Genomic DNA, 57671 nt, shown 5'->3' on the forward strand with positions numbered 1-57671 from the left:
TTCTTGTTACAACTGTTTAGATGACTGTGAATCCCCTTCCTGAACTTCCTGATAAATTTCCTCGACCAGTTCTCTTCTCCTGTGTCCAATCCCGCGTAATTCATCACCCAACTGTTCCAGCTTTTTGAAATCCATGACTGCACCTCCATATATATATATTTACTTGTACCTTTTCCAAATGTAAAAAAACAATGCACTGGAGCTTTGTAATGGTTCTCATTAGTTTACATAATATTATTATAGATTCTACATCTTTAATTATTTCTATTACAAAATATATTTCTTAAGTCGTCAATATTGTGTATATTCAATTGACGATTACAACATATCCACCTTATAATTTAATTTGTGACAACCTCTTTTATATTTTCTACGGCTACTTAGAATCCCCTTCTCTTTTGAAAACGATTACAAAAGGAGTGTTAATTAATGAAGAAACGTATAAATCCAGCATTAGTACCAAACTTAGAAATGTTTCCAGAACTCGATTTACGTCCAGAATTATTACCAGCAATCAGAGAGGGCTCCGATCAAATGAGACCCCCTGCCCCAGTAGATGAATCCATTTCAGTATCAGATGAAGTAATTGCAGGACCAGACGGAAATCCATTGCCATTAAGGATTTACCGCCCTAAATCTACTAATGAAGTCTTACCCGCCTTGTTATGGATCCATGGCGGAGGTTATATTTTGGGGTCCTATAATGATGATGATGATCTTTGTATGAGTTATGTCAAAGAGGCAAATTGTGTGGTCTTTTCTGTAGACTATCGTTTAGCGCCTGAACATCCCTATCCAGCACCCATTGAGGATTGTTATTTAGCATTGAAATGGATGGCGGATAACGCAGATTCCTTAAACATCAATCGTGATCAAATCGGCGTTGCCGGTGCGAGTGCTGGCGGCGGTCTAACTGCAGCCTTAACTCTATTAGCCCGCGACCGGCAATATCCTTCGATCTGTTTCCAAATGCCGCTCTATCCAATGATTGATGACCGGAATAATACCCCTTCCGCAAATGAGATCACAGAAGGGATGATTTGGAATCAAAAGACAAATGAAGCCGGCTGGAGAATGTATTTAGGAGATTTATATGGGACGGATAACATTCCTTCCTATGCTGCTCCTGCCCGTGCAGAGGATTATAGTAATCTACCTTACACCTATACTTGCGTTGGTCAATTAGACCCATTCCGCAGTGAAACATTAACCTATGTATCTAAACTTGCGGAAGCTGGAGTCGATGTCGAATTTCATTTATATCCTGGGGCGTATCATGGATTCGAAGGTATTAGCCCTGATGCAGACCTATCAATTCGCGCTAAGAACGAATATATCCAAGCAGTAAAGAATGGATTTAAAAGAGTTGCGAAGGTAGAGGCTTAATCTATTTAAAAAACAAACCCTCACAATAAGCAAATTGTGAGGGTTTTCAGCTCCACGGGGACGGTTCTAATGGTTCCGTAGAATCACCACTAGAACCGTCCCCCTGGTCCCTTTGGTTCCCCTCAAACCAGTTTTTGTCCGCAGTTTGGACAGAAGTTGGCTCCTTGGTTTTTTGTACCGCAATTGGGGCAGAAGTTGGGACGCTTTTTGCTTTCTGTTGACGCTGGTGCTGGAGTCTCTGGTGCTGCCGGCGCTGGAGGTGCGGGTTGGTTTTGGCTCTGCTGATTCATTCCGTTCATCATTTTGCCCGCGATGTTCATTCCCATCATCATTCCGGCCAAATCCGATGCCGCCCCGCCGCCGCTCATTTTCCCTGAAGCCATGCCATCAGTTAACTCGATTTGCTGGTAGCGGTCAACATCGCTGACCATACCATGCGAAGCATTTTTGGTAATTCGGTCTTGAATTTCTTTTGGATAGCTGAAGCTCATCACATTAAATCCGGTCACCGAGATGCCGCTTTTTAACATTTGCATATCCAAATCATCCTGAATCCCTTTGGAAATATCGAAGGAATTAGCCTGTAAATTGAACATATCCTTTCCTTCTTTTGTAATCCATTTCATCAAAAGCTGGTCTAGGACAGCGGTGATGCGAATTTTGACATCCTCCACCAAGTATCTCTCGCGGACGCCGGCAATTTGATCAATTAACGCAATATAATCTGACACTTTAAAATGAAACGTTCCGTTTGCCCGGATCGGCATCCCGCCCGGAAGCCCTGGTGCCGGAATATTAATCGCGTTTTGCGTACCCCATTTCACAACAAATTCCTTCGTATTCACAAACAGTACTTCCACCCGCATGCCGCTGTTGAAGCCGAATTTGAATCCCTTTAAGGTCGATAAAAAGGGAATGATTTGCGATTCAATATCATATTCACCTTCATCTTGGAATACCCCTTCAATTTTTCCATTGTTAAAAAAGATGGCATCCTGGCCGGGGCGAATAATTAACCGGCTCCCCTTTTTGATTTCAGTATTGCTCCATTTATAGAAAATCATATCATCGCGAAATTCCTGCCATTCTACTACGTTTGCAAATTGATTTTTAAAAAAAGACATCAGTCATCTACTCCCTTACACCTTATTAAAACTTACCTCTGCTGCCGCTATGCGAATGTCCGCCCCCGGTGATTCCGCCGCCACCGCCGCTTCTTGTATTATTGGACGGTTTTCTTTGCCTTGTCACGGTTTGATGGGTAAAGTTATCATACTGTCCTATTACTCTGGATTTATCATGATCCATGTAAGTTTGGCTATTGACCGTGACTCTTCCGCCGGAGCGATAGGCCATGACGCTGACCACGATACCTGCCACAACAAGGGAGGCGATTAATTGAAACCACCATTGAAAAAAGATGTTTTCCCCACCCGTGCCCGTTTCATAGCTATTCTGCCCAACATAACCGCCACCGGTTCCGTAATCAGTGTATCCATCGGAGCCACTAGTTGGCTCTTGGCCCATGTATTCATACGAACTATTTAAAAACTGCGAAAACGCTTGAAAATAATGTCCAGCCGATAAATCAGGAGTAATTTGCTCGCGAATTATATCAAGCCTTTCATCATTCAAATATTGCTCGGCTTTTTTAAACCCAGCCAAGTAGATATCCCGCTCTCCCATATCAATCGCTAGGATTGCGGTATTTCCATGGGGTTGGTCATAGCCGGGGGCATTTTCATCATAGAAATCCTCGACATACTGGACAATGTCCTTCCCATCGGTCCCATTCAAGGTGAGAATGATAAAAGCTGTTTCCCGCTGTCCTCCCAATTCCGCTGCCAAAGCCTGCAGTTCCGCCGCTTCCTCTTCCGTCAGCAACTGAGCCTGATCATAAATATAATGCGTCGAATCAAATTCTTGCGCTTTCACAGTCTGAGAGAACCCAAATGGGAGCACCAGCCCGAGAATCATTAATAAGAGCAGCAGGCATTGTTTTCGAAAATAACTCACACTCACCAAAAGCCACCTCCCATAAAATAGGCGACACATTTCAACGCGAAGAAGGTGCCCATGGCAATACCGCTAAACCACGAAGCCACTTTCCCCTTGCTGATCGGCGGTTTGCCGACAACTTTGCCACTTTGTCCATTCATCGCAAATATATAATTACAATAGTTGTAATCATAGCTGACCATCCATACAGGCAAAAGCACATAATCGCTTTTTTGGTTTTTTATATTAATCTGCTTATCCCTTATCCTGATAGAATGATAGCCTCCTAATGTCGACTGGACATAGGATTCAATATAATCGCTGATTTTGTCTTTCGCCCGTGGGAGCAGCTCATCGTCACTATAATTGTATTTTTCCGCCAGATAACCAGCCAAATACGGTGTTTTAAAATCCTTTAATTGCTCGTACGGGAATGGCTCTAATTTATCCATTAATTCATCATTCATTTGTTCCGATGCATCAACAGGAATCTTGACATAATCAAGGGTAATATCACGAAAAACATCATAATATTTTGTTTCTGTATAGATATAATCCCCTTGAGTGTAGGTCCTGACCCTTGTACCTGTTGCATTGACCTGCACCTTGCTGTTTAAATCATACAGCCAAAAAGGGACATACATTCCTGTTATACTTTTGATTCGATCACCATTCATGAAGCCTTTCGGGGTAAGCAACCCCTTTCTGCACCATTTTTGAAACGCCGTTATGGCCTGTTCCTTACTAATCGTAAAAGGAATGACTTTTGATGGTGCCATATCACCTGATAATCGGTCGGCGATCACAACTCCGGCACCGCAGAAGCTGCAATGGGTCGCCGCTGTTTCCGCGTCTGTTATGAGAACGGCTCCGCAATTTTCACAATGGTACTCCTTAGCCTCATCCTCTGAAAATCGCAGTGATTTCAATTCTTCTGGATAATTTTCAATATTTTCATGCCGGCCGCAAGCTTCACAGGATAACTCTCCTGAATTGGCATCAAAGCTCATATCACTCCCGCAGCCGGGGCATTTATAATGAAGGATCATGTTCCCCTCGCCCCTTTTTCGTACAAATAAAAATGGCCACAGACCATTTTGCTTTCAGGATTTTCTTGCGCGCTCCCACTCTTCCACTTCTTTCACCAGTTTATCATGCATTTGCTTCAAATGCTTGGAGTTTTGTGATGACAAAAGGTGTGCTTGTTGAAGTTCCAATAATTTGGTTAGCAACATATCTTTTTTCTCCCGGAACTTCCTTGCGTCACCCTCACTGCCTGCCTCCAGCGCCTTGGCTGCATAGCGTTCCATTTTATCTATCTCATCGTGGCACTCATCCACCAGCCGTTTGGCCCGCTGTTCTTCTGCCATAACCAACGCTTTTTCTGCTTTTACTGTTCCTAAATCTTTGTTCAAATTCCGCACATACTGATCAATCATTTTCTCTGGGTCTTCTGACTTATCCAACAACTCACTGAGGTTGCTGGCCATAATTTCTTTGAATCTTGCCAAAATACTCATCCCAAGCCACTCCTTCGAAAAAACATCATACACAATATACTGTTTTAGTTTCAAAAAGTTTCACATTTACTTATGCAATCCTGCCAAAAGTATGCTAAATATGGACTAAGAGAAAGGTAACCTGCCACTAGTAAAAAGCGAACCCAATTCAAAGCTCAAATAAATAAAAAAAAACCGAACATGCAGCTACATGCTCGGCCAAAGACAGTTCCCTCATAGGGAGCAGCTTAGAGAAAAATTATCAATTACAGATACTGCCTGAATTTGCGCTATGTCTTCCTGGCAGTCCTAATCCTCTGAACCCCACGGGGACGGTTCTACTGGTTCTACTTCAGCTAATAAACTCGTTTCGCACCAACATAATATTTTGCCCAATACCCGCGATCCATTGGTTGAACGTCAATCCCACTTGAACTGGTTGCCGAAATAAACTGGTTGTTTCCAACGTAAAATCCAACATGTGAAATAGTTCCAGTTGTGTTAACGGCAAAGAAAACTAAGTCGCCAGGCTGTAGGCGGGAACGGTCTATGGTTGTCCCCGTTTGGAACAATCCCGCTGAAGTGTTACGGGGCATCTTGACACCATGCTGATTAAACATGTAATAGACAAAACCTGAACAATCAAACCCTTTTGGCGTCACTCCCCCCCACAAATACGGAACGCCGAGATAGTTAGTTGTGTCTTGTACCAGCTTCTTTTTAACGACTGCATGATTAATCGCCGTATTAGTTGCATCATTGATTTTGTAATCGGAAGACCATAGGCAGTTTGAAAACTTTTTATGGATTCCATCGTAGGGTTGTCATATCTTCCAGTCATGGCAGTTACGGAATAATACCCGAGGATTTGCAAGTTCCTTTGAGCAGCAGCCAATTCCTCATCAGTAGACGTGGCTGGCGCTGGCGTAGGTGTTGGGACGGACGGTGGAATTGTTAATACCTGCCCAACATTAATGAGGTCGCTCGTTATTTGGTTAGCTTGTTTTAATTGCAATACAGAAATGTTGGACCGCTTGGCAATGGCTGATAATGAATCCCCCGATACAACCGTATACTCCGTCCGTGAAGTTTTTGGCGGTTGAGACGGAAGAGAAGGAGCTGTTTCACCTGTTTGAGTTGCTGGAATGATTAAGGTTTGACCTATTTGCAGCATATCACTTTGTAATTGATTGGCCTTCCTTAAAGTATCAACATCTATTTTATATCTTGAAGATATGCCCCACACAGTATCGCCCGCTGCAACCGTATACTCCGTCCCTGAAGTTTTTGGCGGTTGAGACGGAACAGAAGCAGCTGTTTCACCCGTTTGAGTTCCTGGAATGATTAAGGTTTGACCTATTTGCAGCATATCACTTTGTAATTGATTGGCCTTCCTTAAAGTATCAACATCTATTTTATATCTTGAAGATATGCCCCACACAGTATCGCCCGCTGCGACACTATGGATAGAAGCAGTCTCCTTTTGGGGTGGCGGCTGTACACCTGTTTGGGCCTGTCCATTGTTTGGGGCTCCCTCCATGACCATTGGGATAATCAGCGTTTGACCAATAAAAGTTGCATCACTATACAGGTTATTAGCCTGCTTAATTCCCTCAACGGTCGTTCCATATTTTTTGGCGAGGACTGTTAAATAATCTCCTGTACCTACCGTATGAAATGCCCTTGGGATAATCAAAAGCTGATCGACCTTCAAAATGTCTGTACTTAACTGATTTGCTCTTTTTATATCATCAACTGTTATCCCGAATTTCTTGGATATTCCATATAACGTTTCTCCAATTGAAACGTGATAATAAATTGAGTCTGCATGTGCCATATGTGCAGGACTGTTACCTTTTGCATCCTCAGCATGGGCAGTAGAGGAATGGGCAGTTAACGGAATCGATGTAACAGCTACCCCTCCGAGAATCACCTTAATAACGGTTACTTTTAAATATGGGTACTTATCCCTCAGAATTTGCTTTGCCCAAGCAGTAATATTTTTGTTTTCCCTTGGCACGGTCCCTAATTCACTTGCAAACTCGGTTAATTGATCATCAAGGTATAGTATGAGTTCAAACTCATCCCGATTGGGGGCGATTTTGTTTATTTTATAGCTCTGTATGTTTTCCATATGCATCCTTCTCCTTTGCCTCACTCATTTTTTGTATATTCTTCTCGTAAAAAATTTGATTAACAACACCAAAGAGATTATTACCGAATTTTACCAAGCTGTCATATAGGACTAAAGGCTCAATACAGCCGCTTTACTTCGTATTCTGAATGAATATATTTTTTCTAGAGAAAATAGCAAAAGAATTTAAAAACTTGAGGTGGTTTCGTGGATATAAAACAATATGAACTAATCCCAGATGGTGGCGGATTTACGTTAGTTGTTCACCTTGACCAGCATTTGGAGGAGTTTTCGAATGAGTTTAAAACTCGTTCTGACAGAAAAACGACTCTTCAGGTAAAAATCCATGAATTAATTAGAGAAAAATTCCCATATATACATATTACAGCCGCAAGAGTAATGGTTGGATCATTCCTAATGACCACCATTTATTTCGGCCCAAACATTTTAAAAGCAGATGCGGAAACTTCAGCTCCCCGCCAAGTACAGCAATCAGGACAATACGATGTTTATAAGGTGCAGGCCGGTGACAGTTTATTCGGGATTGCAAAAAAATTTAATGTGACAGTAACGGATATTAAAACGGTAAACAAATTAACTTCCGACAATATCTATGTCGGACAGGTATTAAATTTGCCTTATTATACGTATACAGTCGTGGCTGGAGACACGCTGTACAGGATCGCAAGAAAGTTTAACATTACCGTGGACAGCGTTCGCCTCTATAATCAACTTTCGAGCGACTACCTTTCCATTGGGCAAAAAATAAAGATTCCACGTACCGGGGAGCAAACAACAGCTGTTACACAACCGGCCGTTACGCCTGCACCGACTCCGGCCCCAGCTCCAGCTCCGACTGTAGAAACCACCACTACTTATAAAGTAGCAGCTGGTGATACCTTATATCAAATAGCCAAAAAATTCACAACAACCGTGGATTCCATAAAAAAACTGAACAACTTATCATCTGATAACCTTTTTGTCGGACAAATGTTACGGGTGCCGCAAACACAAATCGTTCAGAGTACGGAGCCAGTGCAGACCGCACCATCTCCGGAAACATTCACAACCTATAATGTTGCAGCAGGCGACTCCTTGTTCCTGATCGCAAGACAATTTAACACAACAGTTGAACGCATCAAGGCTGCCAATAGTTTAGCAAGCGATGAGATTTATCTTGGCCAAAAACTGTCCATCCCGACAGGTACCACTGCAGCTGCTACTGATACAATCGCTCCTGTAGCTCCAATTATAAACTCGATTGGTGCCATTACCGCTGCCAACCAATCAAACTTATCCATCTCCGGGTCAACTGAAGCGAACGCAAATGTCACTTTGACGGTATCAGATGGAATGATTGCACCAAAAACGATTCAAATATGGATCGAGCCAACTATACTGAGTTCGTTCGGTTATTACGGGAAAAGATTCCAGCGTGGAAGGAAGTATCGGTTGCGGTTGCAGCCAATCCTAATGGCTGGACCACAGGCTGGCATGGCTCATATGATTACAACAGCTTGGCCAAGTATGCCGATTATTTAATGATTATGACATATGACGAAAGTTTTCCTGGAGGAGAAGCTGGCCCTGTTGCCAGCCAACCTTGGGTCGATAAATCAGTCCAATATGCTCTTAATCAAAAGGTTGCCGCTGATAAAATTGTTATTGGCATTGCTCAATATGGCCGCTTCTGGATTCAGGGCCAAACCTATGGGGGCTTTGGCATCCCTAACTGGCAGGTGGAGCAATTAATAAAGCAATATAATGGAAGTGTCATTTTTGATGAAGTGAGCAAAACACCAAAAGCGGTCATTACCATAAAAGCAGGAGACCCGAAACCTGTGGTAAGCGGAACTACCCTGGGGGCCGGCACTTATACTGTTTGGTACGAAAATGAAGAATCGATTAGGCAGAAGCTTTTACTGGTGGCCAAATATAACCTGCGAGGTGTTGGAAATTGGAGTATCGGCCAGGAGAACAAAGAAGTTTGGAACAGCTACACGACCACCTTGCCAACGAAAGTAGCTGTAACACAGGATCCTGCAGAACCAGCGTCAGCAGTTCCCAGCTACCAATCGCATACAGTTGTTTCCGGTGATACATTGTACTCACTGGCCAATCACTACAAAACAACCGTAAATATAATAGAAGAAATGAACAATTTGACAACAGACAATCTTTATATTGGTCAGATTTTAAAATTGCCTGCTCCAACTGTTACAAGTACAGCACCAGCAGGATCCTCCTTCACCTATACGGTGGCAGCAGGAGATTCTCTATGGGCAATTGCCAATCGATATAACACATCGGTCACCGCCATAAAAGAGGAAAACCATTTACCTAGTGATTCAATTTATGTAGGTCAAACCTTGAAAATTAGGGTCAGTCACCCATCTAGTTAAAGCTTTTGCGAGTTGGGGGCCTGGCCCTTGACCCTTTGGCGTCGAAAAAATTAATCATATATTCATATTTATTTAAGATAAAGTTTATCTTAAAGGGCTAGATTAGAAGTAGTAACATGAAATTTAATATTAGGGGATCTTTATAGTGAGCGGTTTGATGGATATATTTTTACATCTCGATCAGCACTTGAGTCTTTATATGAATCAGTATGGAGTGCTTATTTATCTTATCCTGTTTATCATTGTTTTTTGTGAAACAGGCCTTGTCGTTATGCCTTTTCTACCGGGAGACTCTCTCATATTTGCAACCGGGGCCTTAGCTGCAGCGGGTTCAATTCAATTACTCCCGATTCACCTTATCTTTTGCCTTGCTGCGATTTCCGGTGATACAGTCAATTACGCCATTGGGCACTATTTACGGGACAAAGTTGCTAGGCGGGAAAGCATTCGTTTCATAAAGAAGGAATATCTGGACAGGACAACTGAGTTCTTTAATAGACACGGTTCTACTACCATTATCCTTGCGAGGTTCGTTCCGATTATCAGGACCTTTGCGCCTTTTGTGGCTGGAGTGGGGTCGATGCCATACAGAAAGTTTATATCATTTAACGCCATCGGTGGGATTCTTTGGGTTAGCATTGCCCTGTTTGCTGGCTTTTTCTTTGGGAATATACCAGTTGTAAAGGATAATTTCAGTATTGTAGTTCTAGGAATCGCCGTAGTTTCGCTGCTGCCTGTTGTTTTTACATTGATAAAAAATAAATTTTAACCCAAAAACATTTAGGGCCAATTCCCTATTGTCAGCCGTGTAATAAAAAATAGCGTTATTCCATCAAGGAATAACGCTATTTTTTTCACTCAATCAAACTAGGAAGGCAGAACTACCTCTACCTCAGTCCCAGCTCCTTCTTTACTTTTGATGCTGATTTCCCCTTTGTGCAACTTCATAATCCGTTGAGCAATATGAAGGCCCAAACCGGAGCCTCCGGTTTCCCGGCTTCTTGCTTTGTCCACACGGTAAAACCGTTCAAAAATATTCTCTATTTCTTCCGGGGGTATACCGATTCCATAATCTTTTACTCGAATAATCGCATGGTGATTTCTTTTTTCTAGGAAAACATCAATTTTATCATGACTATATTTAATCGCATTATCGAGCAGGATAATAATCACCTGCTTAATCTTTAATTCATCCCCATTAATCAATACTGATGGTTCCTCGAAGTGAAGATGAACCTCACGTTTATACACATCTTTCATCTGTTTTAAAATGTATTGACATAACGAAACGAGATTGACACAACTCATTTCCAATTCCATTTCTCTCTCTAAGGATGCCACCTCCAAAAAGGTTTCGGTCATTTTTTGAATCCTGGTAGCCTCTAAGTGAATCGCTTGGATGGCTTCCTCTACCATCTCTTTATCTTCAAGCCCGTGCCGTCTTAATAAATTGGCATAACTCTTAATAACCGTTAACGGTGTCTTCAATTCATGAGAGGCATCCGATACAAACTGAGATTGCTTTTCAAAATTTTCCTCTAACCGATCAATCATCCGGTTAAACGTATTGGCTAATGTTTGAAGTTCATCCTTTGTTTCATTATGAATATTGATTTTCTTCGGAACACCACTTTTTTCAATGTCTTCCATCGTATTGATCATGTTCGAAATTGGCCGCATAATAATATTCGACAGCCATCTGCCGCTAAGTAATGACAATAGAACGGCTAAAAGCGTGCTGACTCCAAGAATCCACACAAGGATATCTTTCCTCGTTTCCAGGCCTTCTAGTTCTTCTCCCAGCTCCATACTTCCATTTAGCTGTGGAATATCTTTTATGGGCACCCGAACAATGAGCACTTGCTTTTCCTTTTCTTCTATCCTTAATGTCCGTCTCTCAGCTTCTTGCTTATTAACAAATTTCCCGTTGACTTTCTTGGATAGTTCCGTTTCGTTTGTTACCTCATAAAGGACCTGTCCATCATGCTTTATGAGACGAATATAAGAATGAGCGGTTAAATTATTTTTTAATACCCTTTCGATTTCTACAGGCTGATCATTGTTACGAATGTTTTGGATGATGTCGCTAGCCTTTTGAATCGCCAAATCTTCTTCCATATTAACGGTTGATTTCATAAATAAAATAAACACGACGATATTAATCAATATTAATATTAGGAGCATCCAGGCCGTTGTTAACAAATTAATTTTTTGTGTGATCCTCATCCGTTTTCTCCTTAATGGTATAGCCGATGCCTCTTACTGTCGTAATCAAGGGAGAAGAAAAGTCCTCTTCTATTTTTTTACGTAAGTGCCGGATGAACACGTCAATAACATTCGTTTCGCCCTGATAATCGTAGCCCCAAACGTTGAGAAGGATATTTTCTCTTGTTACCACTTTATTTTTATTCAAAATTAAATACACCAATAGGTCATATTCCTTGGGCGTTAAGGTAATGGAAATACCGGCTCTTGTAACCTCGCGGGTATCACTGTTAATGACAATATCTTCTATAGAAAGAGTGGAACCATCCCCGACCTCACCAATTTTCGAATAATGGCGGAGACAGGAACGAATTCTGGCTAATAATTCTTCAATTTCAAATGGTTTGGTCACGTAGTCATTCGCACCTTGATCAAGCCCGGCAACCTTATCAAAAGTGGTATTTCGAGCAGTTAGAAGAATCACAGGAATGTCTTCTTTTTCCTTTCTTATTCTCCTTAACACCTCGATACCGCTTAATTTAGGCAGCATGACATCCAAAAGGATTAAGTCGATGTCCGAATGTAAGGCCGTTTCCAGTCCGTCCTTTCCATTATGCTCGACTGTCACTTTGTATCCTTCATATTCTAGCTCCATCTTTAAGACACGGGCAATTTGAAATTCGTCTTCTACCACTAATATATGAGTTTTCAACTATATTCCCCCCGCAGGATCTTCATACAATCACTCTACCATTAAAATGAAATCAATTCTTTTTTTAATGGAATCTTAATGTTTTTTTCATAGCCTGTTTAGGTTTCTCTTTTATAGTTAAGGTACCCGTCTAGGGTCAAAAGTACTTTCATATAAGGAGATAATAATGAATTACAATTTATTTAAGTCCATTAATCATTTAGCAGGTCATCATCCTTTTTTAGATAGTTTGATGGCTAGCGTCACGAACTACGCGTTGATCATCTTTGCCATTGTTTTGCTTCTCATTTGGTTTTTTGGAAATGATCAGTATAAGAGAACGGTCGTTTACGCTGGTATTACCGGTGTCCTAGGATTGTTCATAAACTTCGTCATTGGGCATCTCTATTTTGAACACCGTCCGTTTGTTACCCATCATGTCAATTTATTAGTTGAACATGCAGCAGACGCCTCGTTTCCTAGTGACCATACTACCGGGGCCTTCGCTCTGGCCCTATCCGTCCTTTTTGTTCATCGAAAAATAGGAATCGGGATGCTCTTGTTTGCCATCTTAACAGGTTTTTCCCGGATTTATGTCGGGCATCATTATCCATTTGATATCTTAGGCAGCATCATCGTATCGTTAATTATTAGTACCATTGTATACAAGCTGAGCCCAAATCTTGAGCCAATTGCCAATGGTATTATAAACCTATATAACCGAATCCCGCTTGTTCCGAAAACCTCTGCAGGGCAAAACAGCAAAAATCTATAATTCATACCAAAAACACTGGCTGCAGCATAGCCAGTGTTTTTGTGTTCTCCTTTTATATCACCTTGTACAGGTAAATTTTATAATAAGCATCCTTTGAATGAAAAAGTTTTTGCAATTGGAGCTGATTGTCCTTTGCATTTTGTATCGGAACAGCTGATAGGAGATATTCTCCTCCCATCTCTTTAAATTCTTTAGTATTTAAATCCAAGTAATGGATGACCTTCGAGGAATGTTTAGAAAATAGATAGTTTTTCCCTAATTCATTAACAAAGAAATAACAACGGCCGCCCCATTGATGAAAGTAGCCTTCCAACGATTTATTTTTCGCCAGCTCCGGCGCAATGATTTTCCGAAATTGATGTTTATAGGACAACGGGTAAAAGTTATTGTACGTATCCAACGTAAACAGCCCATTATACTGGGCAATTGCTGGATGCATGCCGATGCTTGTGACCCGGTAATCCTGTACTGGCCTGCCAATAAACTTCTTAATATCCTCGAATTCTTTGACTGCGTAAAACTCTCCGAATGAAGGGTCATGTTGATACCAGATTTGTTCGTTTGAAGGTATCAAAACACCCAACTGCAACAGGGAAAAAACAACCGCTGCGATGCGCCATTTTTTATGATAGTTCCATAGAATTTGCAGTGATAGTGCAAATAAAACATATATAATCATCGGACGCAAATATTGATAGCGAGAAAAATTAAACGTACTTAAAATACTGATTTTTTGCTTCAATGGCACCTAGCCGTCATACCACCAGAAGGCATACCAGGCTGATAGCAGAAAGTTAGCAAGGTGCAGCCAGATAAATAGCTTATTCCTGAAACCGCTGATAATTGCTTTGCAGTTTCCGGCAAAACCTCTTCTTCGTTGTAACACGGAACAACGATGGTTAAGATTGGCCCTATCATAAGAATAACTCCCTTACTTTCTGATTTTACGGTTAGTGTCTATAATTCCTTTACTAATTCATCCACAGTGACACAGGTGAATCCCTTTGTTTTCACTGTTTTTAAAACATCCTTTAACGCATCTATCGTATTTCTAGGAGCATCCAGCTTTGCCCCCGGTGTATCGCCGCAGTCATGCAGCAGGATGACGTCCCCGCCTTTTATATTACATAGACGGTTTTTAATCTTTTCACTGCCGCCAGAGGTTCGCCAATCCTCGGCCATAATCGACCAAAGAATAATCTTGTATTTACTTCTTTTGACAAAATCAAAAAGATTGAGCATTCCCCATGGCGGACGATAATAAATAGGTCTGACCCCAGTGATATGTTCAATAATTTTCGCAGTATCTTCTAGCCCCTTGCGAACTTTCCATGGGGACATAAACCAGTTCGAATGATGAACAAAATTATGGATCCCAATTAAATGGCCCTCTTGGTGCATTCGCCGGATGATTCCAGGATGCTTTTCCGCTTTAGCGCCGACCACAAAAAAGGTCGCCTTCACTTCATTTTGCTTCAATAAATCAAGCAGAATGGGGGTGTACATCGGGTCCGGGCCGTCATCAAAGGAAAAAGCAATCTTAGCTGACTCACTCCCTCTTTTAAATACCTTCATCCCTAAACCCCGTGAAAGAATATAGGGGATAACGGTGTATAATAAAATGAACAAGATGATAGCAGAAAAAATGTAAATCATACTCTTTACTCACCTCATTTACTTTTTTCACGGACATTCTTCCTCATACAAATCTATGCTCTAGCCAGCCGGTAAACTTTCGACTGTTCACCCTGACTTGCAGGAACATGAGATTTTTGTTCAAGAATTCCGTTCACGATTTCTGCGATTCTGGTGGGCCCTTCGACCTCAATTCCCTGTTGATAAGCATCGATAGAGTGTTCCCATTGATTCATTTTTATAGGGTCGTTTAAAATACTCAGCATTTCCAGTTCAAATGAGTTTTTTGGATTAAGCTGAAAAACCAAGCCTTTTTTGGTTAAATACCGCAGGTTGATTTCTTCTTGTCCTGGGAGAACGGATTGAACAAAAACAGGTAGCCTTTTTTGCAGCACTTCACTAATCGTGACGCCGCCTGGTTTTGTCACTATGGCATCCATCTTTTCATACAATTGATTCATTTCAGCTCTGGATGAAATGTATGGGAGGGGTTTGATATGATCCGCATTCCATGATTGGATTTCATCATATAGTTTCTGATTGTTTCCGCAAAGGACGAAGAAATCAAATGGGGAGCATGGCTTCGATCTTTCCAAGAGCTTGACAATCCCTCCCAAACCATTATTTCCACCTGAGATTAATAATTTTGGCCTGCCCCCTTGATTTTTCTGCTTAGTGCTTTTGGTGATTTCCTGATGGACTGCAATACCAGTAACGAACATCCTATGTTCAGGTATTCTGTACTTTTTACTAAAGTCTTGTTTTACGTCCTGGCTTGGAAGGAAGTGATAGTCTATGTCATCTTTCCCCCAAACATTGTTGATAAAGAAATCCGTGTATACATTCGCGACCGGAATATCACATCTTCTCTTTCTTTTTAACTGACTGAGAAGGTAGGATGGAAAACCATGTGTACAAACAATGAGATCAGGCTTCTCTTCCATTAACAGCTTCTCCATCTTTTTCAAAAGGAAATAATGATACCATTTAAAGGAATGGTCATTAGCTGATGGCGCGTAGAAAAATTTCTTATATGCAAGGTCATAGGTTTCTGGTGCATAGCGAATCCACTTTAAATACCCGGTCGTAATCATTTTCTCAAGCTGTGGATTTGCATAGCTTAATAGATCCACTTTTTTCATGATGATTCCATTTAATTGCTGTTTCACAATATCCATTACTGCCTCAGCAACTTGATGATGCCCTGAGCGCATTTGCAAGAATGGTAAGAACAAAATCCTCTTCATCTTCATTTCATCTCCTGTTCTGTAGGAAACTATGACGTGATTACTACCCTATTAATCTAACACCTAATTTTTTTAAACCTTTTATTTTCATCAATTTTTAATGAAAGTGACAGGATATTTTTAGGTTCGGAGAGGAAATAAGAAAAAAGCTGCACCAAGTTTTTATTGGGTGCAGCTCTTTTCATAAAGCTTTTCTTTTTTTAATAAAATTCACCAACACAAAAAGTAAGAATACTAGGAAAAAGACCAGTCCAAAATAGGGAATATACTTTGGATTAAGGTGAAAGGCACCTCCAGCATAATAACCGGCTAAAATAAACGGTATTGTCCATAAAACTATTCCTACAAAAGATGAAAGGAGGAAGTCCAAAAGTGAAATTTTGTTCATCCCTGCAAAGTAGGGACTGATTTGCCGGATACCAGGCATGTAAAAACCGAATATAATCGTTTTACGGACATTTTTTAAATATTTATTATTTACCTTTTCCCAGCGTTCTTCTGTAATGCCAACATATTTCCCGTATTTTAGGATAAAAGGACTGCCTATATATTTTCCTACAAAATAGGCTGACAGCATGCCGATAAAAGCTCCAAAAAACGCCGACAAGCAGGCCGGAATAAACGCCAGACTGCGCTCGTCAACCAATACACCAATCAAGAATAACAAAGATTCCTCCGGTGCAGGAATACCCACGATCCCACAAAATAAAAACAGAAAAATCACCAGATAGCCATACATATTAAGATAGTGCAAAAGAGTATCAGTATTCATAACTCCTCCTTACTCACAAGAACGCCACGGGAACCGTCCCCTTGGTTCCCGAGGTTCTTTCCAAGTCTGATCATTTCAAACAAAAGGAAGTTGAAGAATATCCAAACACCGCCATAGACGTAACCTCCAACAACATCACTTGGAAGTACAGTGTTTGATTCAATATTTACAAGGGCTAAGCCAATTAATAGGATGATGACAAATATTGGGCCAAAGATAATGGCGAAATGCTTTTTAGTATGACGAATTAGCAAAAATAAGCAGGTTCCATAAATAATGATCAAAACTGTAGCATGAAAATCAGGAAAATTGGCTGAATGAAATTTCCCGACAAATCCCGTGGATTGAAGATAAGCAAATGCCTTCAAAACGGTATCATGAAAGGGTTTGGCACCTGCTAATATGACTCCAAGCAACAAATATTCAAGACCTCTGTTTCGGCGATTGCTCCAAACTTTGATCATGGTTACTGCTAGGATCGAACCAAATGCGATCTTGGTTTGAAATACGATAAACACGGTCATCCAACTCATATCAACAACAGAATGAATTAAGTATTTCGTCACTTCATTAAACTGAGTAAACTCATCAGCCAAATAATCCTGTGCCATACTCAGCATCAATGTAACCAAACCAACTAATAGCAGCGTGAGGACAATGAGAATTACCTCCGTTGCACGAAGGGTTTTTAGTTTTAGCATTAAAGCATTTAAAAAATGGACAATAAATGATTTGATTTGAACTTTATAATAACGGAAAGCAAAATAGCCAATTAAAACGATGGCGATAACAATAATGAAGACGATAAAATATTTACTAGCAGCATGATGGAAACTCTCCCATTTTGGACCTAATACTTTCCCCAAAGTAATAAAACAAACGCCCCATAAAAAAGCCCCTGAATACGCAGGGATGATAAATTTCCGGAAAGGCATCCTAGAACTGCCAGAAATATAACCCGTGAAATGTCTAATGCCTGGGATGAAATAAGCAAAAATTAGCAATTTGCTGCCGGACCGCTCAAACCAAGCGGACGTTTTTTTATACCTTTCAGGTCCCATGTGAATAAACTTTCCGTATTTCTCGATCAGTTTATATCCTCCTGCTTTCCCAATCCAATAGGTTATCGTAATTCCCGCACCTCCTGAAAGAAAAACAATCAAGAGCGCTAGGAGGTAATTCATTTTACCCTGATAAACAAAGTATCCAGTATAGCTCATTAAAAACTCACCCGAAATAGGAAGGGCCATGAGTTCTAAGAAAATCCCGATGAATAATATGAGATAACTATGTTGTTCAAATAATGATAGTAAGAATGACATATAAATGCCCCCATTTTTTTAAAAGAGGCCTACAATGTATATCGGCCTCACCATTAGGATATCACTTGGAATAAATTAATAAGCCTTCTTAATCAATTCTTAATGGTTTATTAAGGGAACGCAAAGGATTGTTTAGGAATAGCTTAAGTAATTTCCAAAAAATCAAACGTGAAAGGCCTGACTTAGAAATGAAGTCAGGCCTTTCACCGTAATTTCCATAGTCCTGATGCAGAAAAAAGAAAGGCAGTGCAGAAGCCTTTCCAAACCATCATATATTTTCCAGCAAGACAAAATGCAGTTATAAAAATCGAGTTACTAAGTTAACAATTACAGGACCAATTAGAACAATAAACAATGTTGGAAAGATAAAAAGCACCATTGGGATCAGCATTTTCACCGGTGCTTTCATCGCCTTTTCTTTCGCGGTGAATCGTTGCTTTTCTCTTATACGCTGTGTCTGGGTTCTTAGTACCCTACTCATTCCGATTCCCCATATGCCATTCACCCTAACTATTGTATAAATTCCCATGTCTTACATTTATTTTCTCCAGGAGAGTAAGGATTACCCTAAAATCACCTCTGTTTATTCCACAATAACCCGAATAGAATTCCCAAATTAACCATTAGATTTCCTGTTATCCCTAAAAAATAATCCAGTATGACAATTTATTTGATTTTTGTCGTTTTTTAAGTAATAACCATCAAAATTCAACTAAATGTAACCTGATAGTTAAAAACATGAAACCTAATTATGTGATAATGACTACTCATGGGGTTGTAAAAAATCGATTTTATAAAGATAATAGTTTACGAAGTTTCACATAATAGGCGGTGCTTAAATTGTCACGGAAGAAAAAGAAAAGAATTAGGTGGGGTAGAGTGTTTGGGGCTCTTATTCTATCAGGTATCTTTGTGGTTGGTATTTATACGATAGTTCAATACATAGAAGGAAAAGTCAAAGTGCTTAACGAGCCGCTTAAAAAAGTAGAAGGAAAACATACTTTTAAAGGTGCAAAAACAAAAAATAAGCTAGAACCAATAAATGTCCTTTTATTAGGAAGTGATTCGCGGGGAGAAAAACAAGCGCGAACGGACACGATTATGATTGCCCATTATGATCCGCAAAATAATGCATTTAAACTGGTTTCGTTAATGCGTGATATGCTTGTTACTGTCCCAGACCATGGCCAGCAAAAACTAAATGCTGCTTATTCTTTTGGTGGACCTGAATTACTGAGGCAAACCATCAAAGAGAATTTCGATCTGGATATACATTACTATGCCATTGTTGATTTTCAAGGGTTTGAAAAAGCAATCGATGTCCTAGTTCCAAACGGAATGGAAGTCGACGTTCCCTATGAGATGTCCTATGGCATTGGAATGACAATCAATGAAGGTAAGCAAAAGCTTCATGGGAAAGAACTATTGGGATATGTCCGGTTCCGTCACGACCGGTTAAGTGATTTCGGACGAATCCAACGTCAGCAAGAAGTCATTTCCAAATTAAAAGAAGAAGCACTTGGTCCAGAAAGCATTATCAAACTTCCAGAACTAGTAGGTCTATTAAATAAATACTTAGATACCGATATCGATAGTTCCACCCTTATGAGTGTTGGAAAAGATCTTCTCACCAATAAAAGCAGTACTGTAGAAACATTACGCATCCCCGAGGATGGCAGTTTTGAAAACAAACGGTATGAAGGGCTTGGTGAAGTCTTAGAAGTAGACTTTGCTCAAAATAAAGAGGCACTTTCTACTTTTATAGAAGGACAAGGAACGGCACAAACACAAGAATAATTCCGCTAATCCCGAAAAAATGCCCGCCAAGACATTGGTCTTAGCGGGCAAAAGTTTTTCTGCAATGACCACCAGAAGAAGCACTCTGGTTCTAATAGTTTTTTATCAGCATTTTATCTATTCCACGAACTGTATCATATGAATCTACTAGTTTCTCCGGTACCAGAGTTCTGCCAAATTCCCAGGCATTCTCTTCAATTTGAGCTAGGAGCTCCGCTTTTTCTTCCTCCCCGCCATACAGTAAGGTCCTTAAACTATGTTTGTTTTTCTTAAAATCCAAATAATAGCCGAGCTGATGATAAAGAATGAGCTTAACACAGTCTTCATCACTCTGGTTAATTTTAAAGTTGATATTCGCTATGTATCCATTGATTTGCAGATAGTTAAACTTAATCGTATTGGTCGAAACGTTATAACTCATCGGTGCAGGTAATGTATTGTTTATTTCATAATTAATATCCAATTTGTACTCTTCTAAAGTATTTTTTATAATCTCTTCAATATCCCATATATAAAGCAACTAACGATCCCCCCTTCCTCTCATTATTTTTAAGAAAAGCAACAACAAAGTAAATCCTGCTTTATACCTATGTCAGAACATTTGGCCCTTTCCGTTTTTCTATTCCAAGCAAAAAAATGATGGGCCGCCAGCCCATCATTTCCCTGAGGTATTCAAAAGATCACCATATCTATTTGGCAGTAAAGGCACGAATCTCGTCAATGGCACGATTGAAGAAATCCTGCAGTTTTTGTAAAAATGACTGCCCTTCATCTGAATGCAAGAAAGTGTTCACTTTTTCTGCTGTTTCACTAACCTGGTTCTTTACCCCGTTCCAGTCAATGTCCATACCCTTCAGTTTGTTGAAGAAATCTACTAACGTATCTAACTCTTCATTTGTTAACGTAATTCCAAGCTCGGTGGCCGCTTGTTGAATGATTTCCCGGATGTCAGCCTCTGTTTTTGGATCCTTTTGGGCAATTTCATCTTTGACTTTTCCCATCAGAGCAGCGGCTTTGTCACCTCCAATGGAATCACCAAGCTGTGCGGTTTTCACCATTTCTTCATTCGCCGCTTGTTTTACTTCTTCAGGAATTTGTTGGTTCGTTGTTGTTTCATAGGCTTTCATGATTCCTGTCAAAGCCGCTGTACCTGATACAGAATAGGGTGCGGTAATCTTGATGGTAGCATCCTTTACTCCTGCTGTCATCAACGCATTAATGTACATGTCATCCGTCACCCAGGTTATATTGTTACTTTCAACCTTTAAGCCGGAATCCTTCGCGTCAATTGTGATACTTGCTGACGAAATCGCTTTGTTCCCTATTTGTGCCTTTGGTATATATTCTCCTAAATATTCATGCTCTTCTTGATTGGATACAGTAATACTCTGTACCGTTTCCGGTACCCCTAATTCTTTCAACATATCAGTTTTTTGCTGTGCTGAAAGGTTTTCACCTAGTGTCACAATGACATCTCCTTCTGATGCATCTGCAAAACAAAGCGAAGGAATAGAAAAAAGCATCGCTATAGCAAGAAACATTGCCTTTAAATTCGGTTTCAAAAAAAAGACCTCCTTTTTCCCATTTGTAGCTTCGCTGGGAAGTGAATGCCGCTTTTTCATAAGAGCATTATTTTATAAAAAACAACTCCTGAAAATGTGGCTTTGCATTATCATAACACTGGAGGCTTCTGATTTCATGATAAGAAAAGATAACATTTATGCTGATTCCGTTAAGATTCTTTCATGCTAGATAAAAATGTTACAACCTTTCGTTAAATCACAAAAACTCTTAAAAAATATGACGACAGTATTGCAAGTACATGTTAGTGTATTCTTTTTGTAAAGAAAAAAACTGCCGTAGCATCATCTAAAAACCATACTGATTGAAAAGAGGATCCTGTAAAGATAACGAGTTCCGTGAGGGTCCACACTTATGGATTGGGGAGCAGGTTATTAATCACTGGGCTTGAAAATAGGCGGAGAAATTCCTCTTATTTTGGAAATAGCACTGAAAATAGCAAAATTAGACGGAGAGATTCCGCCTATTGGCTCAAAAAACATGAAAAGGGGGGATTTTCCTTTGCATAACCGGAAATCCGAGACCGTCGATTAAGTTGTAGTTTAGTCGCCTTCTAAGCCCTATTTCACATACTTTGTGAATTTTATTGAGTTTTTTCACAATCTTTCATGATTTTTTTGGTCTTTTCGCGTTCCAAGGCCTTCTGTTTTTCCTAATTTCCCTAATTTGGGCAGACGGGGGCCATCACCCGATTTTCGCATTTTTTGTAACGGTAAAAGGGCTTGATGGGTTCGGCTAATTTCTTTACCATAATTTTTAAATTGATGACCATGGCCGTCAATTTGGACGCAATCCTTAATGGTTCCCTTCCTCGTGTTCTTGGCTTCCTGAGTCCATGATGGTTGGCAGCTTCATGATTCGTCCTTTCCACATCATACCTGGCCCTTAATGCATGCTTTCCAGCTTCGGTTTGGTTAAAGGACTTCGCTTGTTCCATGAGTTCATAATAATCACTGATAAAGATAGACCGGCCGTCTTTATTCGTCGTACATTGTTGAAACAACGGGCAGGGTTTACACGCTTCTCCGAATTTAAATTGATACCCTTGCGCCTTGTTATTTCGTACTTTTTTAGAAGTCGAGTTCCCCAGCGGACAAGTGACTTCATCCAATTCAGTGTCATAGACAAACCAATCGTTTTCCAACAATCCCGTTGGATTTGTACTTCTTTGTATGGGGGCGCTCAGTAAGATCTGCATCTCTGTTATTTTCTGGCGATTTTCACCTGTACCATAAGCCGTGTCACCGATGACATGTTTCGGTGCCACACCATGGCGATTAATCATTTCCTCCACCATCGGGACAAGACGGTCCCCATCCCATTCGTTGCCTGGAATGGGTTCCGCATTTAAGATTAATCCGTGCTCCCTTGACTCCAAGACTTGGATTTTATCTCCGGTAAACTTCTTTGATTTCGTTTTGTGTCCACTCCGGATTTCTGGATCATAGGCACTTCGGATACGGTCTTGTGGTTTTTCTTTTTTCGATAATTCTTGGTAGTGGAGTGGTTCCTGTCCAGTACCTTCAGGTTTATTTGAAACCATCGGTTTCGTGTTCTCTTGTAAAATTTGATAGAGGGTCGCTTGAAGCTCCAAACAACGAAGCTGCTGCTCCGCTTTTTTCCATGTCCAAAATAAGGGGTGTACCCTTTCACTTTCTAGCCAATGTAATAGGCTGTAGGCTTCCACCGCCAGGCGGCTAAATAATACCAATCGATCCTTTTCAGTTGTTCGATCTGATAGCCGTTTCAGGAAGCTTTTGAGGGGACAGTCCTGTAAAAGATGGGTATATAACTTCGGATATGTACGTTTGATGTGTTGGATAAGTTGAAGGATCCCTTGCTGGATTAAACGGTATGCCCCCACCTTGGCAATGTTGGCGTAGGTATGAAAAGAATCGATAAGCCAACGGTCATCTTCTTTCCCCCATAGCCCTTTCGCCAAAGCCTGGGAAAGAATATGATGATGGCACGCATCAAAAAGGTCAGAACCCATGCGGTCTCGGTCGAGCCCCAAGGTACTATGATCGAATCCGTTAAAAGCTACAGGTACTCCGAAAAAACGTTTTAAATCCATACGATAAAGGATGGCCTCTTCCATTTCACGATCAGAGTAATTGTGATAGCGTTGAGCAAAATGAATCTTTAATTTTAATGAAGGGGCAAAAGGACGTTGCCCATTTGAGGAATATAAGGGCGCACAGAGTTCATCTGCAAAGGAAAAGTCAACCACTTGTTCCACTCGGCTCCAGAAAGGATGGGGAGGAACTGAAGCGAAGACTTCATAATCTGATAAGGTTAACTGGCCAAATGTTTTATATTGAATGTGCGCCATCACAATCACTCCATACATAAGATATATCTTAATTTTATCGTACATATGGAGTGGAGTGATAATAAAATAATAGAATTTAGAAAAGTATGTGAAAAAGGTATTTGTCGTGAGTTAATCGACGGTCTCAATCCTCCCCTTATTCACCCCGAAACGAGCTCCATTCTGAATTTAACCGGAAAATCTCCGCCTATATATCACTGGTCATCAATTAGAATCCGATATTCTATAGAACTTCTCTTTTAGGAGAACTGTTAACCAGCTTTAACTCTCCAGTTTTGGGGATTAATTCACTAACGTTTTCATCCCATTTTGATTCGGTTTTCTCCTCCGCGACATATTCCTTAAAGGAGCAGTTAAAGAGTTTTCGAGCCACTCGCCCTTTATGACCGATGAGGTTGAACCAGTTTTGCCCGATATAAAGTGGATTGGTTAAGATGTTATCAACGATGAAGGATATACGGTCTTTTTCTTCATCGGAATCAAATTTTGTTTTAGAAGAAAGAGCCAGGATCATATAGTTTGAAGACTGATCCAATTCCAATAATTGCAGATGATAGTTTCCACGCTGCTTTTGATTGAAATCCATTAGAACGGTTCCGATACTTTTTTCAACATCGATTTCATATTTACTTGCATCTTTCCAGGTCGTTAAGCGAGAATCAAAAATAGACAGTGTTAGTATATAATAGGCCGCAAACTTATTAGGATCAAATGCTTCATTAACAACACTCTTTTCATCTTCCGGTACAACGATAAACTTTTTATAATTAGCAAAGAAATTTTCAATCATTCGTCTACCTTCTTTCGAACTTAGATTAATAGATGAACCACCTTGCACTTGTCTCTTTCTACCTGCATGTACTTTCGAAAACTTCTCTCGTAATTTGTCAAAAAATTCGGATGACTCTTTTTTATAGTATATATTCCCTGATAAAAGCCAAAAATCCTGCCACTTACTTCAAAAATCTACATCATTCACTCATTTTAATCAAAAAGTCCTATTAGCCTGCCAGAAAATCCATTCAAGACAAATAAGAAAACATCTGCCGCATTTTGTGGGCAGATGTTTTGGAAAATCTATTTTAGTTCGACTGTATAAGTAAATTTATCGCCCCTTGCAATGGAAGTGGTGTATTCAATCACCGCAGCTTGGTCATACGCGACACGTTCCAACATCAGGCATGGTGAATCCTCTATGATATTTAACATATCTGCTTCCACCTTGTTTGCGCTAACCGCTTTAAAACTTTCCAGGGCACTTGAAATATTCATGTTATACTTGGAGCGAAATATCTCGTACATTGGGGTTTGCTCCAATTCTTCACGCGTAAGGTTTGGAAAATATTTCACTGGAATATAAGAGGTTTCGTATAACATGGGATCATCGTCTGCAAGCCTAACACGAATAATTTTATAAAATTCATCTTCTACATCTAAATACATGACTTTGGCAATTTTTTTATCACCATGAATTTTTTCAAAAGAAACAACTTGTGTAGACGGTTGTTTACCCGCTTTCTTCATCTCCTCTGAAAAACTATAAAATTTCAGCAGACTTTGACGATGTGTTTTTGGTGTAACATAAGTCCCCTTACCATGAACTTTATAAATATACCCTTCCTTTTCCAACTCCTGCATGGTTTGCCTTACGGTCGTACGGCTGACCTGATAGGAGTGACATAATTCTCGTTCGGACGGAAGCTGATTATTTTCCTTAAACTCACCAGAATTGATTTTTTCAATGATTGTATCCATCAATTGATAGTATAAGGGAATCCGTGAATCAATCGTGAACATGGCTTACTCCTTATATGGTATCTTTGTTACTACCAGTAATATTTTTTTAAATACTAAACCACTTCTGTATGGCTATTTTGAAACTGAACAACCTCTTTCAAAGAAGGAACATAACTCGCGCCGCCGATTCTTAACGTGGCTAATGCACCACAAGCATTGGCAAACCTAAGAAGCTCTTCTCCACGTTTGTTTTGTAAAAAGCCTGATATTAATCCCGCATTAAATGAGTCACCAGCACCGGTCGTATCGATTGGGTTTACTTTATATCCTTCAGCACTTATGAAGTCGGCATTATGACCAAATAAAACCGAACCATTTTTCCCTCTTTTTATGGCTACCGTTCCACGCTTTTCGGGCAGACAGGTCGGTACATCAGTTATATTATCAATATTTAAAATGCTAAATAATTCTTCTTCACTCGGAATAAATAAATCGGTAAACTCCAGTAATTCCAATAAATCTTCTCGATACCATTGATTGTTTGGATCCCAACCAGTGTCAAAGGATGTACTGACCTGATGTTTGTGAGCCTCTGCAAAAATTTCCTTCCATTGCAGTCTGGCATCTTCCTGTAGATAATATGAACCAAAATGAATGTGATCGGCCATATCATATAAATTTTCCGGCAAATACTCCTTCGTCAATTTTGAAATGGCACCCATGTATGTGATCAATGCTCGGTCCTTTGGGGTTGTTAACGACAGAGTGACTCCGGTTTTTAATCCAGGATCGACAGTTATATAATCGGTATGAACCCCTTTATCCCTCAGTTGTTCGATACAAAAATGACCGAATGGATCATCTCCTACCACCCCAACAAAATAGACCTGGTGACCAAGCCCCGCTAAGACACATGCCGTTATCGCCGAGGATGAACCTAATACCTGTTCAAAATGATCGACCAACTTTTCCCTATTCCATTCTGGAGTGATATTTTCCCCTGAGAAAATTAAATCTACATTCAATTCTCCTAAAATAAAAATGTTTTTCTCCATAAGCCGATTCTCCTATTATTTTTTATTAAGGATGAAAATTGATGAGTCTAGTTAAAATATTGCGGCAGATAATCTTGATGCGCGTCCAACAATTCCTTTGCCAGCTTTTTTGCTGCATCCTCGGTTCTGATGGAACCATCAGCTAGCAGCGCCTCCACAAATAGTGAAAATTCTCCTGTAAGTGCTGCCTCTACCGTTAAATCAACAACATTCAGCCTCTTTCTAATAAAAGATGCTCCTATCTCAGGGAAGTCTGCCAAAAATAGCGGTTTAAAACCACTGGCAGCAGCAACAGCAGGAAGCTCTAGCACTGCATGTTTGGGGAGGTTCGGAATGGCCCCATTATTGGGTAAATTAACAGAAAAGACTTTTCTTTCATCACGATACAGCGAATGTAAAATGTCAACAAGCTGCTCATGCTCCCCCTCTGACCGCTCAAACAGATGCTCATTTATATTTCTTTTTCCGGCAGCGATTTCATGCATGGCTTCATAAACCTGGTCTCCATCTGCGATCACATTTTCAAAAGAGATGGCATCCACACCCAGTTTCTTTCCATAATAATCACCGCTGCTAAACCGCTCAGGAAAGAATTCAACGACGTGCCGGTCCAAAACGGCCGGAAATAAGCCAAACCTTTCAAAAAATGACCAAGAAAACGGGTTGTCACTGTAATGCGGGTTGCCACTTTTTGTGGCTTTACCCTTTACTTGCCGATGAAATTCTTCCAGCAGCAATGGCTTTGCGTCTTCACCATTCACCCTGATATCATATAGAAAGGTTAAATGGTTTAACCCCACACCAAGGGATTTAAGATCCGACAATTCCCTGCCCAAGAATCTGGCCAAGTAGTGCTCTACATGGATAACGCCATGGCAGAGCCCGATTACATTCATATCTAGCTGCTTATGGATGGCCGCACAGATCGCGGTCATCGGATTCGAATAGTTAAAGAAAAGAGCATTCGGGCATAATTCTTTAACATCCTTGGCAATCTCGAGCATGACGGGAATCATTCTTTGCGCCCGGGAAATCCCTCCAGGCATGGTGGTGTCCCCCACCGGTTGATAGATGCCATATTTTCGGGGGATAAAGACATCCGCCTCCCAAGCTCTTCTTCCGCCTACCGCGATGGTGGTTACCACCACATCTGCACCGGGGAGCAAATCCTTGCGATTCGTTGAAGCATGGATCTCGATTTCCGCCCCTTTAGCAGAAACCATTTTTTTGACAAGCTTTGTAATAGAATCCAATGCTGCTTCATCAATATCCACTAGCCCGATTTCCAGAGACGGGAACGTGTCCCGAGAATTAATGAAATCGGCAATTAAGCCTTGGGTAAAAACAGAACTGCCGGCACCAATCAGCACAATTTTTCTTTTCTTCATTTCTTCACTTCCTGTCTTATTTCATCCCAGTCATCGTCATACCTTTAATGAATTGGCGCTGGAACAGTAGAAATACAATGACAACCGGAATCATGATTAACACACCGGCAGACATGACCACGTTATAGTTCACAACATGTTGTCCATTAAAGAAGACCAAGGCCAGCGGAACAGTCATTTTTTCCAAATCGTTTAGGACAATTAATGGCCATAAATAATCATTCCAGGCAGCCATGAAAGTAAAAATACCGACAGCAGACAAGGCTGGCTTAATTTGCGGCAGTATCAAGCTCCAAAATGTCCTGAATTCCCCAGCCCCGTCAATCCTTGCCGCTTCAATTAAATCATTGGGAATGGACTCAATAAATTGCTTTGCTAGGAAAATACCAAAACCGCTGATAACGTTTGGAATAATCAGGGCTAGTATATTATTTATTAACCCTAAATCAGAAACGATTAAATATCGGGGAATCATAATGACCTGAAAGGGAACCATCATGGTGGCCAATATTAATAAGAAGGAAAACTTCTGCCCTCTAAATTTGAATTTTGCAAAAATATAGCCCGCAAGTGCACTTGTAAACAATGTGGACACTGTGATAACTGTAGAAGATATTAAACTATTAACCAGCCATCTTAAGAAAGGTGCATCATTTAACACCGTCTTGTAGCCTTCTAGTGAAATTTCTTTAGGAAAAATATTGGTTTGTCCCGAAAGAATTTCATGATTCCCTTTCAAGGAAGACAGAACCATCCAAAGGTATGGGATAAACATGATGACAGCACCAATAAAAACAGCCACAAACAAAATAATATATGGAATATCCAGTTTCTTCTTCATAATGCGCCCCCTAATATTCCCACTGTGATTTTCCTAATTTCAACTGAATAATCGTGATAATCAGGATGATGACAAACAGCACTGTTGCGATGGCTGATGCGTACCCCATATTCATATAAGTAAAAGCGTGATCATAGATACCTAAAGCTAGGACACGCGTTTCATTCTGAGGTTCACCGTTCGTTAAAATTTGGAACTGAGGGAACATTTGGAAATAGGAAAGACAAGTCATAATCGTGACAAAAAGAGTAGTTCTGCTCAACAGTGGAACCGTAATATTCCAAAAGATTTTCCAGCGATTGGCGCCATCCAATTCCGCTGCCTCATAAAACATTTTCGGAATAGAATCTAACCCTGCCATAAATAGAACGATATTAAAGCCCATATCCGCCCAGAGGGTCATCGCAATAATCGAGTACATGGCGATCGATGGATCCGTGAGCCAATCGACACCAGGCATGTGCAAAGCATTTAGCATGACATTGAAAAGGCCTGTATCTTTATTAAACATCGTCGACCATACCACTGCTGAACCCGCTAAAGGAGCAATACAAGGCAGAAAGTAAACAGTTCTAAATAGATTACGAAACAGCTTACTTCTGATTCGATTGATCCCGATTGCAATCATTAACGTAAAAATGATATTGGCAGGAACCGCAATAATGACAAATTTAAAGGTATTCCAAAAAGACTTTGTAAAGACATCGTCTTTTAAGAGATTCATATAATTCTCTAATCCGATAAACGGAGAACTTTCCTGCAGTGGATTATATTGATAAAAGGACAAAACCAATCCCCAAACGATTGGGATGGCAGAGAAAACTAAGAAAACAATCATAATCGGTGTTAAAGAAAAGAAAACAAAGCGGTTCTGATTCTTAATTTGGGATGATTTCTTACTTTTCTTTTCCTTAACCTCTATAGATGTATCAGTTACTGTTGTTTCAGGAATTGATGACATCGCTGTCCCCCCCTTGCTTACTTTAATCGCCAACTCTTTTCAAACTAATCAACAACATTTTTCGGTATAAAAGGAGGGGGTTGTCCCCCCTTTTATACCGATGCTGGGTAATGCTAATGATTCCCTACCACAATACTATTGCTTAGCCAGCATTTGATTGATAGTGGTTTCGATTTTCTTTAAACCGTCTTCAACGGAAACTTTATCAGCAGCAATCAATTGGAAGTTATCATTAATGGTTTTCTTTAAGAAATCTGTATCAACATTTCCAATAAACTGTCCATTTGGAAGGACATCGATGGAAGCTTTCATTTCCGGCAACGCCTTCAAAAATTCTGGATCCTCAGCAGCCTCTTTGTTGGCAGGGATTGTAAATGTTGTAATATTGAAATATTTAGCATTTTCCTTTTCTGTCATATATCGAATGAATTTCCATGCTTCCTCTTGATGTTCACTGCTTTTTGCGACAATTTCCCCCCAGCCGGATTCAGCTGCAAAATATGGAGGATTTTCCGTAAATGAAGGCATCGGAATATATTCCACCTTCTCAATTTTATAATTTTCTTTTCCAGCCGCAATCGACCAAGGGCCTCTTAAGACCATTGCCGCCTTATTCTTGAAAAATAAATCAGATGTATCTTCTTTTCCGCCAAAGTCACGGAAGTTTGTCACCTTATAATCGGTTACGAATTTTTTAAGTTCTTCCATAGCCTTTACAGCTTCTGGACTAGAAAAATCAACTTTTTTGTCATCTGCCCAGTATTCCCCTTTTTGTTGAAGAATTAGAGACAAAAATGTAAAGGTGATACTATCATTGTTAATGAAGTCAAAACCTTTTACTTTGATTTTTCCGTCTTCTGTTACTGTCAATTTTTGGGAGGTTGTTACAAACTCATCCCAAGTTTTTGGATACTCTAGTCCTGCTTCCTTGAACATGTCAGGGTTTGCTAGTACACCGCCATTTTCAATGTTATATTCATGTGGAATTCCATAAGGCACTCCGTCACGGGTGTAGGCACCTAAAGCAGGTTCATAGAAACCGGATGTTACCCAATCCTTCATATCATCAGGTACAGGAGACAGCAAATTATTTTTCGTATATTGTGGTACCCAGTTACCAAATACTTGAGCGATATCTGGTGGATTTTTAGACGCATAAGCTGCTTTTAATTTTTGAATAAACGCATCATACGGAAAGATTTGCAATTTTATTTTTACATTTGGATTGGCTGCTTCGTAATCCTCGATAAACTTTTTATTTGCTTTCACAAACGCTGGACCATCATGGCTCCACCATGTCAACGTTACTTTACCGTCACTAGATCCCTTTTCAGATGAACCAGTTTCCTTACTGCTGCAGGCAGTCATTAGAAGTAGAAAAATCATGATCATAACCGAAACTACTTTAAAGTTTTTCACTGAATTCCCTCTTTTCTGTTTTTAATAGATTTGAATTCCCACCGGTTGATTCTTTACCTTAAATCACCAATAAACTCACGTTCGGCTTCAAATAATTCATTAAACATGTCTTTTATTTCTGCCAATGAACAAACGGCAGATGTAAGAGGGTCAATGGTCAAGGCATATAGAGCTTTTTCCTTGTCATTTTCCAGTACGGCCTGGACAGCTAATTCGAAAAACGCCATATTACTGCGGCACAATGCAGCCAGATGTTCAGGGAGTGTTCCAAAGTGAGTAGGCTGGATGCCATTCCGATCCACTAGACAGGCGACTTCAACAACTCCAGTAGACGGCAGGTTATCAATAAGCCCTTTATTCGCGACATTTCCATAGATTACTTGCGGGGTATTTTTGATCATCCCTTCAATAATCGTTGCCGCATATTCATGACTGGATTCCAGTTTAAGTTCGGTTTCACCTGACAAAATCTTTAAGATATTTTCATCATTTTCTTTTCTCCATGTCGGCCAGTTATTGGCATAAAACCCTGTCCCACCGTTATAACCTGTGCTGCAGTGTTGATCAATTAAATCCTGACGTTTTCGATAATAAGGGATATATTCGGAAAAATGTCCACTGGATTCCGATACAAAGCTGCCCAGATATTTCATAGCATCTAACCTCACGGGATCTTTTGCTAAGAGTCCTGGAATATTGGCAATCCTATCTTTTAGGACCGGATACATATCTTCACCCTTGTGATTTAACTCCAGGAACCAGGACATATGGTTAATGCCGGCTGCTTTCCATTTTAATTCTTCATAAGGGACATCCAAATAGCTTGCTAACTGTCTTGACGTATTTTGGATCGAGTGGCAAAGACCTACGACCGGAGTATCAGTCAATCGAGTCGTCGCAAGGGTTACCGCAGACATTGGGTTCGTGTAATTTAAGATGGTCGTTTCCGGACACAATTCGTTGATATCAGCGACGATATCTCTCCATGCGGGTAGTGTCCTTAGTGTTTTAAAAAGTCCGCCCGGTCCCAATGTATCCCCAATACATTGCTTTACACCATATTTTAGCGGTATTTCAAACTCATGTTTAACAGTTGATAATCCAGCAACCTCAATTTGATTAATAACGAAGTTGGATCCTGGCAAAACGTCTCTTCTATTGATAGAGGAAATGACAGTCCAGTCTTTTCCAGTAAGGGCTACAACCTTTTCTACTAGACGATGAGCAATTTCCAGACGTTTTTCATCAATATCTACTAATCCAATGACACCCTTATCCAAGCCTTCAATATTTAAAATATCAATCACAATATTGTGGGTGAAAAAGCTGCCTGCTCCAATAATAGTTATTTTTGTCATGGTAACGATCCTTTCCATTTTCTTTTTTGTCACAAAAAAGATTCATAGTTTAAGACTTTTTGTTTTTTAAAGGAAATACGGAAAATTCCGCAAAAAGTATGCCCTTCTTCCTGCCATTTTCTCCTCCTTTCCTGATTTGCTATTCTCAACTAATTTAGTTGGAAGGGCTTACAAAAATACTTTCCCATTCCTTCGTTCTATGAATGACCAAGGTGATTTCCCATCTTCGATAAGCGATCCAACCAGCCTTGATAGTAATGATGTCACTACCAGTTAATTGGCAAGGCTTACAAAAATATAGAATTACTAAACTGATATCGCATCCTTTACAGTCAACCTAACGAATAGTAGTGATGTCATTACCAGTTGTTTTAAGTATAGCATCAGTTTATTTTGTTATACAAATCTATTTATTCGACATTATTCGACATTGTCCGCGTTATTTAGCTTGTTTAGACAGGCACTTTAACTCATAATTTGTACTGCCTATATTTCCTCCAGATGGGTATTGCCTTCCATTGGCCCTTTCTTCGTAACAGCAAGTGCCCCCGCTGTATTGGCGTACATTACCGACTGACGGAACCCTATACCTTGGTTCATACAGGAAATAAACGTCCCTGCAAAACAATCACCCGCACCTGTGGGGTCGTTCTCTACTACTTTTAGCGGTTGAACAGAAAATCTAGTTTCCTTACTATAAGCGCGGCAACCCTTGCTTCCGTTCTTGACAACGATATGCTGCACTCCTTTTTCAAGCAGATTCGCCACCACTTCTTCTTCCTCAACCGGCCCAAAAAGAAGCTCAAGCTCGTCGCTTCCAGGCAGAAAAATATCACAATGAGATAAAACATATTCTAAGAACTCTTTCATGACAGAGTCTTGGAGGAGTTCCTTCCTTATATTTGGATCAAACGAAATTTTCGTGCCAGTTTTTTTACAGCAATCAATTGCTTTTCTCACTGCTTCGCGGAGCCCTTGAGTAAAGAGTGAAGATCCCATCACGTGAAAATAGTTACAATCTACGTAAGCGTCAAATAGAATCCACCTATTAACATATATAGTACCTGTGAGATAATCTCTTCAAATCAAGGTTTGAGGAGGTTTTCTATGTCCAAGAGAAATAATCTAGAATTGTATAAAGAATGGGAGCGGAGGATCGCCCTTTACAAGACGAGTGGTCTAACCCAATCCAAATGGTGTGAAATCAATGAAATAAGTATTCATCAGTTAAAGTATTGGCTTTATAAAATCGATAGTTCTGATTCAAGCCAAAAATCCAATAACAAGTGGATACCGATAGCATTAGAAGAATCTGATGAGCAACAAAATGAAACATTAAATATTAAAGTTGGTTCAGCATCCATCGAGGTTAAACCTGGCTTCAATCCAAAACTACTGGCGGAAGTAGTAAAGGCATTGAAATCAGTATGTTAAAAGAAGTTACGGTAGATCGTGTCTACCTCGCACGAGGTAGCACAGATTTACGGAAATCTATCGATGGATTGGCCGCTCTTGTAAAAGAAGAATTCGAACTAGATCCCTTTTCTTCAAGTCTATTTGTTTTTTGTAACCGGCAGCGGGACAAGTTAAAAATTCTTCAGTGGGAGCATAACGGCTTTTGGCTTTATTATCGCCGGCTGGAGAGAGGAAATTTTCATTGGCCATCTGAAAGTAATAGTACAGCTCCTTTGAAAATTAGTCCTCGACAATTGCGGTGGCTCCTCGATGGATTATCATTGGAACAAAAACATGCTCACCCTGTTGTAACGGCAAGAACAGTAATTTAAATAATGAAAAATCAGGGAATTCGCCCATTTTGTCGTATAATAAATTTATGAAAAAGACAGTGAATTCTACTACCCCAACCCCTACAATTGAAGAACTTCTGCAACGCTTGGAAATGCTGGAGAAGCAAAATGCAGAATTAGAGGCGAAGCTAAAAAAGCAGAGCTCGTTAGAGGCAAAATTAAAATGGACTGAAGAACAGCTTCGCCTTCTGCAGAAAAATAGATTCGGCTTTTCCAGCGAAAGAACTAACCCCGATCAATTGGAACTTTTCAATGAAGTCGAAAAAGAAGCCAATCCAGATTTGCCAGAACCTACTTTGGACTCCATTACCTATCAACGGCGCCGCAAAGTTAGCGGCCAACGTGAAATGATGTTAGAAAACTTGCCTGTGGAGACGATTGACTATCGTCTATCCCCTGAAGAGCAGGTTTGTTCGTGTTGTGGTGGAAACCTACATGAAATGAGTACGCAAGTACGCCAGGAACTGAAATACATTCCTGCGGAATTGAAAGTGGTCAAGCATATTCAACACATTTATTCTTGTCGCCATTGTGAGCGAGAGGAATTGGAAACTCCGATTGTAACAGCACCAATGCCTAGACCGGTTCATTCGGGAAGTTTAGCATCTCCATCTCTAATGGCACATATTATGAATCAAAAATATGTGGATGGGCTGCCATTATATCGCCAAGAAAAGCAATTTTCCAGATTGGGGGTACCGTTATCACGCCAAACTCTTGCCAATTGGATGATTCACGGGGCCAGCCGGTGGTTGAGTCCACTTTATGATCGCATGCATCAACTTCTTTTGGAAAAGGATATTTTGCATGCGGACGAATCGACTCTGCAGGTACTTCACGAACCCGGTCGGCCAGCCACGTCAAAATCATATCTCTGGCTCTACCGCACTGGAAAGGAAGGACCTTCAATCATCCTTTACGATTATCAGGAAACTAGGTCAGGTAAAAATGCCGAGAAATTCCTGTCAGGGTTTAAAGGATATTTACAGGTTGATGGATACGCCGGGTACCATAAGGTACCTAATGTAAAACTAGTCGGTTGCATGGCCCATGCTCGACGTAAATTTGATGAGGCTTTAAAAGTATTGCCTTCTTCAAAGCGTCTGACATCAGGAGCAGCAGCAATAGAAGGTCTCCAATACTGTAACCAACTATATCGCATTGAGCGTGATCTAAAAGAATTATCCCATGCAGAACGATACGAAAAACGTTTAGAACGCAGCAAGCCGGTCTTGGATGCTTTTTTGTCATGGCTAAAAATACAGCAGCAACAAGCGTTACCAAAAAGTGCTTTAGGTCAGGCGGTAACTTACTGTCTTAATCAATGGGATAAATTAGTGGCATACCTAGAGGATGGACGTTTGGAGATTGATAATAATCGAAGTGAGCGTTCAATCAAGCCCTTTGTGATTGGAAGAAAAAACTTCTTATTCTCAAATACACCGAGAGGTGCAAGGGCTAGTGCAATTATTTATAGTATTGTGGAGACAGCAAAGGAAAATGGGTTAAATCCATATTGTTATCTTCGCTTTCTTTTTGGGAGGTTACCCAACATTGATCTAACAGATAAAAATGCCCTGGATAAAGTGCTGCCTTGGTCAACAACACTTCCAATTGTTTGTAGAGATTTTAAAAACTTACCTAAATAATAACGCGATCCCCGCCTGGTTCACAGGTGGGGATTATTTTACGCTTACCAATCTACAAAATCCTCTCCTTTAATATCATCTGGTCCGATTAGAGATGATGCCGAGTCATGAAGATGAAAGATGAAATCCCGATCCCCATCTTCCTTATAGGTTACAAAGGCAACACCGGTAGGCTTAAGAGGGGTTTTTTGAATAAATGAGACATCCACTCCGTCCTGCCTCAGTCTGCGGTAATTCAATTCCCCAAATGCATCGTTTCCGATTTTTGAAATAATACCGGCCGTACTTCCTGTTTTCGCTGCCTGATCAATAAAAATAGCAGGTGCTCCACTAGCAAACGGTCCAACGAATTCCCCCGTTTCATCAAACCTCTGTCCCACTTCCTTAGTCATGACTTCCACAAGGATTTCCCCGATGGTTAAAATATCTGCCATTCCTTGACCCTCCAATTTCTTTTTAAGGTCTTTTCCTATCAACATTCAAGTTTACTCTTTATGTACGAGGATTGTTCCGCTGCCATCACCTCCCTAAATAAAAGATTTTGTCTTGACTGACTCAGATAAGTTTTTTATCGAGGTTCCAGGGAGAAGCTTTGTTTTTAAGCGACTTACCTCTGGAAAAAGCGAGAAATCATTTTCAATCCGTTTTAAAAGAAGGCGGGCCGCTTTCTCGCCTATCTCCCCCATTGGTTGAACCACTGTTGCAATCGTTGGTGTCAACATTTGAAACACATCGGAATTGTCATACCCAAAAAAGGAAATATCCTCTCCAATAGAGATGCCATTTTCCGTGAAGTATTTCACTCCGGTCATGGTTGTTTCATAGTTGGTCGCAAAAATCGCTGTCGGTCTATTTTCCATATGCAATAGTTTTTCGTAGGCATCCATCCCGCTGCCTTTTCGATATTCCGCATATTCAATCAAGTTGTCATCTATCAAAATATCATAATCAGTTAGGGCTCTCTTATATCCTTTTAGGCGTTCGCGTGCGGTATACACATTTGTTGGACCCGCGATAATGCCGATCCTTCTATGTCCAAAAGCTATTAATTCCTCCATCGCTTTATAGGAACCGTTTACATTATCACATACAACAGCATCACATTTGACACCGTCAAGGAGTCGATCAATTAAAATAAGCGGAATTCCTTCCTCAACTATCTCTTTTACATGTTCATGCTCATCTGATACCGGCATCATGACAATGCCGTCTACACGTTTTTCTTTCAAAAATTGGAGTTTTTCCTTCTCTGTCTTAAGAGCATATCTGGCATTGCAGACAATAAGACTATAATTCTCCTGGTCTAATATTTCTTCCATCCCCTCAATAACTTGATTGGAAAAAATATCCGTAATACTTGGAACCAAAACGCCAATAGTATACGTTTTGTTTGTCTTTAGTCCCCTTGCCATTTGATTGACTTTGTAATCTAGCTGCCTAATCGCATCCTGGATTTTCTTCTCGTTCTCCTTTTTGACTCTATGACCATTTAGATACCGAGAAATCGTACCAATTGAAATCCCGGATACACGCGATACATCCTTAATAGTGGCCACTTCATTTCACCACGACTCTCTCGATTTGAAACGTTTCAATATAATAATCAAAAAAATTGAAACGTTTACAAAATCTATTATGATAATTGCAGGTAGAATTGTCAATAGAATTAAATAAATATTCAGAATTATAATATCGCGAATAAAAAGATCCTAAAATTGTAGTTCTTTATATTGTTCTAAAACATCGATTAGGAACTGAATATCATAACCAGTATGTTGATTTATTTTTACGGCCCAATTTTCAATTGTTTCTATTTTGGGTTCCTTCATTAAGCCCTTACTTGTACTTAAAAAACTTTCCCAATTATAGAATTCCCAATGGGCAATTTCAGATTTCAAAGGAATTCTGCATTCTAATAATGGTTTTGGTTTAATTAAATTCTGAGAAAACTCTGCACCCTTCATAAAGGTATCCATGTCAATTGGCTCTGCATCAAATACTTGTCTGGATACCTTATCATTTGGTCTAATATACAAAATTTCTAACTCCCTGCCATTTGGTTTAACTTGGACCTTCGCACCAGGAAAAAAACCACTAAGTTTCTCATTAGTATAATCATCGGTATTCTTATCAACCAAAATTGGACTTAACCATTGATCTCCCAAATCACACAAAAACCGATTACCTGATTCATCAATAGCGATGACAGCAACATGAGCATGTTCAGTATGTAAGTCATGACCAATTGGATAGGCACAGATACCGTCTCTTTTAAATTCATCAAGTAACCAAATGGCAAGGTCAAAGCAATTCCCCGTTATACCATACTGGTCTCTATGTTCTTTCATCAGTGAAACATCTCTTTGTTTCTTATCCGTTCCCTGCTTATAAAACCAAGCTTTTGTTAAAGTCTCCATAGGAAAACTATCAAACTTTTTCCAAGTAGTCATAATACTTTGGGGGGCAAACACAATGAAACACCTGCTTCAGAATTAGATTTGGTAATAATATCCTTAAAGGCCAGGGTCAGTCCCTCTGAACATAAAAGCTTTCATATGCCGTGGGGCTGACCTCTTATTATATTAAGTTATACCCCTTTATAAGCCAAGCGCAGAATCTCTGCCAGTTCTGTTACAAACGGCCTTCTCGGATTTGGGCCTGTATCCGGGTCATTGAATGCATGAAGGGCTAAGCTATCAATCTTGCTTTCGTAGTCGGCTTGGTCAATGCCACATTCTTCAAGGGTTAATGGCATGTTTAGTTCTTTCGCTAGGTTAACAATGGCATGTATCAGACTTTCAATTCCTTCTTCTGTTGTCGAGGCAGGCAGGCCAAGAATCCTTGCCAGCTCGGCATAACGCTCCCCAGCAACAAAGTGCGACTGATAGGGATTTGTCGGAATCTTGTTCGGATTTTTCGAATTAAAGCGAATGACATGCTGCAGGAATATACCATTTGCCCGGCCGTGGGCGATGGCGTATTCTGCCCCAACCGCATGAGCAAGGCTGTGGTTAATCCCCAAATACGCATTATTGAAGGCAAGCCCCGCCAAAGTGGAGGCGTAGTGCATCTTTTCACGGGCTAGTTCATCTGATCCATCATGATAAGCACGTGATAAAAATTTAAACACGAGCTGAAGCGTTTTAATAATTTGTCCGTCAGAAAAATCATTTGCCGCTATGGAGACGTAGGCCTCCAATGCATGGGTCAACACATCCATACCCGTGTCTGCTGTCACGTGCTTTGGAACGGTATAGGTAAATTGCGGGTCGATGATGGCGATATTTGGCAGCAGCTGGCGGTCCGATAACGGATACTTCACCCCATCTTTCTTGTGAGTAATAACTGAAAACGACGTCACTTCTGAACCAGTTCCGGATGTGGTTGGAATCGCAATAAGCTTGGCTTTGCGGCCAAGTTTAGGGTAAGCGGCGACCCGTCTGCGCCAATTTAAGTACTTTTGTTTTAACACATCAAAATCACTTTCGGGACTTTCGTAAAATAACCACATTGCTTTTGCAGCATCGAGAACGGAACCGCCGCCAAGGGCAATAATACAATCGGGCTGGATACGCCTCATCCATTCTGCCCCTTTTTGAATGGTGTCGATACTTGGGTCAGGTTCCACTTCGGAAAAAATGTCAAATTCGATAAAATCAGGGCGTTTTTTTAGAAAATGGACGACTTTATCCACATAGCCATTTTTAATTGAACTTGGGCTTGTTACAATAAAGGCCCGTGAAACGTCATCGATAAATTCCAAAGCCTGAACCGCATTCTTTCGGTAATAGATTTCCGGCGGGGTTCTTAATACCTGCGGATAGGGATTTCTTTTGGCGACTTTCTTTCTGTTAATTAAATCTATAGCACTGACGTTGGTTGACAATGAGTTCCCCCCATATGTGCCACAGCCGATGGATAGAGTAGGCTGCAAACCGTTATAGGAATTCCCGGTTGCCCCTTGCGCTGTAGGTGTGTTGACAAGAATCCGGCCGACTCTCATTCTTAGAGCATATTGATCGACCAGCGATTGGTCATAAGTATGAATGGAAGCCGTATGACCGAGACCGCCGTATTCAAGAATCTCCTCAGCAAGTTGGAAAGCATGTTCGGTACTATCTGCCTTATAACAAGCAAGAATTGGGCTTAGTTTTTCACAGGATAACGGGTATTTCGGCCCGACTCCTTCCAATTCTGCAATCAGGATCTTTGTATGTAATGGCACGTCAATTCCCGCCATTTGGGCAATTTTAACAGCAGGCAGGCCCACCACGAGGGGATTTAATTCTTTTGTCTCTTTGTTGATTGCCACCTTTTCCAATAGCGATTGTTCTTCAGCATTCAGGAAATAACAATTATTGTTGATTAATTCAGCAACCACTTCGGTGTAAATTTCCTTATCGATAATGAGTGCTTGCTCGGAAGCGCAAATCAATCCGTTATCGTGCATCTTGGATAGAAGCAGGTCATACACGGAATCCTTGATATTGGCTGTCTTTTCAAAATAACATGGCACATTGCCCGCCCCTACTCCAATCGCTGGCTTACCTGAACTGTAGGCAGCCTTTACCATTCCCGGGCCGCCAGTTGCCAGGATCAACGAAACTTTCGGATGGCGCATCAACGCATTTACGGCAGCGCGGGAAGGTTCCTCAATCCATTGAATGCAATTTTCCGGCGCACCTGCTTTTATAGCGGCATCACGAAGCAGCGTTGCGGTGGCAATACCGGTCTTCAACCCGTAGCGGGAAAACGAAAAAATAATCGGATTTCGTGCTTTTAATGAAATCAGCGATTTAAAAATAACCGTTGATGACGGATTCGTAATCGGTACAAGCGCAGCAATGACCCCGACAGGCTCTGCCAATTCATAGGAACCATCATGTTCATTTTCGCTGATGACCCCAACTGTCCTTACATCTTTTATACTGTGGTAGATCGTTTCCGAGGCTGACAAATTTTTCGTAATCTTGTCCTCGAACACGCCGATATTCGTTTCGTCTATTGCCATTTTTGCCAGTTCCACGTGATTTTGAATGGCGGTCAGTGCCATTTGTTTCACAATTTCATCCACCATTTCTTGATTAAAGCCGCGGAACTGTGCTAATGCTTTGACCCCGTTATCCGCCAAGGTGTCAAGCATTGACGCCATTTGCTGCTCTTTCACAACTTTTTCTTCAACAGCCATTGCAATGCCCTCCAAGTGAAAATATTTATACCACTTTTCAAGCATACTACCTGGTATGTTAGAAATTTGTAGAAAAAAGTAGAATGATATAATCTCCAGAATAACTGTCGGATTTTGTTCACAATTACTTTCAAAAAATAAAAAATCATACCTTTCGGTTATTCCTTGCAAGTAATGCAGGTTTCTCCGTAGGGTATGATTTCTATGTTATAATGCAGGTAGTGGTGGATCGATAGCTAAAACGGTTTTTCCGTCGATAACAATCCATATGTAGGAATGGTCAATTTCTTTACCAGTAACTTCTTGAATTTTTGCAATAATATTTTCTTGATATTCAAACATTGCCTGAGCCGTACTTTCATTTAATGGGAAACGGTCTAATTTCCCATTGGTCTCAATCTTAATATATGTATCATACTCAGGTAGATATGCAGCACTGCCTACTCCAGCCCAAAGAGTCATAGAAACTAATAAAATCGCAAAAACCGACAACAATTTTCTCATATTTACACCTCCTTTCTACCTATTTTGTATTATTTTGAGGAATATATCAACAACTTTTGGATTGTACATAGTTCCCGAATTGTTCCTAATTTCTTCAATTGCTTTTTCTTCTGATAGTCTTTTTCGATAAACCCGATCCGAGGTCATCGCATCATAGGAATCTACTACAGATATAATGGCTGCTCTAATGTCGATTTCCTCTCCTTTTAACCCATGAGGATAACCTTTTCCATCCCATCTCTCGTGATGCTGTTCAACAATTTTTCCAGCTTCAATTAAATAAGGATTATCTGTTTCTTCTAATATTTCTCTACCAAAAGTAGTATGCTGTTTTAAAACTTCCCACTCAGAATCGGTTAATTTTCCAGGTTTATTTAGAACCTCAATTGGAACCTTAATTTTCCCTATATCATGATAGAAGGAAGCAGCATTTAATACATACATATCCGCAGCAGACAGGTGCATTTTCAATCCTACCTTGGTCGCTAACCGCAAAATTCTTTCACAATGATCAGCTGTATAGCCGTCCTTTTTTTCGACATCAATGGCCATATTCAATAATCTTTTCATACCATCACTATACCGATAAAAAACGGGTTGTGAAGTAACATAGAGAAATTCCGTATCTTCATCGGCAATAAAAAACAATAACTCATTCACCGGCGGGTAACTTAAATAATCTCCTGTTTGTAAAATGATATCACCTTCGTCCTTCTTGCACGTCATTTTACCTTTCGCAACATAAACAAATTCCAAGGCATCCCAGCCGTCTTCCGGACCGATTCCCCAGCTCTGACCTTTATTTAATTGATGTTTTAATATTTCGGTTCCATCTTTTTTGCCCAATAGTGAAACAGTTAAACCTCTTAACCTTACAGTTTCAAATGGACTATGTGCATACTGTTTGTTCATTTCTATTACCTCTTTTAATATCTGGCATAATAAAGATAACTTTACAAGAATCTGTATACTCTTATTGTAAGCTGTCTGCTATCGCCATAGATTTGATAGTTATTTTTCCCCTGCTGCTTTACCTGCTCACTTAGTTGGATATCGCTAATTTCCTTTTAAAATTCATATATTAAAAGAGAAAAACACCAGACTAACTCCTATTAAAACGAATAATCTAATTATGATTTTACTATATATTTATAATAATTCATCAACATTTTAACTGAATTTATTAAAAAATAATTAAAGTACTGGTACTTTTCTAGCAGGGATAATGGACTGGATATTTTTAAGGTGTGAAACAATTGGTGGATTCTTTACGTCTAGTTTTATATCAAAATACATATCTTCAAGGAGAAAAGCGAAATGCGCAAAATACTTGTCTTTTTATTAATTATTCCGGTTTTCTTTTTATTTATCATTGGTCTAGTTTTGTTTGATGACATATATTATCCGCTCATTAGCTCTAAGGCTGAAAAGACAGCTGAGAAAAGCCTCGAGAAAAAATATGGAGAAGACTTTGTTATTGATGAAGCAAGCTTTTCAAAACCACTAGGGGATGACATTGGGACTTACCGGATTGATGCCCACCCAGCGAACAGCCCCAAACTGACTGTTCGTATCTCCGTTACTGAAGACATGGAGGCGATGTCTGATGATTATTTAGAAATGAAATGGCGTGCGGAGCTCAACGACCAATTTGGTTCCATTTATACAGAACTGTATGGAACCCGTAAAAAATACTCCTATATGGTCAATGCTTCATTTCCCGAGAACGCCCAAACTAAATACAACAAATCAAATACCTATCAAGACATCTTTGAACAGGACCATACCGGAATTGGTAACATTGTATTTGCCAATGTGCTGCTTACCTCTTCCAATGAAATGGACCAACAGCTTGATTTGGTGTACCAATTGATCCAGCACTTAAAGGACCAGGAATTAGAATATTTCAGTATTGATATCAATTACTTTAATAAAAAACTTCAACAAGAAATCTCTTCGATAGACAAAAAGCTGAATTACAATGATTTTTCAAGTAAACATCTTAAATTAAGAGATTATGTCTTTCATTTTTCCTATGATTCTGGGGATGGCGGAGATAAAAATAGGCTAGACGAACTAAAATCTTCCGCCGATTTAAAGCAATATTTACGAGAGACTAAGAAATAATAGGATCACACACTGAACTGCTGGGATGGGGAACCGGTAGTTTATTTGGCTGTCGAGAAACTTTCGACAGCCTTAATTTATTAATAATTCACCGAGTAAATTTGGCAAAATATACGCAAATGACTATGGTGGGCTTTTCATGACGGGATTATGGCAAAAATCAAAGTAAACACGTCATGTGACTGCTTTTCATGACGAGTTTTGACTCAAAAATCTAAGCAACCGCGTCATGAGATTACCTTTCATGACGGGTTTGACTCAAAAATCCAAGCAATCGCATCATGAGATTACCTTTCATGACGGGTTTGACTCAAAAATCCAAGCAATCGCGTCATGGGATTACCTTTCATGACGGGTTTGACTCAAAAATCCAACCAATCGCGTCATGGAATTACCTTTCATGACGGGTTTGACTCAAAAATCCAAGCAATCGCGTCTTGGGATTACCTTTCATGACGGGTTTGACTCAAAAATCCAAGCAATCGCATCATGAGATTACCCTTCATGACGGGTTTGACTCAAATCGCGTCATGGGATTACCTTTCATCACGGGTTTGACGAAAAGATCATGGCAAACGCGTCATGAGATCGCCTTTTCATGACACGGTTGAGGGAAAAACCACACAAACGCGTCATGAAACTACCCAAATATCTTTTTTGGAAACAAACTGGGAATTTTACCCTTGAAATATGTGGGGAATTTTAAGTCGAAATTAGATACAGGCTTCAAAAAGCAAAAGCTTTTCCGATGTCATCTGATGATGAGCCAAGGATACAAAAAACCATACAACACTATCATTGTATGGCGAACAATATTTTTCACTCTCAATGCCCTGCCGTTAGGTTGTTCTTTTCTCCAATCCCTAGTTTCTTAGAGAATGATAGACTTTGTGGCAGTGTGATGGAGGCAAAACTAGCTAGCAGCGCCAGAATGCCTGCTGCGCTGAACGAAAATAGATGTGTCCCAAACACTTCATAACCCCAGCCTCCAAGGAATGACCCGATGGCCGCTCCAATTTGGTGCCCAATAAAATAAGCCAAACCATTTAAAATGCCTAATAGCCGAACTCCATATAAATCACCTAAAATGGCAGTGGACATGGCTACAGAACCAGCCCATACCAAACCTCCAATGGCGGAAACAAGAAAGAGCTGCCAAGTGGCCATCGACAACACTAGCCCGAAGAATCCAAGACCGCGGACAAAGAATACTAAAAACAAAATATTTCTTCGCGGAAAACGGTCCGCCAGCTGGCCTAAAAAGATCGTGCCAAAGATGGCGACAATACCGATCATCCCCACTCCAAAGGAAGCGGTCATCGGCGCAAAATGATGGTCCATCAACATCGGGACCACGTGGGAGCCTAGTAAGTTCATTCCAAAGCCGCAAGCAAATAAGGCAAAAACAATTTTCCAATAGGTTGGTGTCTTAAGCGCATCCTTTAAGGTGAGTTCTGGTGGTGCCTCCTGTCTACTTTTTCCACCGGCAGTCCCTGGCCCATCAGCGCCTTCAGGAACATCCTCGACCATGATAAAAAGAGCTGAAGGAAGAACGAGACAAATGAAGATCCCTCCAAATAATAAGAGGGTATTGTGCCAGCCAATCATGCCGATCATGCCGATCAACCAAGTTTCGACGGGTGTCATCACGGCAATCCCGGCCATTCCCCCAGTCGTCAAATAAAAAAGCGCCTTTCCTCTTTGACGGACAAACCATTTGCTAATAATCGGCGACAAGCTGACACTGCTTAAAAAGGCAAGCCCAATCGACAGGAACAGTCCATAAGAAAGGAGAAAGGAAATGATCCCTCTTGAAAGTACCGTCCAAACAATCGAAATACAGACAATGGTCAGCCCGGTAAGCAGCAAAATACGGGTATTAAAGGACTTTATCAGAATCCCTGCGATAGGCATTCCGATTCCATAAGCAATCATTCCCACCGAAACAATCAGTGAAAATTGCGTCCTTGATAACCCTAAATCATCCATAATCGGATTGACGAAAGGTCCGATTCCCATCCGCATTCCTGTTGTAAGCAGGACAATGATGGCGGCGAAGATGACAATATACCAGCCAAAATAGAGACGTTTGTTAGGATTCAAATACTTCATATGAAAATCCTTTTAGTGATAATCCGTTTGCTTTTTATGTGACAGCAAACTATTATCCTCAATAAAAATCGGGTGGTGCTTGCACCACCCCTATGAAAAGAAATTTCATAATCGTTTTTAGAGCGTTAATATTAACAACATGTGCTAATGCTAAAAATTTATCAATATAAATCTCAATAGTTGAGTTGTTATTGAATATGTTTCCCGATAACATTTTTTTCTTCCATCTCTTTTATTTCAGCCACAGAGTACCCTAATTCTTTTAAGATTACATTATTAAATTCACTAGGTTTTCTTCCGGCAAAATTGATACGGCCAGGTGTTTGACTTAACCGAGGGACGATATTTTGCATCTTGACCTCGCCTAACTGATCATCTTTAACGGATGTAATGGTTTCTCTGGCAATAAACTGAGGATCCTGAAAGATATCTTGAATATCGTAGACAGGTCCAATTGCTGCTTCAAATTCATTAAATTGGTCGATCACTTCGTTTTGAGTATGTTTTTTCATCCAATTGCCAATAATCTGGTCCACTACTTCAACATTTTCAACTCTAGCTTTATTAGTACTGAACCGGGGGTCGGCCAATAGTTCCTCTTTTCCTATTACTTTAAAAATCCTTTCGGCAATGCTTTGTGCACTTCCGGAAAGTACAACATACTTATCATCTTTTGTTTTATACAAGTTCCTTGGTGCAGAGAAGGGTACCCTATTTCCTGTCCGTTCTGGAATGACACCAAGCTGGTCATAATCAGTTGCTTGTGACCCAAGAATGGAGAACATCGATTCATATATTGACAAATCGATAATCTGTCCTTCTTTATTAAAATAATCCCGATAATATAGTGCCAGCATAGCAGCGTATGACCCGTACAAGGCTGTAATACTATCAGCTAATCCAAATGGCGGAAGTGTTGGAGGTCCATCAGGATATCCAGTGATATGGGCAAAGCCGCTCATTGCTTCGGCAATCGTTCCGAAACCGGCCCGTTTTGAGTAGGGACCATATTGACCAAATCCCGTCACTCTAACTAGTATTATTTTCGGATTAATATCATGTAGGGACTCATAGCCCAGTCCCCATTTTTCAAGTGTCCCAGGCCGAAAATTCTCGACAATTATATCACTCGATTCGACTAACTTTTTAAAAACCTCCTTACCCTTTACCTCTTTTAAATTTAAGGTCATTGTTTTTTTATTCCTGGAAAGCCACTTCCATATTAATTCGGAATCATTTTTCTTAAAACCTAATGCCCTTGTAGAATCCAATCGATCAGGATGTTCTATTTTAATCACTTCTGCCCCAAAATCGGCCAGATTTGTAGCAATATAGGGCCCAGCCAGCATCGTTGCAATATCCAGTACCCGAATATCAGATAATGGCATTTATTTCCCCCCTCTTGAAAAATGATGGCTATCAATACCAATAAACTTTTCATTTCCATAATCAGGTTTAGATTTCTTAATCACCCGTTGAGCCCAATATAGTATTAAAATGACCGAAACCATTTCGATTGAAAGAAATAACCAAGCAAGCTTGAAGGAGTCTGTTATGTCAACGATTAAACCAAATAAGGGCGGCCCAAAAATAACACCTAATGAACCAATACTTAAACTAAAGCCACTAGCAACTCCGGAGAATTTACGCGGGGTTGCTTCAGCGGAGTAGTTCATCCACATTCCATTAAATCCCGAAACACAAAAACCAAAGACAGCAATTAGAGGAAATAAAATCCATAAACTTATTTTCGGAACCAGAAAAGCTGTTATTGTGGAACAACAAGCCGTTATGATGGAAATTAGAATTAATACTGCTATACGTTCACCTTTAAAAAATCGGTCACTTATAATTCCCCAGGCTAACCGTCCCGCAGAACCACTTATTTCCGATAAAGCTAAAAACATGCTGGCAGTGACAAGAGGGTAAAGTAAAGAATCCGAAATATAAAAAATTATATAGGTCGTTAACGAACTTTGTGCGGCGGTGAGACCGATCGCTGCAATGCTGACTAGAATTAATGGTTTGTGATGAATTAGCTCAATGACTGTTTTCCGAAATTTCAAGCTATTCTTCGAATTCTCCTCTGAAGGTGCGTTCTGATAAAAGAGATAGGTGACGATGCCGATAATCAAAACAATAATCGCAGAGACGCCAATAGCAAACCGCCAATTTACATAAATCGCCAGAGGTACTAACGATAGTGCAGACAATGCCGATCCCATGGTAACACCGAACTGTTTTATTCCCATTGCTGTCCCTGTACGGTTTGCGGGAAACCAGTAAATAATGCTTCGATTTGAGGTAGGCTGCATCGCCCCATATCCTAAGCCTGCGAGCAAAATACATAATAATATAACTATAAAAGAAGGAACTATACTGACAATGAAAAAAAAGACAGCTAGAATTATAGTTAAAACCAAAAGCATTTTTCGGGTTCCCCACAAATCTGCGGACCAACCTGCATAAATACTTGTAAGTGTTGTGCCCAAAAATAAAGCCGCCGGCAAGAAACCAACCATTGTCTTGGAAAGTCGGAATTCTTCTTCTATAAATGGAGCGAGAGGACCTATACTTCGGCCAACAAATGCCACAGATAATTGAATGATTAAAAGCCATATCAACATGACCCAAGGTGATTTATTCTTCACGCTTTTTTCACCAGAATTCTTTCATATTATAAATATAACAACCAAACAGAAGCTTTATTTCTTATAAATAGAAATAATACCCCGTTGAGCCAGATGCTCGATGTAAGGTTGATTTTTTATATTTGCAAGCTTTTCTAATGCTTCGATTGTATGCTCTCCGTAAAGTGGTGAACGATACGGCCCTGGACGGATCCCGTTAACCATAAAAGGGGTCCCCACTTTCAATATATTTCCAAATACAGGATGATCGATCATAGTTAGTAAATCGCTTGCTGCCAGATGCTCATCCTGTAATGAGTCTTCCAGACTATTTACAGGAGCAACCGGGACCTTCCCTGTCAATAATTGAATCCAATACTCAGTAGTTTTTAGCGAAAAGTTCTCTTCTAAAATACCTTCTAATATTTTCTTATTCTGAAATCTTAATTCAAAAGTAGAAAATCGACCATCACTCAATAAATGTGTTAATTGAGTTAGCATGCATAATTCTTCCCAAAATTTCTGTGTTTGGCACATGATGATGATATAGCCATTTTTTGTTTGGAACATCCTCGAAGGAACAACAGAAGGATGAGCGGACCAATCGGTCTTTTTGGGCTGATAATCTGTATTAAAATACCAGATTGGCAGGTAGAATAGGCACTGCAATGCAGCGTCCATCATCGACGTGTCAAGCTGACAACCATTTCCTGTCCTATGACTATGGACTAAACCAGCTGTAATAAGATTCGTCGCTTGGATGGCGCTGCATGTATCAATAAAAGCAGAAAACGACCTTGTCGGGATTTCTTTTGTACCGCCTGTTAGTGACATGATTCCATATCTAGCTTGCAATAAATAGTCATAGGCAGGCTCAGCCTGCAATGGACCATATCTGCCATATCCAGTTAAAGCACAGCAAATTATTTTTGGGTTGTATTTTTTTAAATGGTCGAAGGTCAGGCCTTCTTTTTCAACTGAAATACCTTTGCGATTGGTAACAAGCACATCACAGTTCTGCACCATTTTTAAAAAAATTTTCTGGCCTTCTGAAGTTTTCTTATCTAAGACAACACTCTTAACACCTTGATTCATTTGCTCAAAAAATAGACTTTCGTTCTCTTTTACTCCTGGAGGAATTTTTCTTCCGCTATCACCCTTAGTCAGTGGATTTTCAATTTTATAAACATTTGCCCCCATCATCGCTAATAAGCTTCCAATTAGTGAACCCGCTCCGTATTCCGTTAAGGATAAGACCGTTAAATTCTTCAAAAGCATTCACTCACCAGCCTTCTAAATACTAGAGCACCTGATCAATTTTATTTTGGTCGTTCTGATCCTGCCCAGAACTTTGAGTGTTTTGACTCTCCTTGTTTACTAATGTACTAACAATTTCACGAACATAATAGAGCGTTAGTAGTAAGCCGGAAATAGGTATAGCTAGATAGACAATCCACATTGGTAATCTCATGGGTGAGGCACTTCTTACGTCAGATTGGATTAAATGAGGCAAATACTTTATTGCTGAATATAAGATCGCGATAGAAAAAACCAATCCAAAAACCATGGTGACGATATAAAGAATACGGACAACGGGTTTCGGCAAGAAATTCAGCAAAATATCGATATTGATATGGTATCCTTTTTTGCCGGCCTGAGCTAATGTCAATAAAATTGACCATAAAATACAAAAGGTAATCAATTCTTCCGATATGGCATAGGACTTGGAAAATACCTGGCGGCTTAAAGCTTCAAACATCATCCATACCACAGATACTAAGAAGAAAAGGACAGCAATATTTGGAAATACTTTTGCTTCAATAAAAAGAACAATTTGGTTAACCTTTTTTAACATTTATCTTCCCCCTTCAATTCTCACCTCTTTAAGGGAAATGCATCTAAATCGATAAAGCCTCATATAAGCTGGTTAATTTATCTTTGTTGTCAAGATGAATTAAAATATCTGAAACAACATGACTCTTTTTCATGCCTAACCTGCCTATGGCTAGAGAGTTATATTTCAATTTAACTTCTTCCCAAGTTAATTGATTTTCCGGTTCACCCTTAGGATACTGAATCTTTTCTTCAAATGTCCCCTTCATGGAAGTTACTTTTACGATGGTATTTAAATCGGTTAGTTCATGGTTCTGGCTTACTTCAATTTTCCGAATCACTTTTTGGATTCTAGTGCTTTCAAGTTTAGTATAAGTCCTCCATGTAACTTCCTGATCCACTAATGCTGCAGCTGTTTGGAAATAGATGCTGAACTGGGCATCTACTACATTTTTGGGCGTAACTTTTCTATCGCTTTTTTGACCGACGACATTAAATGCTACTCTTGATATTTCAACTTCAACTTTATTAATCTCATCTATTGATAGCTGATACTGGTTGATAGTTTTTAATACGGCATCAATCGCACCATGGGTAAAACGGCAGGATGGATACGGTTTTATAGCAGTTTTACTTGTATACCAGAATTCCCCCAGATTACTCTCTAATTTTTCAGGCGATGGTTCATCAGAATGGCTCTTTAATAAACCGAATGTACCTGAAAATGGCTTTGCCGCACCAAGCACTCCTTCCTCAGCGAAAGTCACACAAAGAAATGCGTGATGAGCCATAAAACCTGGGTGCAGTCGTTTGTTCCAGGAACCATTCTCAAGATATTGCATGGTTCCGGAAGTTAAACTAAGTGCTAATCCCAGTGCATTATCAATCACTTTAGGTTCTGATTTTTTTATTTTACAAACTGCAGCAACAGCCCCAAAAATTCCGGCAACAGATGTGGGGTGAAATCCCCTGTCATATGCCGTCCTTCCTAAAGCCGCCCCTACCCTGCACATAATTTCATATCCGCAAATAACTGAAGTGATGAACTCCTTACCATTGGCATTTGTTTGCTGAGCCGCGCTCAAGACGGCTGGGATAACCACGGCCCCAGGATGCAAACCACCCAAAATATTTGTATCATCAAAATCAGATGTATGTGCTAATACTCCATTTAACAAGGCTGCGTATTGGGTTGGGTATTTTTTTGACAAGCCAATAACCGTCGTATCTCCCTCCCCTTCCACTAACCTGTCGATAGAACGGATAAATGGTTCCGTCGTTTCGGCTTCATGTGCAATGCAGCTCACCCCAATTAAATCCAATATCAACTTTTTTGATGTTTCGACGTCTACAGATGGTATCGATTCATAAGATAGTTCATGAATAAACTTACTCATTTTCGATGAAGATTGAATTATCGTCATTTTTCCCTCCCCTTTCATTAAATCGTATTGTAAAAACTTTTATAAGAAATAGGCTATAAAATACCTAGATAGAGGGCTTTATAAGCAAAAAAATTGCCACCCCCTGAAATCTAAGGATAATTGAGGTTACCACACACCCAACAACCTAGATTAAGGAAGTGACAAGTTGTACCCTCAAATTATAACCTATTTATTAACTTTTATTAAGTACCAAGAACAAATAATTCGAACATTACTTACCCTTCTTATTGGGAAGGGGATGTTTGAAAAGCCTGAGGAAAAACCTGTAAATAAACCTTATCGTAAACTCCAGGTGGATGATCTTCCGATCATCGAAACCATTCAGAAACTTGATTACCGAAGCCTCCTAACCGAATACCTGGAGAAGAACGGTAAACAACTAAAACCTGTTCAAAGGCGTTCGAATACAAAGGCATGTGTGCCCAAGTCAATGAAATGTCCGCAGTGTGGTGCTCCAGCGGATTATCTTTATGCCAATAATGGAGGCAAAGGACAGTTTCAATGTAAGGTGTGTGCCTGTCTTTTCAATGATAAAAATCGCTATTCGAAGGAGGCTATTTTGAAGTGTCCTCATTGTTCTAGGACCCTTGAGAAAGTCAAAGAGCGAAAAGACTTTGACGTGTACAAGTGTAAAAATAATGACTGTTCCTACTACCAGCAGAAACTGAATGGCATGTCTGCGAAAGAGAAGAAACAGTTTAAAAAGGATCCACAAGCCTTTAAATTAAGATATATCTTCCGGCAGTTCCACATTGATTTTCAGCCATTGTCAAAGGCTTCTCCTAAGAAACCAAAGGTTGACTTGGCCAGGCTTTATGTGTCGCCACATACATTGGGGCTTATTTTAACCTATCACGTTAACTATGGCCTTTCGGCCCGGAAGACAGCTGCACTCATGAAAGATATCCATGGTGTTTCTATATCGCATCAAAGCATTTTAAATTACGAGAACGCAGTTGCATTAATCCTTAAACCTTACGTAGACCACTATCCCTACGAGCTTTCTGATCAGTTCTGTGGGGACGAAACCTATATTAGGGTTCAAGGTCGTTGGCATTACTTGTTCTTCTTCTTTGATGCGGTAAAAAAGATCATTCTGTCTTATCCAGTGTCAGCAAATCGAGATACAGCGACAGCAATCCGTGCCATTGATGATGTCCTAATGAAATTTAAAGAGATTCCGGAAGATCTTACATTTGTGGTGGACGGCAATCCGATATATCTCTTAGCCCAACACTTTTACGCCCAGCATGATATTCACTTTGACATTACTCAGGTCATTGGGCTTACCAATGAAGATCCTGTATCAAAGGAGTATAGGCCTCTCAAACAAGTGATTGAAAGACTCAATCGCACATTTAAGGGCAATTATCGCTCAACACACGGGTTTGGGTCCGAACATGGGTCTGTTTCGTTTGTGACGCTTTTTGTGGCTTACTTTAACTTTTTACGGCCTCACTCAGCGTTAGAAGGTAATGTGCCAGTGGTTAATCCAGAGCTCTTACTGCGACCGAATATGCCTGCACGCTGGACTAAATTAATAGGTTTAGCTCAAGATTGGATCATTGAACAAACAGTCTAACTTTTTGTTTAGCAGAGCCCTTGAACCCACTAGCAACCGGCGAAGCGAACTCTTGACAAACCGAACTTGCCAATGGTTTAAAATGGAAATACCAAGGGCTATTTGGCATGCCTTCTTTTTGTCCCCGTCGCCCTTGATAAAGGAATCTCAAACCATTGGCGTGTTTGTCAAGAGCGGTTGCGGGGCCGACGCACCCAATATGTGGAAAGGAACCTAACCCCTTAAGGAGTTTTCATAGAACTTTTGACACTACCCATTAAATGACCTTATTTCTTTCTAAATCAATTATTGAATGGTCGTCGTAACCGATTTCTTTTAATATTTTCTCAGTATGTTCACCTAGTAATGGGGGTCCATACTCTAAGGATGACTCCATCTCGTTAGCTTTAACTGGAAAATCAAAAACTTTTACTTTTCCATTCGCACTCTCTACTTCTTTTATAAAATTGTTATAAACAACCTGAGGGTGTTGGAGTGCATCTTTTAAATCTCTCATGGCGCCTGCCGGGATTCCAAATTGGTTAAAGCGCTCGAGCCATTCATCACGTGTCTTTTTCTTAAAAGCGTGGGTTAATAGTTCATCCAATTCACTCTGATTTTGCAAGCGCAGTTCATTAGTCATAAATCGCTCATCTTCCATTAGAAAAGTCGCCTCTACACATTCACAGAATCTGCTCCACTGGTCCCAACTTCCAGCTCCGCCTGCGACAATAACGTACTGATTATCACTAGCCATATAAGGACCATAAGGGCACATAGTATGATGATGGAGTCCAACTCGTTTGGGCAGCCGATTCTCATACCAAACCATATATGGAAAATATCCTGTCCAAGTCAGGATTGATTCTAATAATGAGATTTCAATTTTTTGCCCGAGGCCTGTCTTCTCACGGTAATATAAAGCCTCAAGGATTCCTGTCGTAGCATACATGGAAGCGGAAATATCACATATAGATAAAGATAGTTTAGCCGGTTCCTCTGGTGATCCATTGGTAAAAATCAGACCGGATTCACCTTGCATGATTAAGTCTAGAGCCGTACGGTCTCTAAATGGCCCTTCCTGGCCAAATCCTGAGATCTGACAAAAAATCAGCTTCGGATTGTGACTTTTCAACTTCTCATAAGTAATACCCCAGCCTTCTAGTGTACCAGGGACGAAATTCTCAACTAGAACATCTGCATCTTCTAATAATTTAAAAAGAATCTCTCTACCTTTTTCGGTTTTTAAATTTAATGAAATACTTTCTTTATTATAGTTAACCCATACATGACCGGAACACATTCCCTGGACAATATCATCCCAGTGCCTGATTAAATCGCCAACACCTGGCCTTTCAACCTTAATACATCGAGCACCCATTTGACTTAATAATCTTGTACAAAAAGGACCAGATACCCCTTGTGTTAAATCGATTACTTTTATCCCCTCTAGACCCTTCATATTTTCCTCCTCATTTATAAGATATAAACCAGCGTATACCGAAACAGTATACGCGGTTAATATCGATATAGATTATAAGTTTTTTCGGATTATTTTCTTGGCCAATCTACACCATATTTTTGCTGAATTTCTATAAAAGTATTAAACTCTTCAGGGAACTTTTCTTTAAATCTTTCAATGGTTGGTTTGACTCTTTCAGCGATCTTATCCAGCTCTGCTTCAGAGAAGGTATCCATTGTTCCATATGCTTTTACTTTTTCAAGTGCTTCTGCATCCATGTCGATACCATACTGCCACTGTTCCTTACTCACTTCATTCGCCGCATCGACAATGATATTTTGCAAATCTTTTGGTAAGCCGTCAAACCATTTATTATCTGCAACCATCGTATAGGTGGCAACATAAAATTTCGGAATAATTGCTCCGTATTTTGCTGCATCTGCCACAATGGAAGCCCATCCATCAGGGGATGTAAAAATCGCATCGATTGTTCCTTGCGATAAGGCTGTTGTCATTTCAGATGAAGGCATTCCAATTGCAGTAATTTTCAACTTATCCAGAATGTCAAGTGTTGCCTGGCCACCGGTTACACGAACCTTCAAATTCTCTAGATCCTCAAGAGATTTCATCCGTATATCCTTCGAGATGAATAAAGCTTCTGATGTCCTTAAAAGACCAAGATTTTTAATATTTTTATCCTCTAACATACTTGTTAATAAATCATTCATTTCTTTTTTATACTCTGGCTCTCCTAACATTACTTCGTCAGGAATCGCAAATGGCAATGCTAAAAGTCCGTAGGCCTCATTAAGCTGTTCAACATTAACTGTCACAGGCCAGGTAATGTGTACGGAACCCGTTCCCAATGCGGCAATCGCATCTTTATCGGTATATAACTGACCTGCTGGATAGATCAAAGGTTCTAATTTTCCGTTACTTTTCTCTTTCAATAAGTCAGCGAACTTCTGCATATATTCATGTTTCCAATGGGTTGTTGTGTTTTCATGGGTCATAATAACTTGAATCGGCTTCTGATTGCCTTTGCCATCGTCTGAGGATTCTGTTGAATTGGTCTTGTCTCCGCAAGCTGCCAACAAAAATATGGATAAGAGAAAAGATAGTGCAATTATTTTTTTCAAGTCTTTATTAACCCCCATAATAATCCTCTCCTAATGGAATGATTTTTTATTGGCCTTATTTCAATAAAGATGCATCTTTTTCTATCCAGTAGTGTTTCTTTTTAACTAATAGGGTCCGTTCTCCCTCCCAAACTTGTTTTCCCTCTTGATTATATCCCTTTGTAAAGGTGGTGATGATTCCTGCATCAGGGCGTTCTGAAGAATCCTGCTTTGAAATGATTTCAGTCTCAGCTGTTAACGTATCGCCATGGAAAACTGGATTTGTATTTCTAATTCGAGTGTATCCCAAATCCCTGATGGCATTTTCACTAATATCCTCTGATGTTAATCCGATGATAATAGACATGGTCAAGCCTCCCATCACTAACCGCTCTTGAAATGCACCACCCATCATCACTTTTATATATTCTTTATTAAAATGGCCTTGTGCAGTATTCATGGTCATTAAGGTAACTGTATGATTATCCATCTCTGAAATGGTTCTGCCTCGGACATGTATATATTTCGTCCCTATCTTTAGATCCTCAAAATAATTATTTGTATTTGTAATCGTCATTTTACCAGCTCCTATATAAGAGGTGATTTATTGAATATAAGATTGTTTCTATTCCTGTAGAAGTCTGCGGGCAATTACCTCTTTTTGAATCTCACTTGTTCCTTCCCCAATCGTCAATAGACCTGAGTCCCTCCAATAACGCTGTGTAGGGTTATCCATTGAATATCCGTTTCCACCATGCATTTGCAAAGACCCCCATGTCACTCTCATAGCCATTTCACTCGCATACAATTTGGCCATTCCTGCCTCTAGGTCGCAACGCTTACCCTTGTTATATAAGTCAGCAGCATAAAAGCCTAATTGTCTGGCAGCTTCAATTTCAGTTGCCATTTCAGCTAATCTGAATCTCATAGCCTGGAAATTCGAAATTTTCTGCCCAAATTGTTCCCGCTGCTGGGAATAAGCCAATGCCTTTTCGTATGCTGCCTTGGCCAAACCAATACAACGGAAGGCAAATTGAATTCTTGCAATTTCATACCCGGCCATTAACTGGTAGAAACCTTTTCCAGGTTCTCCTCCCAAAAGATTTTCTTCTGGAACTTCCAAATCGTCAAAGTACAACATATAGCTATGCATTCCCCTGTACCCAACAGTATCTAATCGAGAGCCTGTCAACTGAGGAGGGGAAAACTTCGATCCAGGTTCTTTTTCAACCATGAAACAGCTGATGCCCCTGTGCTTTGGTTGTGCATCAGGATCTGTCAGGGCATATACAAATAACAAATTGGCCTGGTCAGCATGTGTAGTCCACATTTTGGTTCCGTTTAAGACATATTTATTTCCTGCTTTTTTTGCAACCGTTTTCAAATTCTTGGCGTCAGATCCGGCTGTAGGTTCTGTACCGCTAGAAGCCGTTAAAAATTCACCCGTGGCAATTTTGCTCATATAGCGTTCAATTTGATCTTTTGTACCATATTTAAGAAGTTCCATTCCGGTAATGACATTTCGTGCAGGTAAGCTTCCGACAGAAAGCCATCCTTTACTCAATTCTTCCGTTACAACACAGAGCGCCGTTGCATCAAGCCCTGCTCCACCGTATTCCTCAGGAATTGTTATTCCTAAAAATCCCAAATCCGCCATTTTCTTAATTAAATCTAACGGAATTTCTTCCCCTGCTTGATC

At 40.1% G+C, this 57671-nt stretch carries 54 protein-coding genes (1 of these 54 only partly in view); 10 read left to right on the forward strand and 44 right to left on the reverse strand.

The features are described 5' to 3' along the window. Positions 1-6: 6 nt before the first annotated feature. Complete coding sequence (locus ACZ43M_RS14625) at positions 7-135, reverse strand: hypothetical protein (protein ID WP_464503293.1); 129 nt, start codon at positions 133-135, stop codon at positions 7-9. Positions 136-429: 294 nt separating this feature from the next. On the opposite strand from ACZ43M_RS14625, the gene ACZ43M_RS14630 reads away from it, so the two are divergent. Continuing rightward, positions 430-1386, forward strand: coding sequence for an alpha/beta hydrolase (locus tag ACZ43M_RS14630; RefSeq protein WP_464503294.1), 957 nt, complete (start codon positions 430-432; stop codon positions 1384-1386). A gap of 122 nt (positions 1387-1508) precedes the next feature. On the opposite strand, the gene ACZ43M_RS14635 is transcribed toward ACZ43M_RS14630, so the two are convergent. The 6 genes from ACZ43M_RS14635 to ACZ43M_RS14660 form a co-directional block, all read right to left on the reverse strand. Then, positions 1509-2510 (reverse strand): SPFH domain-containing protein, encoded by a 1002-nt coding sequence (locus ACZ43M_RS14635; protein ID WP_464503295.1) that lies wholly within the window; start codon positions 2508-2510, stop codon positions 1509-1511. A gap of 25 nt (positions 2511-2535) precedes the next feature. After that, positions 2536-3408, reverse strand: coding sequence for a TPM domain-containing protein (locus tag ACZ43M_RS14640; protein WP_464503296.1), 873 nt, complete (start codon positions 3406-3408; stop codon positions 2536-2538). Beyond that, the gene (locus ACZ43M_RS14645) at positions 3405-4433 is read right to left on the reverse strand and encodes a TFIIB-type zinc ribbon-containing protein (RefSeq protein WP_464503297.1); all 1029 of its coding nucleotides are present in this window, start codon (positions 4431-4433) and stop codon (positions 3405-3407) included. Before ACZ43M_RS14645 ends, ACZ43M_RS14640 begins: the two co-directional genes overlap by 4 nt. A gap of 54 nt (positions 4434-4487) precedes the next feature. Then, on the reverse strand, positions 4488-4904 hold the full coding sequence (locus ACZ43M_RS14650; protein ID WP_464503298.1) for a PspA/IM30 family protein: 417 nt from the start codon (positions 4902-4904) through the stop codon (positions 4488-4490). 335 nt (positions 4905-5239) lie between these two features. Beyond that, on the reverse strand, positions 5240-5545 hold the full coding sequence (locus ACZ43M_RS14655; protein ID WP_464503299.1) for a C40 family peptidase: 306 nt from the start codon (positions 5543-5545) through the stop codon (positions 5240-5242). Next, a complete protein-coding gene (locus ACZ43M_RS14660; protein WP_464503300.1) occupies positions 5542-7017 on the reverse strand; it encodes a LysM peptidoglycan-binding domain-containing protein in 1476 nt (491 codons plus the stop codon). Before ACZ43M_RS14660 ends, ACZ43M_RS14655 begins: the two co-directional genes overlap by 4 nt. A gap of 1379 nt (positions 7018-8396) precedes the next feature. On the opposite strand from ACZ43M_RS14660, the gene ACZ43M_RS14665 reads away from it, so the two are divergent. Both ACZ43M_RS14665 and ACZ43M_RS14670 read left to right on the forward strand, forming a co-directional pair. Continuing rightward, positions 8397-9419, forward strand: a complete 1023-nt coding sequence (locus ACZ43M_RS14665) for a LysM peptidoglycan-binding domain-containing protein (RefSeq protein ID WP_464503301.1) — start codon at positions 8397-8399, stop codon at positions 9417-9419. Between the two features lie 136 nt (positions 9420-9555). Continuing rightward, positions 9556-10188, forward strand: a complete 633-nt coding sequence (locus ACZ43M_RS14670; RefSeq protein ID WP_464508029.1) for a DedA family protein — start codon at positions 9556-9558, stop codon at positions 10186-10188. A gap of 98 nt (positions 10189-10286) precedes the next feature. On the opposite strand, the gene ACZ43M_RS14675 is transcribed toward ACZ43M_RS14670, so the two are convergent. Then, the gene (locus ACZ43M_RS14675) at positions 10287-11645 is read right to left on the reverse strand and encodes a sensor histidine kinase (RefSeq protein ID WP_464503302.1); all 1359 of its coding nucleotides are present in this window, start codon (positions 11643-11645) and stop codon (positions 10287-10289) included. Further along, positions 11623-12336, reverse strand: coding sequence for a response regulator transcription factor (locus tag ACZ43M_RS14680; protein WP_464503303.1), 714 nt, complete (start codon positions 12334-12336; stop codon positions 11623-11625). Before ACZ43M_RS14680 ends, ACZ43M_RS14675 begins: the two co-directional genes overlap by 23 nt. 166 nt (positions 12337-12502) lie before the next feature. Here ACZ43M_RS14680 and ACZ43M_RS14685 point away from each other — a divergent pair, with 166 nt between their 5' ends. Then, complete coding sequence (locus ACZ43M_RS14685; protein ID WP_464503304.1) at positions 12503-13090, forward strand: undecaprenyl-diphosphatase; 588 nt, start codon at positions 12503-12505, stop codon at positions 13088-13090. Between the two features lie 52 nt (positions 13091-13142). On the opposite strand, the gene ACZ43M_RS14690 is transcribed toward ACZ43M_RS14685, so the two are convergent. The 7 genes from ACZ43M_RS14690 to ACZ43M_RS14720 all read right to left on the reverse strand — a co-directional run bounded on the left by ACZ43M_RS14690 (position 13143) and on the right by ACZ43M_RS14720 (position 18547). Then, positions 13143-13838 (reverse strand): DUF6044 family protein, encoded by a 696-nt coding sequence (locus ACZ43M_RS14690; protein WP_464503305.1) that lies wholly within the window; start codon positions 13836-13838, stop codon positions 13143-13145. Next, positions 13829-14008, reverse strand: a complete 180-nt coding sequence (locus ACZ43M_RS14695; protein WP_464508123.1) for a hypothetical protein — start codon at positions 14006-14008, stop codon at positions 13829-13831. The genes ACZ43M_RS14690 and ACZ43M_RS14695 overlap by 10 nt, the downstream gene beginning before the upstream one ends. A 39-nt stretch (positions 14009-14047) precedes the next feature. Beyond that, the gene (locus tag ACZ43M_RS14700; RefSeq protein WP_464503306.1) at positions 14048-14746 is read right to left on the reverse strand and encodes a polysaccharide deacetylase family protein; all 699 of its coding nucleotides are present in this window, start codon (positions 14744-14746) and stop codon (positions 14048-14050) included. Between the two features lie 53 nt (positions 14747-14799). Further along, positions 14800-15972 carry an MGDG synthase family glycosyltransferase gene (locus ACZ43M_RS14705; protein WP_464503307.1) on the reverse strand — a complete coding sequence of 391 codons (1173 nt, stop codon included), beginning with the start codon at positions 15970-15972 and terminating at the stop codon, positions 14800-14802. A 181-nt stretch (positions 15973-16153) separates the two neighbouring features. Continuing rightward, positions 16154-16744, reverse strand: coding sequence for a DedA family protein (locus ACZ43M_RS14710; protein ID WP_464503308.1), 591 nt, complete (start codon positions 16742-16744; stop codon positions 16154-16156). Beyond that, positions 16741-18066, reverse strand: coding sequence for a DedA family protein (locus tag ACZ43M_RS14715; protein ID WP_464503309.1), 1326 nt, complete (start codon positions 18064-18066; stop codon positions 16741-16743). Before ACZ43M_RS14715 ends, ACZ43M_RS14710 begins: the two co-directional genes overlap by 4 nt. Positions 18067-18364: 298 nt before the next feature. Continuing rightward, positions 18365-18547, reverse strand: coding sequence for a hypothetical protein (locus ACZ43M_RS14720; RefSeq protein ID WP_464503310.1), 183 nt, complete (start codon positions 18545-18547; stop codon positions 18365-18367). Between the two features lie 398 nt (positions 18548-18945). Between ACZ43M_RS14720 and ACZ43M_RS14725 the strand changes: the two genes are divergently transcribed. Further along, positions 18946-19863: an LCP family protein gene (locus tag ACZ43M_RS14725; protein ID WP_464503311.1), complete on the forward strand. Its 918-nt coding sequence runs from the start codon at positions 18946-18948 to the stop codon at positions 19861-19863. Between the two features lie 91 nt (positions 19864-19954). Here ACZ43M_RS14725 and ACZ43M_RS14730 read toward each other — a convergent pair whose 3' ends face one another. The 12 genes from ACZ43M_RS14730 to ACZ43M_RS14785 all read right to left on the reverse strand — a co-directional run bounded on the left by ACZ43M_RS14730 (position 19955) and on the right by ACZ43M_RS14785 (position 33594). Beyond that, positions 19955-20383 carry a hypothetical protein gene (locus ACZ43M_RS14730; protein ID WP_464503312.1) on the reverse strand — a complete coding sequence of 143 codons (429 nt, stop codon included), beginning with the start codon at positions 20381-20383 and terminating at the stop codon, positions 19955-19957. Positions 20384-20552: 169 nt separating this feature from the next. Beyond that, on the reverse strand, positions 20553-21425 hold the full coding sequence (locus tag ACZ43M_RS14735; protein ID WP_464503313.1) for a DUF1002 domain-containing protein: 873 nt from the start codon (positions 21423-21425) through the stop codon (positions 20553-20555). A gap of 680 nt (positions 21426-22105) precedes the next feature. Beyond that, positions 22106-23776 (reverse strand): transposase, encoded by a 1671-nt coding sequence (locus ACZ43M_RS14740; RefSeq protein ID WP_464503314.1) that lies wholly within the window; start codon positions 23774-23776, stop codon positions 22106-22108. Between the two features lie 223 nt (positions 23777-23999). Further along, positions 24000-24566, reverse strand: coding sequence for a hypothetical protein (locus ACZ43M_RS14745; RefSeq protein WP_464503315.1), 567 nt, complete (start codon positions 24564-24566; stop codon positions 24000-24002). A gap of 287 nt (positions 24567-24853) precedes the next feature. Then, positions 24854-25573: a GntR family transcriptional regulator gene (locus ACZ43M_RS14750; protein WP_464503316.1), complete on the reverse strand. Its 720-nt coding sequence runs from the start codon at positions 25571-25573 to the stop codon at positions 24854-24856. A 53-nt stretch (positions 25574-25626) separates the two neighbouring features. Continuing rightward, positions 25627-26568 (reverse strand): carbohydrate kinase family protein, encoded by a 942-nt coding sequence (locus ACZ43M_RS14755; RefSeq protein ID WP_464503317.1) that lies wholly within the window; start codon positions 26566-26568, stop codon positions 25627-25629. 47 nt (positions 26569-26615) lie between these two features. Continuing rightward, the gene (locus ACZ43M_RS14760) at positions 26616-27956 is read right to left on the reverse strand and encodes a family 4 glycosyl hydrolase (protein ID WP_464503318.1); all 1341 of its coding nucleotides are present in this window, start codon (positions 27954-27956) and stop codon (positions 26616-26618) included. 16 nt (positions 27957-27972) lie between these two features. Continuing rightward, complete coding sequence (locus ACZ43M_RS14765; protein ID WP_464503319.1) at positions 27973-28797, reverse strand: carbohydrate ABC transporter permease; 825 nt, start codon at positions 28795-28797, stop codon at positions 27973-27975. A gap of 10 nt (positions 28798-28807) precedes the next feature. After that, positions 28808-29758 (reverse strand): carbohydrate ABC transporter permease, encoded by a 951-nt coding sequence (locus ACZ43M_RS14770; protein WP_464503320.1) that lies wholly within the window; start codon positions 29756-29758, stop codon positions 28808-28810. 135 nt (positions 29759-29893) lie between these two features. Continuing rightward, positions 29894-31177: an ABC transporter substrate-binding protein gene (locus ACZ43M_RS14775; protein ID WP_464503321.1), complete on the reverse strand. Its 1284-nt coding sequence runs from the start codon at positions 31175-31177 to the stop codon at positions 29894-29896. A gap of 53 nt (positions 31178-31230) precedes the next feature. Next, complete coding sequence (melA, locus tag ACZ43M_RS14780) at positions 31231-32535, reverse strand: alpha-galactosidase (protein ID WP_464503323.1); 1305 nt, start codon at positions 32533-32535, stop codon at positions 31231-31233. A 486-nt stretch (positions 32536-33021) separates the two neighbouring features. Then, positions 33022-33594 (reverse strand): carbohydrate kinase family protein, encoded by a 573-nt coding sequence (locus ACZ43M_RS14785; protein WP_464508030.1) that lies wholly within the window; start codon positions 33592-33594, stop codon positions 33022-33024. Between the two features lie 48 nt (positions 33595-33642). Here ACZ43M_RS14785 and tnpA point away from each other — a divergent pair, with 48 nt between their 5' ends. The 3 genes from tnpA to tnpC are packed head-to-tail and all read left to right on the forward strand — an operon-like array spanning position 33643 to position 35992. Continuing rightward, positions 33643-33969 carry an IS66 family insertion sequence element accessory protein TnpA gene (gene tnpA / locus ACZ43M_RS14790; RefSeq protein ID WP_464503324.1) on the forward strand — a complete coding sequence of 109 codons (327 nt, stop codon included), beginning with the start codon at positions 33643-33645 and terminating at the stop codon, positions 33967-33969. Next, complete coding sequence (gene tnpB / locus ACZ43M_RS14795) at positions 33963-34322, forward strand: IS66 family insertion sequence element accessory protein TnpB (protein ID WP_464503325.1); 360 nt, start codon at positions 33963-33965, stop codon at positions 34320-34322. Before tnpA ends, tnpB begins: the two co-directional genes overlap by 7 nt. Before the next feature lie 47 nt (positions 34323-34369). Then, on the forward strand, positions 34370-35992 hold the full coding sequence (gene tnpC, locus ACZ43M_RS14800; RefSeq protein WP_464507943.1) for an IS66 family transposase: 1623 nt from the start codon (positions 34370-34372) through the stop codon (positions 35990-35992). A gap of 44 nt (positions 35993-36036) precedes the next feature. Here tnpC and ACZ43M_RS14805 read toward each other — a convergent pair whose 3' ends face one another. The 6 genes from ACZ43M_RS14805 to ACZ43M_RS14830 all read right to left on the reverse strand — a co-directional run bounded on the left by ACZ43M_RS14805 (position 36037) and on the right by ACZ43M_RS14830 (position 42596). Then, the gene (locus ACZ43M_RS14805) at positions 36037-36426 is read right to left on the reverse strand and encodes a PfkB family carbohydrate kinase (RefSeq protein ID WP_464503326.1); all 390 of its coding nucleotides are present in this window, start codon (positions 36424-36426) and stop codon (positions 36037-36039) included. Between the two features lie 93 nt (positions 36427-36519). Next, positions 36520-37548, reverse strand: coding sequence for a LacI family DNA-binding transcriptional regulator (locus ACZ43M_RS14810; RefSeq protein ID WP_464503327.1), 1029 nt, complete (start codon positions 37546-37548; stop codon positions 36520-36522). Positions 37549-37701: 153 nt separating this feature from the next. Continuing rightward, entirely contained in the window at positions 37702-38466 is a 765-nt protein-coding gene (locus tag ACZ43M_RS14815) for a hypothetical protein (RefSeq protein ID WP_464508031.1), read from the reverse strand. A gap of 113 nt (positions 38467-38579) precedes the next feature. Beyond that, positions 38580-41180 carry a bifunctional acetaldehyde-CoA/alcohol dehydrogenase gene (gene adhE, locus ACZ43M_RS14820; RefSeq protein ID WP_464503328.1) on the reverse strand — a complete coding sequence of 867 codons (2601 nt, stop codon included), beginning with the start codon at positions 41178-41180 and terminating at the stop codon, positions 38580-38582. A gap of 207 nt (positions 41181-41387) precedes the next feature. Continuing rightward, positions 41388-41684, reverse strand: a complete 297-nt coding sequence (locus ACZ43M_RS14825; protein ID WP_464503329.1) for an 8-amino-7-oxononanoate synthase — start codon at positions 41682-41684, stop codon at positions 41388-41390. 15 nt (positions 41685-41699) lie between these two features. After that, complete coding sequence (locus tag ACZ43M_RS14830) at positions 41700-42596, reverse strand: HD-GYP domain-containing protein (protein ID WP_464503330.1); 897 nt, start codon at positions 42594-42596, stop codon at positions 41700-41702. 405 nt (positions 42597-43001) lie between these two features. Between ACZ43M_RS14830 and ACZ43M_RS14835 the strand changes: the two genes are divergently transcribed. Continuing rightward, positions 43002-43811, forward strand: coding sequence for a murein transglycosylase (locus ACZ43M_RS14835; RefSeq protein ID WP_464503331.1), 810 nt, complete (start codon positions 43002-43004; stop codon positions 43809-43811). A gap of 825 nt (positions 43812-44636) precedes the next feature. Here ACZ43M_RS14835 and ACZ43M_RS14840 read toward each other — a convergent pair. From ACZ43M_RS14840 to ACZ43M_RS14865, 6 genes are all read right to left on the reverse strand, one after another. Continuing rightward, positions 44637-45923 carry an MFS transporter gene (locus tag ACZ43M_RS14840; protein ID WP_464503332.1) on the reverse strand — a complete coding sequence of 429 codons (1287 nt, stop codon included), beginning with the start codon at positions 45921-45923 and terminating at the stop codon, positions 44637-44639. A gap of 188 nt (positions 45924-46111) precedes the next feature. Continuing rightward, positions 46112-47311 (reverse strand): CaiB/BaiF CoA transferase family protein, encoded by a 1200-nt coding sequence (locus tag ACZ43M_RS14845; protein WP_464503333.1) that lies wholly within the window; start codon positions 47309-47311, stop codon positions 46112-46114. After that, a complete protein-coding gene (locus tag ACZ43M_RS14850) occupies positions 47312-48574 on the reverse strand; it encodes an MFS transporter (protein ID WP_464503334.1) in 1263 nt (420 codons plus the stop codon). Between the two features lie 54 nt (positions 48575-48628). Further along, the gene (locus ACZ43M_RS14855) at positions 48629-49831 is read right to left on the reverse strand and encodes a CaiB/BaiF CoA transferase family protein (RefSeq protein WP_464503335.1); all 1203 of its coding nucleotides are present in this window, start codon (positions 49829-49831) and stop codon (positions 48629-48631) included. A gap of 22 nt (positions 49832-49853) precedes the next feature. Beyond that, positions 49854-50408, reverse strand: coding sequence for a TRAP transporter small permease (locus ACZ43M_RS14860; protein WP_464503336.1), 555 nt, complete (start codon positions 50406-50408; stop codon positions 49854-49856). Positions 50409-50451: 43 nt separating this feature from the next. Beyond that, entirely contained in the window at positions 50452-51810 is a 1359-nt protein-coding gene (locus ACZ43M_RS14865; protein WP_464503337.1) for an MmgE/PrpD family protein, read from the reverse strand. 166 nt (positions 51811-51976) lie between these two features. Between ACZ43M_RS14865 and ACZ43M_RS14870 the strand changes: the two genes are divergently transcribed. Beyond that, a complete protein-coding gene (locus tag ACZ43M_RS14870; protein ID WP_464503290.1) occupies positions 51977-53413 on the forward strand; it encodes an IS6 family transposase in 1437 nt (478 codons plus the stop codon). 256 nt (positions 53414-53669) lie between these two features. Here the strand turns inward: ACZ43M_RS14870 and ACZ43M_RS14875 are convergent, their stop codons facing one another. The 4 genes from ACZ43M_RS14875 to ACZ43M_RS14890 all read right to left on the reverse strand — a co-directional run. Next, positions 53670-54854: a CaiB/BaiF CoA transferase family protein gene (locus ACZ43M_RS14875; RefSeq protein WP_464503338.1), complete on the reverse strand. Its 1185-nt coding sequence runs from the start codon at positions 54852-54854 to the stop codon at positions 53670-53672. An 89-nt stretch (positions 54855-54943) separates the two neighbouring features. Continuing rightward, positions 54944-56011, reverse strand: coding sequence for a TRAP transporter substrate-binding protein DctP (gene dctP / locus ACZ43M_RS14880; RefSeq protein WP_464503339.1), 1068 nt, complete (start codon positions 56009-56011; stop codon positions 54944-54946). 37 nt (positions 56012-56048) lie between these two features. Continuing rightward, positions 56049-56549, reverse strand: a complete 501-nt coding sequence (locus ACZ43M_RS14885; protein WP_464503340.1) for a MaoC family dehydratase — start codon at positions 56547-56549, stop codon at positions 56049-56051. A gap of 48 nt (positions 56550-56597) precedes the next feature. After that, a protein-coding gene (locus tag ACZ43M_RS14890) for an acyl-CoA dehydrogenase family protein (RefSeq protein WP_464503341.1) crosses the window boundary here: on the reverse strand, positions 56598-57671 show its 3' portion. 93 nt of this gene lie beyond the right edge of the window; only the last 1074 of its 1167 coding nucleotides appear in the window; its start codon lies off the right edge, out of view; its stop codon occupies positions 56598-56600.

It is taken from the genome of Neobacillus sp. B24 (genome assembly GCF_055381825.1).

What these genes read in the sequence shown, in the direction of transcription:
- ACZ43M_RS14875 (WP_464503338.1), bottom strand. Translation starts at nt 54,854, where the DNA reads ATGAAGGGTCTAGAGGGGATAAAAGTAATCGATTTAACACAAGGGGTA.
- adhE (WP_464503328.1), bottom strand. Translation starts at nt 41,180, where the DNA reads ATGGCTGTTGAAGAAAAAGTTGTGAAAGAGCAGCAAATGGCGTCAATG.
- ACZ43M_RS14840 (WP_464503332.1), bottom strand. Translation starts at nt 45,923, where the DNA reads ATGAAGTATTTGAATCCTAACAAACGTCTCTATTTTGGCTGGTATATT.
- ACZ43M_RS14700 (WP_464503306.1), bottom strand. Translation starts at nt 14,746, where the DNA reads ATGATTTACATTTTTTCTGCTATCATCTTGTTCATTTTATTATACACC.
- ACZ43M_RS14715 (WP_464503309.1), bottom strand. Translation starts at nt 18,066, where the DNA reads ATGTCATTCTTACTATCATTATTTGAACAACATAGTTATCTCATATTA.
- ACZ43M_RS14760 (WP_464503318.1), bottom strand. Translation starts at nt 27,956, where the DNA reads ATGAAGAAAAGAAAAATTGTGCTGATTGGTGCCGGCAGTTCTGTTTTT.
- tnpC (WP_464507943.1), top strand. Translation starts at nt 34,370, where the DNA reads ATGAAAAAGACAGTGAATTCTACTACCCCAACCCCTACAATTGAAGAA.
- ACZ43M_RS14740 (WP_464503314.1), bottom strand. Translation starts at nt 23,776, where the DNA reads ATGGCGCACATTCAATATAAAACATTTGGCCAGTTAACCTTATCAGAT.
- ACZ43M_RS14685 (WP_464503304.1), top strand. Translation starts at nt 12,503, where the DNA reads ATGAATTACAATTTATTTAAGTCCATTAATCATTTAGCAGGTCATCAT.
- ACZ43M_RS14770 (WP_464503320.1), bottom strand. Translation starts at nt 29,758, where the DNA reads ATGTCATCAATTCCTGAAACAACAGTAACTGATACATCTATAGAGGTT.
- tnpA (WP_464503324.1), top strand. Translation starts at nt 33,643, where the DNA reads ATGTCCAAGAGAAATAATCTAGAATTGTATAAAGAATGGGAGCGGAGG.
- ACZ43M_RS14855 (WP_464503335.1), bottom strand. Translation starts at nt 49,831, where the DNA reads ATGCTTTTGAAGAATTTAACGGTCTTATCCTTAACGGAATACGGAGCG.
- ACZ43M_RS14645 (WP_464503297.1), bottom strand. Translation starts at nt 4,433, where the DNA reads ATGATCCTTCATTATAAATGCCCCGGCTGCGGGAGTGATATGAGCTTT.
- ACZ43M_RS14860 (WP_464503336.1), bottom strand. Translation starts at nt 50,408, where the DNA reads ATGTTAAAAAAGGTTAACCAAATTGTTCTTTTTATTGAAGCAAAAGTA.
- ACZ43M_RS14635 (WP_464503295.1), bottom strand. Translation starts at nt 2,510, where the DNA reads ATGTCTTTTTTTAAAAATCAATTTGCAAACGTAGTAGAATGGCAGGAA.
- ACZ43M_RS14665 (WP_464503301.1), top strand. Translation starts at nt 8,397, where the DNA reads ATGGATCGAGCCAACTATACTGAGTTCGTTCGGTTATTACGGGAAAAG.
- ACZ43M_RS14650 (WP_464503298.1), bottom strand. Translation starts at nt 4,904, where the DNA reads ATGAGTATTTTGGCAAGATTCAAAGAAATTATGGCCAGCAACCTCAGT.
- ACZ43M_RS14720 (WP_464503310.1), bottom strand. Translation starts at nt 18,547, where the DNA reads ATGAGTAGGGTACTAAGAACCCAGACACAGCGTATAAGAGAAAAGCAA.
- ACZ43M_RS14695 (WP_464508123.1), bottom strand. Translation starts at nt 14,008, where the DNA reads ATGATAGGGCCAATCTTAACCATCGTTGTTCCGTGTTACAACGAAGAA.
- ACZ43M_RS14865 (WP_464503337.1), bottom strand. Translation starts at nt 51,810, where the DNA reads ATGACGATAATTCAATCTTCATCGAAAATGAGTAAGTTTATTCATGAA.
- ACZ43M_RS14755 (WP_464503317.1), bottom strand. Translation starts at nt 26,568, where the DNA reads ATGGAGAAAAACATTTTTATTTTAGGAGAATTGAATGTAGATTTAATT.
- ACZ43M_RS14630 (WP_464503294.1), top strand. Translation starts at nt 430, where the DNA reads ATGAAGAAACGTATAAATCCAGCATTAGTACCAAACTTAGAAATGTTT.
- ACZ43M_RS14675 (WP_464503302.1), bottom strand. Translation starts at nt 11,645, where the DNA reads ATGAGGATCACACAAAAAATTAATTTGTTAACAACGGCCTGGATGCTC.
- ACZ43M_RS14660 (WP_464503300.1), bottom strand. Translation starts at nt 7,017, where the DNA reads ATGGAAAACATACAGAGCTATAAAATAAACAAAATCGCCCCCAATCGG.
- ACZ43M_RS14625 (WP_464503293.1), bottom strand. Translation starts at nt 135, where the DNA reads ATGGATTTCAAAAAGCTGGAACAGTTGGGTGATGAATTACGCGGGATT.
- ACZ43M_RS14845 (WP_464503333.1), bottom strand. Translation starts at nt 47,311, where the DNA reads ATGCCATTATCTGATATTCGGGTACTGGATATTGCAACGATGCTGGCT.
- ACZ43M_RS14805 (WP_464503326.1), bottom strand. Translation starts at nt 36,426, where the DNA reads ATGGCAGATATTTTAACCATCGGGGAAATCCTTGTGGAAGTCATGACT.
- ACZ43M_RS14765 (WP_464503319.1), bottom strand. Translation starts at nt 28,797, where the DNA reads ATGAAGAAGAAACTGGATATTCCATATATTATTTTGTTTGTGGCTGTT.
- ACZ43M_RS14750 (WP_464503316.1), bottom strand. Translation starts at nt 25,573, where the DNA reads ATGTTCACGATTGATTCACGGATTCCCTTATACTATCAATTGATGGAT.
- ACZ43M_RS14705 (WP_464503307.1), bottom strand. Translation starts at nt 15,972, where the DNA reads ATGAAGAGGATTTTGTTCTTACCATTCTTGCAAATGCGCTCAGGGCAT.
- ACZ43M_RS14830 (WP_464503330.1), bottom strand. Translation starts at nt 42,596, where the DNA reads ATGAACAAACAGTATGCACATAGTCCATTTGAAACTGTAAGGTTAAGA.
- ACZ43M_RS14835 (WP_464503331.1), top strand. Translation starts at nt 43,002, where the DNA reads ATGCGCAAAATACTTGTCTTTTTATTAATTATTCCGGTTTTCTTTTTA.
- ACZ43M_RS14885 (WP_464503340.1), bottom strand. Translation starts at nt 56,549, where the DNA reads ATGACGATTACAAATACAAATAATTATTTTGAGGATCTAAAGATAGGG.
- dctP (WP_464503339.1), bottom strand. Translation starts at nt 56,011, where the DNA reads ATGGGGGTTAATAAAGACTTGAAAAAAATAATTGCACTATCTTTTCTC.
- ACZ43M_RS14710 (WP_464503308.1), bottom strand. Translation starts at nt 16,744, where the DNA reads ATGAATACTGATACTCTTTTGCACTATCTTAATATGTATGGCTATCTG.
- ACZ43M_RS14825 (WP_464503329.1), bottom strand. Translation starts at nt 41,684, where the DNA reads ATGAGAAAATTGTTGTCGGTTTTTGCGATTTTATTAGTTTCTATGACT.
- melA (WP_464503323.1), bottom strand. Translation starts at nt 32,535, where the DNA reads ATGACAAAAATAACTATTATTGGAGCAGGCAGCTTTTTCACCCACAAT.
- ACZ43M_RS14745 (WP_464503315.1), bottom strand. Translation starts at nt 24,566, where the DNA reads ATGATTGAAAATTTCTTTGCTAATTATAAAAAGTTTATCGTTGTACCG.
- tnpB (WP_464503325.1), top strand. Translation starts at nt 33,963, where the DNA reads ATGTTAAAAGAAGTTACGGTAGATCGTGTCTACCTCGCACGAGGTAGC.